The organism is Streptosporangium brasiliense, assembly GCF_030811595.1.
GTDB lineage: Bacteria > Actinomycetota > Actinomycetes > Streptosporangiales > Streptosporangiaceae > Streptosporangium > Streptosporangium brasiliense.
The window spans coordinates 3182468-3239369 of the sequence record NZ_JAUSRB010000002.1 but is presented as its reverse complement, the minus strand read 5'-3'; the positions used below and the strand labels follow the sequence as shown (position 1 = coordinate 3239369).

General features: G+C 71.4%; 52 protein-coding genes (2 of these 52 cut by a window edge). 22 read left to right on the top strand and 30 right to left on the bottom strand.

The window, feature by feature from the left end; all coding sequences use genetic code 11:
• A protein-coding gene (locus J2S55_RS23555) for a tripartite tricarboxylate transporter permease (RefSeq protein WP_306864889.1) crosses the window boundary here: on the top strand, positions 1 to 76 show its 3' end. 1424 nt of this gene lie to the left of the window's left edge; only the last 76 of its 1500 coding nucleotides appear in the window; its start codon lies off the left edge, out of view; its stop codon occupies positions 74 to 76.
• Positions 77 to 231: 155 nt separating this feature from the next.
• Here J2S55_RS23555 and J2S55_RS23550 read toward each other — a convergent pair whose 3' ends face one another.
• From J2S55_RS23550 to J2S55_RS23510, 9 genes are all read right to left on the bottom strand, one after another.
• Positions 232 to 600 (bottom strand): SH3 domain-containing protein, encoded by a 369-nt coding sequence (locus J2S55_RS23550; protein ID WP_306864887.1) that lies wholly within the window; start codon positions 598 to 600, stop codon positions 232 to 234.
• A gap of 221 nt (positions 601 to 821) precedes the next feature.
• Positions 822 to 2309, bottom strand: coding sequence for an Asp-tRNA(Asn)/Glu-tRNA(Gln) amidotransferase subunit GatB (gene gatB, locus J2S55_RS23545; RefSeq protein WP_306875541.1), 1488 nt, complete (start codon positions 2307 to 2309; stop codon positions 822 to 824).
• A 14-nt stretch (positions 2310 to 2323) separates the two neighbouring features.
• Positions 2324 to 2902, bottom strand: a complete 579-nt coding sequence (locus tag J2S55_RS23540; RefSeq protein WP_306864885.1) for a hypothetical protein — start codon at positions 2900 to 2902, stop codon at positions 2324 to 2326.
• Positions 2899 to 3987: an AAA family ATPase gene (locus tag J2S55_RS23535; RefSeq protein ID WP_306864881.1), complete on the bottom strand. Its 1089-nt coding sequence runs from the start codon at positions 3985 to 3987 to the stop codon at positions 2899 to 2901. The genes J2S55_RS23540 and J2S55_RS23535 overlap by 4 nt, the downstream gene beginning before the upstream one ends.
• Before the next feature lie 39 nt (positions 3988 to 4026).
• Complete coding sequence (gene gatA / locus J2S55_RS23530; RefSeq protein ID WP_306864879.1) at positions 4027 to 5517, bottom strand: Asp-tRNA(Asn)/Glu-tRNA(Gln) amidotransferase subunit GatA; 1491 nt, start codon at positions 5515 to 5517, stop codon at positions 4027 to 4029.
• Positions 5514 to 5813 (bottom strand): Asp-tRNA(Asn)/Glu-tRNA(Gln) amidotransferase subunit GatC, encoded by a 300-nt coding sequence (gene gatC, locus J2S55_RS23525; RefSeq protein ID WP_306864877.1) that lies wholly within the window; start codon positions 5811 to 5813, stop codon positions 5514 to 5516. Before gatC ends, gatA begins: the two co-directional genes overlap by 4 nt.
• Before the next feature lie 153 nt (positions 5814 to 5966).
• Positions 5967 to 8048, bottom strand: a complete 2082-nt coding sequence (locus tag J2S55_RS23520; protein WP_306864874.1) for a putative bifunctional diguanylate cyclase/phosphodiesterase — start codon at positions 8046 to 8048, stop codon at positions 5967 to 5969.
• A 128-nt stretch (positions 8049 to 8176) separates the two neighbouring features.
• Entirely contained in the window at positions 8177 to 10357 is a 2181-nt protein-coding gene (ligA, locus tag J2S55_RS23515) for an NAD-dependent DNA ligase LigA (protein WP_306864872.1), read from the bottom strand.
• A gap of 145 nt (positions 10358 to 10502) precedes the next feature.
• Complete coding sequence (locus tag J2S55_RS23510; protein ID WP_306864870.1) at positions 10503 to 11507, bottom strand: methionine synthase; 1005 nt, start codon at positions 11505 to 11507, stop codon at positions 10503 to 10505.
• A gap of 198 nt (positions 11508 to 11705) precedes the next feature.
• Here J2S55_RS23510 and J2S55_RS23505 point away from each other — a divergent pair, with 198 nt between their 5' ends.
• The 3 genes from J2S55_RS23505 to J2S55_RS23495 all read left to right on the top strand — a co-directional run bounded on the left by J2S55_RS23505 (position 11706) and on the right by J2S55_RS23495 (position 17824).
• On the top strand, positions 11706 to 12860 hold the full coding sequence (locus J2S55_RS23505; RefSeq protein ID WP_306864867.1) for a S8 family serine peptidase: 1155 nt from the start codon (positions 11706 to 11708) through the stop codon (positions 12858 to 12860).
• Positions 12861 to 12961: 101 nt separating this feature from the next.
• Positions 12962 to 15133, top strand: a complete 2172-nt coding sequence (locus J2S55_RS23500; protein ID WP_306864864.1) for a serine/threonine protein kinase — start codon at positions 12962 to 12964, stop codon at positions 15131 to 15133.
• A gap of 258 nt (positions 15134 to 15391) precedes the next feature.
• Entirely contained in the window at positions 15392 to 17824 is a 2433-nt protein-coding gene (locus J2S55_RS23495; RefSeq protein WP_306864862.1) for a protein kinase domain-containing protein, read from the top strand.
• Positions 17825 to 17902: 78 nt separating this feature from the next.
• Here J2S55_RS23495 and J2S55_RS23490 read toward each other — a convergent pair whose 3' ends face one another.
• The 3 genes from J2S55_RS23490 to J2S55_RS23480 are packed head-to-tail and all read right to left on the bottom strand — an operon-like array spanning position 17903 to position 19452.
• Positions 17903 to 18325, bottom strand: a complete 423-nt coding sequence (locus J2S55_RS23490; protein ID WP_306864858.1) for a YbaB/EbfC family nucleoid-associated protein — start codon at positions 18323 to 18325, stop codon at positions 17903 to 17905.
• Positions 18322 to 19134 (bottom strand): hypothetical protein, encoded by an 813-nt coding sequence (locus J2S55_RS23485; RefSeq protein ID WP_306864855.1) that lies wholly within the window; start codon positions 19132 to 19134, stop codon positions 18322 to 18324. Before J2S55_RS23485 ends, J2S55_RS23490 begins: the two co-directional genes overlap by 4 nt.
• A 15-nt stretch (positions 19135 to 19149) precedes the next feature.
• On the bottom strand, positions 19150 to 19452 hold the full coding sequence (locus tag J2S55_RS23480; RefSeq protein ID WP_306864853.1) for a hypothetical protein: 303 nt from the start codon (positions 19450 to 19452) through the stop codon (positions 19150 to 19152).
• Positions 19453 to 19658: 206 nt separating this feature from the next.
• Between J2S55_RS23480 and eccB the strand changes: the two genes are divergently transcribed.
• Complete coding sequence (gene eccB / locus J2S55_RS23475; RefSeq protein WP_306864850.1) at positions 19659 to 21113, top strand: type VII secretion protein EccB; 1455 nt, start codon at positions 19659 to 19661, stop codon at positions 21111 to 21113.
• Between the two features lie 147 nt (positions 21114 to 21260).
• Here eccB and J2S55_RS23470 read toward each other — a convergent pair whose 3' ends face one another.
• Complete coding sequence (locus J2S55_RS23470; RefSeq protein WP_306875539.1) at positions 21261 to 21701, bottom strand: YbaB/EbfC family nucleoid-associated protein; 441 nt, start codon at positions 21699 to 21701, stop codon at positions 21261 to 21263.
• Between the two features lie 159 nt (positions 21702 to 21860).
• On the opposite strand from J2S55_RS23470, the gene J2S55_RS23465 reads away from it, so the two are divergent.
• Both J2S55_RS23465 and J2S55_RS23460 read left to right on the top strand, forming a co-directional pair.
• A complete protein-coding gene (locus tag J2S55_RS23465) occupies positions 21861 to 22160 on the top strand; it encodes a hypothetical protein (RefSeq protein ID WP_306864847.1) in 300 nt (99 codons plus the stop codon).
• Between the two features lie 24 nt (positions 22161 to 22184).
• Positions 22185 to 23030, top strand: coding sequence for a hypothetical protein (locus J2S55_RS23460; RefSeq protein WP_306864846.1), 846 nt, complete (start codon positions 22185 to 22187; stop codon positions 23028 to 23030).
• A 66-nt stretch (positions 23031 to 23096) separates the two neighbouring features.
• Here the strand turns inward: J2S55_RS23460 and J2S55_RS23455 are convergent, their stop codons facing one another.
• Both J2S55_RS23455 and J2S55_RS23450 read right to left on the bottom strand, forming a co-directional pair.
• Positions 23097 to 23966 (bottom strand): hypothetical protein, encoded by an 870-nt coding sequence (locus J2S55_RS23455; RefSeq protein ID WP_306864844.1) that lies wholly within the window; start codon positions 23964 to 23966, stop codon positions 23097 to 23099.
• 13 nt (positions 23967 to 23979) lie between these two features.
• Positions 23980 to 25167, bottom strand: a complete 1188-nt coding sequence (locus J2S55_RS23450) for a hypothetical protein (protein WP_306864842.1) — start codon at positions 25165 to 25167, stop codon at positions 23980 to 23982.
• Between the two features lie 323 nt (positions 25168 to 25490).
• Here J2S55_RS23450 and J2S55_RS23445 point away from each other — a divergent pair, with 323 nt between their 5' ends.
• The 7 genes from J2S55_RS23445 (at position 25491) to J2S55_RS23415 (ending at position 30927) form a co-directional block, all read left to right on the top strand.
• Entirely contained in the window at positions 25491 to 25829 is a 339-nt protein-coding gene (locus J2S55_RS23445) for a WXG100 family type VII secretion target (protein WP_306864839.1), read from the top strand.
• A 39-nt stretch (positions 25830 to 25868) separates the two neighbouring features.
• A complete protein-coding gene (locus J2S55_RS23440; protein WP_306864836.1) occupies positions 25869 to 26174 on the top strand; it encodes a WXG100 family type VII secretion target in 306 nt (101 codons plus the stop codon).
• Between the two features lie 81 nt (positions 26175 to 26255).
• Positions 26256 to 26615 carry a hypothetical protein gene (locus J2S55_RS23435; protein WP_306864834.1) on the top strand — a complete coding sequence of 120 codons (360 nt, stop codon included), beginning with the start codon at positions 26256 to 26258 and terminating at the stop codon, positions 26613 to 26615.
• A 68-nt stretch (positions 26616 to 26683) separates the two neighbouring features.
• Complete coding sequence (locus J2S55_RS23430) at positions 26684 to 28222, top strand: WXG100 family type VII secretion target (protein WP_306864832.1); 1539 nt, start codon at positions 26684 to 26686, stop codon at positions 28220 to 28222.
• On the top strand, positions 28219 to 30171 hold the full coding sequence (locus J2S55_RS23425; RefSeq protein ID WP_306864831.1) for a hypothetical protein: 1953 nt from the start codon (positions 28219 to 28221) through the stop codon (positions 30169 to 30171). The genes J2S55_RS23430 and J2S55_RS23425 overlap by 4 nt, the downstream gene beginning before the upstream one ends.
• A gap of 10 nt (positions 30172 to 30181) precedes the next feature.
• On the top strand, positions 30182 to 30592 hold the full coding sequence (locus J2S55_RS23420; RefSeq protein ID WP_306864829.1) for a YbaB/EbfC family nucleoid-associated protein: 411 nt from the start codon (positions 30182 to 30184) through the stop codon (positions 30590 to 30592).
• On the top strand, positions 30589 to 30927 hold the full coding sequence (locus J2S55_RS23415) for a hypothetical protein (RefSeq protein WP_306864826.1): 339 nt from the start codon (positions 30589 to 30591) through the stop codon (positions 30925 to 30927). Before J2S55_RS23420 ends, J2S55_RS23415 begins: the two co-directional genes overlap by 4 nt.
• A gap of 51 nt (positions 30928 to 30978) precedes the next feature.
• Here the strand turns inward: J2S55_RS23415 and J2S55_RS23410 are convergent, their stop codons facing one another.
• From J2S55_RS23410 to eccD, 4 genes are all read right to left on the bottom strand, one after another.
• On the bottom strand, positions 30979 to 31539 hold the full coding sequence (locus tag J2S55_RS23410) for a type VII secretion system-associated protein (RefSeq protein ID WP_306864824.1): 561 nt from the start codon (positions 31537 to 31539) through the stop codon (positions 30979 to 30981).
• 14 nt (positions 31540 to 31553) lie between these two features.
• Positions 31554 to 32627 (bottom strand): scabin-related ADP-ribosyltransferase, encoded by a 1074-nt coding sequence (locus J2S55_RS23405; protein WP_306864819.1) that lies wholly within the window; start codon positions 32625 to 32627, stop codon positions 31554 to 31556.
• Between the two features lie 13 nt (positions 32628 to 32640).
• On the bottom strand, positions 32641 to 33138 hold the full coding sequence (locus J2S55_RS23400; protein ID WP_306864816.1) for a YbaB/EbfC family nucleoid-associated protein: 498 nt from the start codon (positions 33136 to 33138) through the stop codon (positions 32641 to 32643).
• Positions 33139 to 33215: 77 nt separating this feature from the next.
• Positions 33216 to 34661 carry a type VII secretion integral membrane protein EccD gene (eccD, locus tag J2S55_RS23395; RefSeq protein ID WP_306864813.1) on the bottom strand — a complete coding sequence of 482 codons (1446 nt, stop codon included), beginning with the start codon at positions 34659 to 34661 and terminating at the stop codon, positions 33216 to 33218.
• Positions 34662 to 34809: 148 nt separating this feature from the next.
• Between eccD and eccCa the strand changes: the two genes are divergently transcribed.
• Positions 34810 to 38862, top strand: coding sequence for a type VII secretion protein EccCa (eccCa, locus tag J2S55_RS23390; RefSeq protein WP_306864809.1), 4053 nt, complete (start codon positions 34810 to 34812; stop codon positions 38860 to 38862).
• A gap of 153 nt (positions 38863 to 39015) precedes the next feature.
• Here the strand turns inward: eccCa and J2S55_RS23385 are convergent, their stop codons facing one another.
• Genes J2S55_RS23385 through J2S55_RS23375 form a run of 3 tightly spaced genes read right to left on the bottom strand, consistent with a single transcriptional unit; the run spans position 39016 to position 41852 of the window.
• Positions 39016 to 40353, bottom strand: coding sequence for a hypothetical protein (locus tag J2S55_RS23385; protein ID WP_306864807.1), 1338 nt, complete (start codon positions 40351 to 40353; stop codon positions 39016 to 39018).
• Between the two features lie 36 nt (positions 40354 to 40389).
• Entirely contained in the window at positions 40390 to 41310 is a 921-nt protein-coding gene (locus J2S55_RS23380) for a hypothetical protein (RefSeq protein ID WP_306864804.1), read from the bottom strand.
• Between the two features lie 5 nt (positions 41311 to 41315).
• Positions 41316 to 41852, bottom strand: a complete 537-nt coding sequence (locus J2S55_RS23375) for a hypothetical protein (RefSeq protein ID WP_306864802.1) — start codon at positions 41850 to 41852, stop codon at positions 41316 to 41318.
• 459 nt (positions 41853 to 42311) lie between these two features.
• Here J2S55_RS23375 and J2S55_RS23370 point away from each other — a divergent pair, with 459 nt between their 5' ends.
• The 4 genes from J2S55_RS23370 to J2S55_RS23355 all read left to right on the top strand — a co-directional run bounded on the left by J2S55_RS23370 (position 42312) and on the right by J2S55_RS23355 (position 45198).
• Positions 42312 to 42614, top strand: coding sequence for a hypothetical protein (locus J2S55_RS23370; RefSeq protein ID WP_306864799.1), 303 nt, complete (start codon positions 42312 to 42314; stop codon positions 42612 to 42614).
• Positions 42611 to 43828, top strand: coding sequence for a transglycosylase SLT domain-containing protein (locus J2S55_RS23365; protein ID WP_306864795.1), 1218 nt, complete (start codon positions 42611 to 42613; stop codon positions 43826 to 43828). Before J2S55_RS23370 ends, J2S55_RS23365 begins: the two co-directional genes overlap by 4 nt.
• Positions 43829 to 43872: 44 nt before the next feature.
• The gene (locus J2S55_RS23360) at positions 43873 to 44514 is read left to right on the top strand and encodes an MBL fold metallo-hydrolase (RefSeq protein ID WP_306864791.1); all 642 of its coding nucleotides are present in this window, start codon (positions 43873 to 43875) and stop codon (positions 44512 to 44514) included.
• 216 nt (positions 44515 to 44730) lie between these two features.
• A complete protein-coding gene (locus J2S55_RS23355; RefSeq protein WP_306864788.1) occupies positions 44731 to 45198 on the top strand; it encodes a hypothetical protein in 468 nt (155 codons plus the stop codon).
• 55 nt (positions 45199 to 45253) lie between these two features.
• Here the strand turns inward: J2S55_RS23355 and J2S55_RS23350 are convergent, their stop codons facing one another.
• The 4 genes from J2S55_RS23350 to mnmA form a co-directional block, all read right to left on the bottom strand.
• Positions 45254 to 47554 (bottom strand): WXG100-like domain-containing protein, encoded by a 2301-nt coding sequence (locus J2S55_RS23350; protein ID WP_306864785.1) that lies wholly within the window; start codon positions 47552 to 47554, stop codon positions 45254 to 45256.
• Between the two features lie 6 nt (positions 47555 to 47560).
• Positions 47561 to 47878: a hypothetical protein gene (locus J2S55_RS23345; RefSeq protein WP_306864782.1), complete on the bottom strand. Its 318-nt coding sequence runs from the start codon at positions 47876 to 47878 to the stop codon at positions 47561 to 47563.
• On the bottom strand, positions 47875 to 48270 hold the full coding sequence (locus J2S55_RS23340; protein WP_306864778.1) for a YbaB/EbfC family nucleoid-associated protein: 396 nt from the start codon (positions 48268 to 48270) through the stop codon (positions 47875 to 47877). The genes J2S55_RS23345 and J2S55_RS23340 overlap by 4 nt, the downstream gene beginning before the upstream one ends.
• Positions 48271 to 48486: 216 nt before the next feature.
• Complete coding sequence (gene mnmA / locus J2S55_RS23335) at positions 48487 to 49557, bottom strand: tRNA 2-thiouridine(34) synthase MnmA (RefSeq protein ID WP_306864775.1); 1071 nt, start codon at positions 49555 to 49557, stop codon at positions 48487 to 48489.
• A gap of 59 nt (positions 49558 to 49616) precedes the next feature.
• Here mnmA and J2S55_RS23330 point away from each other — a divergent pair, with 59 nt between their 5' ends.
• Positions 49617 to 50663, top strand: a complete 1047-nt coding sequence (locus J2S55_RS23330; RefSeq protein ID WP_306864772.1) for a DUF695 domain-containing protein — start codon at positions 49617 to 49619, stop codon at positions 50661 to 50663.
• Between the two features lie 150 nt (positions 50664 to 50813).
• Here the strand turns inward: J2S55_RS23330 and J2S55_RS23325 are convergent, their stop codons facing one another.
• Entirely contained in the window at positions 50814 to 51977 is a 1164-nt protein-coding gene (locus J2S55_RS23325) for a cysteine desulfurase family protein (RefSeq protein ID WP_306864769.1), read from the bottom strand.
• A 110-nt stretch (positions 51978 to 52087) separates the two neighbouring features.
• Between J2S55_RS23325 and J2S55_RS23320 the strand changes: the two genes are divergently transcribed.
• Both J2S55_RS23320 and J2S55_RS23315 read left to right on the top strand, forming a co-directional pair.
• Positions 52088 to 52594 (top strand): TetR/AcrR family transcriptional regulator, encoded by a 507-nt coding sequence (locus J2S55_RS23320; RefSeq protein WP_306864766.1) that lies wholly within the window; start codon positions 52088 to 52090, stop codon positions 52592 to 52594.
• Positions 52595 to 52702: 108 nt separating this feature from the next.
• Positions 52703 to 53896: an MFS transporter gene (locus J2S55_RS23315; RefSeq protein ID WP_306864762.1), complete on the top strand. Its 1194-nt coding sequence runs from the start codon at positions 52703 to 52705 to the stop codon at positions 53894 to 53896.
• Between the two features lie 126 nt (positions 53897 to 54022).
• Here J2S55_RS23315 and J2S55_RS23310 read toward each other — a convergent pair whose 3' ends face one another.
• The 3 genes from J2S55_RS23310 to J2S55_RS23300 all read right to left on the bottom strand — a co-directional run.
• Positions 54023 to 54976 carry an electron transfer flavoprotein subunit alpha/FixB family protein gene (locus tag J2S55_RS23310; protein WP_306864759.1) on the bottom strand — a complete coding sequence of 318 codons (954 nt, stop codon included), beginning with the start codon at positions 54974 to 54976 and terminating at the stop codon, positions 54023 to 54025.
• 19 nt (positions 54977 to 54995) lie between these two features.
• Positions 54996 to 55778, bottom strand: coding sequence for an electron transfer flavoprotein subunit beta/FixA family protein (locus J2S55_RS23305; protein ID WP_306864755.1), 783 nt, complete (start codon positions 55776 to 55778; stop codon positions 54996 to 54998).
• 387 nt (positions 55779 to 56165) lie between these two features.
• Positions 56166 to 56902, bottom strand: partial view of a serine/threonine-protein kinase gene (locus J2S55_RS23300; protein WP_306864753.1) — the 3' portion only. It continues 712 nt past the right edge of the window; 737 of the gene's 1449 nt are visible here — the last part of the coding sequence; its start codon lies beyond the right edge, outside the window — the gene reads right to left on this strand; its stop codon occupies positions 56166 to 56168.

Here is a 56902-nt window from a genome sequence, read left to right as displayed (position 1 = left end):
GCTGGCCGTGTCGCTGCTGGTGCTGGCCGCCCCGCTGGTCAGGAAGCTGGTCACCCGCCCGTCACGCGCCGCGTAGCCGTCCGGACGCCGGGCACCCGCCTGGACGGATGCCGGGCACGTGCCCGGGTGGACGCCGGGCGCCCGCCTGGACGGACGCTGAGCACGTGCCCGGCGGCGCCGGGGCCGGCCCCGCCGTGCCGGGGATCGGCGGGGCCGCCGGTCCGGCCGGGGCTACCGCTGCTCCAAGGTGTCGACGGGCTCCTCAGCCAGGCGCCGGCCGTCCTCTCTGGCGAAATAGGAGCAGGAGGCCCATCCCGTGGTCCCCGCCGGCAGCCCGGAGGCCGATCTGCCGCCCAGACGGAACTTGCACCAGCCGCTGGAGGAGTCCAATATCTGGCCGTAATCGCCGTAGTAGAGAAGACCGATCACGTACGGGCCGCCGGGGGTGGAGCGCAGGCGGACGCCGTCGGCGATGATGACAGCATCCACCCCGAGAGCCGCCGAGAAGCCGGAAGCACCGGCCTGAGCTGGGGTGACGGTCGCGAGCGTCCCGCCGGCGACGGCCAGCACCACGGCCACGAGCGCCAAATGCCTTTTCACGCGTTCTCCGATCCTGAGGGGCTGGACAGCGCCACAGAGAAAAGGGTGACTGACGTGATCACTGTGCAAGTAATCAATAATTGCGTCAATATGTGCGTGATATTAAAAATGAGAATTACCACATACAAAAGGCCCCGCCGATCTTTCGATCGGCGGGGCCTCCGCGGTCCGCCCGCGGGGTGGTCCGGGAAGGCCCGGACCGCCCGTGGGCGTCCGGACGGCTACTCGGAGACGCCGAGCCTGTCCAGCAGCAGCTCACGGGCCCGGCCCGCGTCGGCCTTGCCGCGGCTGGCCTTCATGACACCGCCGACGAGAGCGCCGACCGCGGCGATCTTGCCGCTGCGGACCTTGTCGGCGGCGGCGGCGTTGTCGGCCAGGACCTGGTCGATGATCGCCATCAGCTCGCCCTCGTCATTGACGATCTGCAGGCCGCGCGCGGCGACCACCTCGTCCGGGGAGCCCTCTCCGTTCAGCACACCCTCCAGCACCTGGCGGGCCAGCTTGTCGTTCAGCGCCCCCCCGGCGACCATCGCGCACACCCGGGCGATCTGGTCCGGGGTGATCGACAGCTCGCCGAGCGGGACCCCCGCCTCGTTGGCCCGGCGGGCCAGCTCGCCCATCCACCACTTGCGGGCGTCGGCCGGCGGCGCGCCGGCCGCGACCGTCGCCTCGACCAGGCCGATGGCGTCGGCGTTGTGCATGGCCGCCATGTCGAGGTCGGAGACGCCCCACTCCTGCTGGAGCCGCTTGCGCCGGGCGTTCGGCAGCTCCGGCAGGGCGGCCTTGAGCGAGGCCACCCACGCGACGTCGGGGGCGATCGGCACCAGGTCCGGCTCGGGGAAGTAGCGGTAGTCCTGCGCCTCCTCCTTGGACCGGCCCGAGGTGGTGGTGCCGCTGTTCTCGTGGAAGTGGCGGGTCTCCTGCAGGATCCGACCACCGCCGGCCAGGATCGCGGCCTGGCGCTCGATCTCGCCGCGGACCGCGCGCTCGACGCTGCGCAGCGAGTTGACGTTCTTGGTCTCGGTCCGGGTGCCCCACTCCGAGGACCCGCGCGGCATGAGGGAGACGTTCACATCGAAGCGCATGGAGCCCTCCTCCATGCGCACGTCCGAGACGCCGAGGCCGCGCATCAGCTCACGCAGCTCGGTGCCGTAGGCGCGGGCGACCTCGGGGGCGAGCCGGTCGGTCCCCGGGATCGGCTTGGTGACGATCTCCACCAGCGGGATGCCCGCGCGGTTGTAGTCGACGATCGAGTAGTCGGCGCCGTGGATGCGGCCGGTCGCGCCGCCCACGTGGGTGGACTTGCCGGTGTCCTCCTCCAGGTGGACCCGCTCGATCTCGATCCGCACGATCTTGCCGTCCACCTCGACGTCGAGGTAGCCGTCGAAGCAGAGCGGCTCGTCGTACTGGCTGATCTGGTAGTTCTTCGGCATGTCCGGATAGAAGTAGTTCTTCCGGGCGAAGCGGCACCACTCGGCGATCGAGCAGTTGAGCGCCAGGCCGATGCGGATCGTCGACTCGATCGCCGCGGCGTTGGCCGTCGGCAGCGCCCCGGGCAGGGCCAGGCAGACCGGGCAGACGTGGGTGTTCGGCGGGGCGCCGAACGTGGTCGGGCAGCCGCAGAACATCTTCGACGCCGTGCCCAGTTCGACGTGGGTCTCCAGGCCCAGCACCGGCTCGAAGCGCTCCAGCGCCTCGTCGTACGGCATGAGCGTTTCGGTGCTCACAGGTAACCAAGTCCCTTCAGTGCGTTCCTCGTCTCGGCGACCCAGTCTGCGTACGAGGGCACCTGAGCCAGGACCGCGAGATCGATGTTCCGTCCTATGTATTCGAAGTAGTCGCGGATGGGTTTCCCCCTCCGGGGCACGGTCGCGGCCAGGACCCGGCCGGGATCGGTGATCCGCTCGACGTCACGCGGCCGGGCGGGCAGCAGGCCGAGGTCGCTGCCCTCCAGGGCGGCCCACACCGCGCGGTCGGCCAGCAGCCAGCCCTCGGTCTCTCCCAGGCCGATGACCGGCACGAGATAGTGCGAGTGGTAGCGGACGCCGTCGGCCTTGCCGCCCGGCTTGCCGCGCTCCCGGATGTCGTCGTGGGTGAAGAGCAGATGGCAGTCCGCCGCGAGCTCCTCCAGAGCCGTGACCATGTGCTCCCGGCCGCACGAGACGACCTCCGTCGCCTCGACGTCGACCGCGTGCGGCGACATCCACGTCAGCTCGCGGAGCTGCCGGGAGATGACGGCGCCGAGGAAGCCCTCGTCGGCCTCTCCCTCCGCTACCAGCCCCGGGACCAGAGGACGGCTCATGCCGCGGCGCCCAGGTATTTGCGGACCTGTCTGGGCGAGACGAACGTGCCCGGCTCGCCGTCCGGCTGGACCGGTTTGGCCACGGTCACCCGGGAGACCCGGTCCTTGTCGGGGTCGACGCGGACCGCGGTGTCCAGGAAGGTCAGCGCGTCGGGGTCGGTCCGGTAGGTCTCGGCGACCACCACCGGGGAGTGGCTGGTGAGGATCACCTGCCGGTACGGGTCCGCCCCTCCGGGCTCGGTGATCCGCCGGCGGATCCGGCGGATCAGCTCGCCGAGGCGGCCCGGGTGCACGCCGTTCTCGATCTCCTCCACCAGCAGGGTGCCGGGGTGGTCGGGGTCGTGCAGGGCGGCGAGCAGGCCGAGGACGCGCAGGGTCCCGTCCGACAGCAGCGGGGCCGGCACCGCTCCCTGGCCGTCGACGACCAGGTCGAAGGAGCACTCTTCCCGGTCGGCCCGGGGTACCAGCCCGACCACGTCGGGGACCACACCGGCGAGGTCGACCACGAGGTCGGCCAGCGCCGCCGAGCCCGCCATCCGCCCGAGCACCGCGGCGAGGTTCGCGCCGTCGGCGGCCAGCGGCCCGCCGCCGGCCGGGCAGGACCGGCGGCGCATGGCCGCCGGCGACAGGGCGTAACGGTGCCACGACTGGACCGTACGGCGAGGCGTGATCTCCGGCTCCGGGTCCTCGACCATGAACTCCAGCAGCTCCTCCGGGAGCCGGTGGGCCACATGGCTGATGACGGCCCCGCTGGACCGGGGGATCCGCAGCACCATCTCCGCGCCCACGTCGAACCGGACCGGCAGCAGCGCGCCGGGCTCCGGGGAGACCAGGGCCTCCACCGAGACGACGAACCCGGGGACGGGAGTGCCCCGCGCGACCCGGTGGAACTGCTCCCCCGGCAGCCCGCGGCGCGCGCCGAGCAGCCCGCCGGATCCGGCGATCTCGTCGGCGACGTATCCGACGGCGTCGAACAGGTTCGACTTGCCGCTGGCGTTGGGGCCGACCAGCGCGAGGAAGGGCGGCACGTCGAGGACGAAGTTCAAGAAGGACTTGAACCCGTCGATCTCGAGCCGAGTGATCATGCCGCCGTTCCCCCCAGTCGCCCTATCGCCTCGAAAGCCCTACAGTGCCGGGGCTTTGGACAGCAGGCTGCCGCCCCAGCGGTCTTCGAGGGCCTTCTCCACCGCGGCGGCGACCCGGTAGCAGCGGTCGTCGCCGAGCACCGGGGCCATGACCTGCAGGCCGACCGGCAGTCCGTCCTCGTCCGCCAGGCCGCACGGCACCGAGATGCCCGCGTTGCCCGCCAGGTTGGTCGGGATGGTGCACAGGTCGGCGAGGTACATCGCCATGGGGTCGTCGGCGCGCTCGCCGATCGGGAACGCCGTGGTCGGCGTGGTCGGCGAGACGAGCACGTCCACCTGGTGGAAGGCCGCGTCGAAGTCGCGGGCGATCAGCGTGCGGACCTTCTGCGCCTGGCCGTAGTAGGCGTCGTAGTAGCCGCTGGACAGCGCGTAGGTGCCCAGGATGATGCGCCGCTTGACCTCGGGGCCGAACCCGGCGGCCCGGGTCAGCGCCATGACCTCCTCGGCGCTGCGCGTGCCGTCGTCGCCGACGCGCAGGCCGTAGCGCATGGCGTCGAAGCGGGCCAGGTTGGACGAGGCCTCCGACGGCGCGATCAGGTAGTAGGCCGGCAGGGCCGTGGTGAACGACGGGCAGGAGACCTCGACGACCTTGGCGCCGAGCGACTCCAGCAGCTCGACGGTCTCGTGGAAGCGGGCGAGCACGCCCGGCTGGTAGCCGTCGCCGCCGAACTCCTTGACCACGCCGATGCGCAGCCCGGCCACGTCACCGATGCGGGCCGCCTCGACGACCGAGGGCACCGGGGCGTCGATGGAGGTGGAGTCCATGACGTCGTGGCCGGAGAACGCCTCGTGCAGCAGCGCCGCGTCCATGACGTTGCGGGCGAAGGGGCCCGGCGTGTCGAGGGAGCTGGCGAAGGCGATCAGGCCGTAGCGGGACGAGCCGCCGTAGGTCGGCTTCATGCCGACGATGCCGGTGACCGCGGCGGGCTGGCGGATCGAGCCGCCGGTGTCGGTGCCGGTGGACAGCGGGGCCTCGTAGGCCGCGACCGCGGCGGACGAGCCGCCGGAGGAGCCGCCCGGGACCCGGGACAGGTCCCACGGGTTGCGGGTGGGGCCGTAGGCCGAGTTCTCGGTGGAGGAGCCCATCGCGAACTCGTCGAGGTTGGTCTTGCCGAGGATCACCAGCCCGGCCTCGCGCAGGCGGCGGGTCACGGTGGCGTCGTACGGCGGGCGGTAGCCCTCAAGGATCTTGGATCCGGCCGTGGTCGGCATGTCGAGGGTGGTGAAGACGTCCTTGTGCGCGATCGGCACACCGGCCAGCGGGCCGGGGTTCTCCCCGGCGGCCAGGCGGGCGTCGACGGCGCGCGCCTGCTCCAGCGTGGTCTCCGCCTCGACGTGCAGGAAGGCGTTGACCTGCGGCTCGACGGCGGCGATCCGGTCGAGATGGGCCTGGGCGACCTCGACGGCCGAGACCTCACCGCTCGCGACCAGCGCGCCGAGCTCGGCGGCGGACTTGTGGATGAGGCTCATGCTTCCTCCCCGAGGATGCGCGGAACACGGAAGCGGCCGTCCTCGACCGCCGGGGCCTCGGACAGCGCGTTGTCGGGCGCCAGGCCGGGCCGCACCTGGTCGGGGCGGTAGACGTTGGTGAGCGGGAGCGCGTGCGAGGAGGGCGGGATGTCGTCGGCCGCCACCTCGGCGACGCGGGCGACCGCACCGATGATCACATCGAGCTGGGCGGCGAAGTGGTCGAGTTCCTCATCGGCCAGCGCCAGCCGGGACAGCCGGGCGAGGTGAGCGACCTCGTCGCGGGTTATGGCGGACATGAGTCGTTGAACCCGTTTCGTGGAATGGCAATTGGACACTGTCATCTTAGGGCTCGTGACCTAACGTGCCTGACCCATTGACGTCGCGGTGGCCACCCGGGGCCCGCCCGGCGGCGCGGATCCCGGCCGCGGTCTCAGCGTGTCACCGGAGCGCTAGGCGGTCTGCGGGTCGAGAACCTCGGAGGGGTTCAGGAAACGGAGGGCGGGCGTGGCCGGGTCACGCTGCCTGCGGAGCCAGACGGTCGCGTCGACGGCGGGCATGGGCTCGGCGAACAGCCAGCCCTGGGCGAGATCACACCCCATGGCGGTCAGGCAGGCGGCCACCTCGGCCGACTCGACGCCCTCGGCCACCGAGCGCAGGCCGAGTGAGCGGACCAGGTCGACGATGGAGCGGACGATCCGCTCGTCGTCCTTGGACTCGCAGATCCTGCGGACGAACGAGGCGTCGATCTTCACCTCGGAGACCGGCAGGCGCTGCAGCCGGACCAGCGAGGAGTAGCCGGTGCCGAAGTCGTCCAGCGCGAGCGGCACGCCCAGAGAGGTCAGGGCGCGGACGGCGTCGGCGGTGTATGCCTGGTCGGTCATCAGGATGCGTTCGGTGACCTCGAGCTGGATCGCCATGGGGGGCAGCCGGTATTGGGCCAGGCCGGCCTCCAGCCGGTCGGGGAGGGCGGAGTCGAGCAGGTCGCGGGCGGAGACGTTCACCGAGATCTGCTCGTGCAGGCCGGTGTGCCACCAGTGAGCCGCCTGTTCCAGGGCGGCGTCGATGACGTACTGGGTGAGGTGCCGCATGAGATACGACTGCTCGGCCATCGGCACGAACTCCGCCGGGGAGATCATCCCCCGCTCGGGGTGCCGCCAGCGCAGCAGCGCCTCCACGCCCCGCACCTGCCCGCTGGCCAGGTCGAGCTTGGGCTGGTAGTGGAGCCGGAGCTCGGAGCGGTCGATGGCCCGGCGCAGGTCACCGATGAGGTTGAGCCGTTCGGGGCTGTTGCGGTCTTTGTCGGCGACGTAGAGCTCGACGCCGGTCCGCCCCTCCTTGGCCAGGTACATCGCCACGTCGGCGCGTTGCAGCAGCAGCTCGAAGTCGGGCGCGTGATCGGGGTAGAGGGCGATGCCGACCGAGGCGTCCAGATCGAAGGTCATCCCCTCCAGGCGGACCGGCTCGGTGAGGGCCACCCGCAGCCGCGCGGCCACTTCCCGGGCCGCGGCGGCGTCCCTGATCGAGGGCAGCAGCACCGCGAACTCGTCGCCGCCGAGCCGGGCCACCACGTCGCCCGGCCGTACGCTGTGGGTGAGCCGGTGCGCCACGATCTGCAGCAGCCGGTCGCCCACCGGGTGGCCAAGGGTGTCGTTGACCTCCTTGAACCTGTCGAGGTCGAGCAGGAACAGGCCGACCCGCTCGCCCGTGCGCGCCTCGGCGAGCGCCTCCTCGGTGCTGAGCACGAGCATCTTGCGGTTGGGCAGCCCGGTGAGCCCGTCGTGCATCGCCTGGTGGTCACGGCGGACCGACAGGGTGGCGGTGAAGTAGACCGCGGCCAGCGGCGCGACGAACAGCGGCACCAGCGCCGGGGAGTGGTTCAGCACCACCACGACCAGCGGGGCCAGCCCGAGCAGCCCGGCGTAGACCAGGCTCTGGTGGCCGATCGTGGTCCTGATCACCCGGTTGATCGAGCGGCGCTCGTGCAGCGCCACCGCGCCGGAGACCAGCAGCGCCCGGACCACGAAGTAGGCGAGCCCGGCCGGCCCGATCGCGAGCATGTCGGGCCCCTCGGGCACCCAGGGGGCCCCGGGCTCCGGGGAGTTGCCGAACAGCGCGAGCACCACCCCGGCCGCGGTGCAGGCCAGCGTCGCCTGGGCGATGTTGAACATGACCCGGTGCCACGCCTTGCGGGTGACGGCGCCGTTGACGATCATGCCGACCGCCTGCATCAGCACGGCGATCGGCAGCCCGTAGTGGAGCAGCGCGGCGAAGGTGAACATCGTCGACGGGTAGGTGCCGCCCACCGTGATCGACGACGACAGCAGCACCGGCCGCAGCTCGCCCAGGACGACCAGGACCGTCAGCATCCAGAACAGCGGGCTGCGGGCGGTGTCGGCCAGCGCCTGCGGGCTGATCCACCACTGGGCCGCGACGAGGGCGGTGGACCCGATCGTGATGACGGCGGCGAGGTAGGCCCACAGGGGTGAGCCCACACGCGGCCCGGTGTCGCGTGTGTCGTTTGGGTCGGCCATGAGTAACAAAACCCCCATTAGTTCACTATGGGAGAGTACGGCCTCTGGGCCACTTCGCGAAACCGGTTGCGCACGTTCCGTTACCGCTCATTCCGACATCCGCCCCCCGCCACGGCTCCCGTCCGTCCTCACTCCTCGGGCGCGACCACCGTCGCGGCCGCCGCCTCCGGCCCCTCGGCCAGCAGGACCCGCAGGCCCTCCTCGTCGAGGATCGGCACGCCGAGCTTGACCGCCTTGTCGAACTTCGATCCGGCGTTCTCGCCCGCCACCACGTAGGAGGTCTTCTTCGACACCGAGCCCGACACCTTGCCGCCCCGGGCCGCGAGGGCCTCGCCGGCCTCGTCGCGGGTGAAGTCCTCCAGCGTGCCGGTCACCACGAAGGTGAGCCCCGCCAGGGTCTGCGGGAGCTGCTCGGCCGGCGGCTCGTCCTCCATCCGGACCCCCGCGGCCTTCCACCGCTCGACGATCTCCCGGTGCCAGTCGACCTGGAACCAGTCGTGGATGGCGGCGGCCACCCGCGGGCCGACGCCCTCGACCGCGGCGAGCTCCTCCTCCGAGGCGCTCGCGATCGCGTCGATCGAGCGGAACTCGGCGGCGACGGCCTGGGCGGTGGGCGGGCCGACGTGCCGGACGGAGAGAGCGACCAGGACCCGCCAGACCGGCTGGTCCTTGGCCCTCTCCAGCTCCTCCAGCATCTTCTCGGCGTTCTTGCTGGGCTCGCCGCTCTGGTTGGCGAAGAAGGAGACGACCTTGGGCTCGCCCGTCTCCGGATCGGTCTTGGGCAGGCCGGTGTCGGGATCGCGGACGACCGACCGGATCGGCAGCAGCCGCTCGATGGTCAGGTCGAACAGGTCGGCCTCGGTGCGGACCGGCGGCTCCTGCGGCGGCAGCGGCTGGGTCAGCGCGGTGGCCGCCACGTAGCCCAGGCCCTCGATGTCGAAGGCCCTGCGCCCGGCGGCGAAGAAGAGCCGCTCGCGGAGCTGGGCGGGGCAGGCCCGGGTGTTGGGGCAGCGCAGGTCGGCGTCGCCCTCCTTCTCGTAGGCCAGCTCGGTGCCGCACTCCGGGCAGTGCGTCGGCATCACGAACTCGCGCTCGGTGCCGTCGCGCAGGTCCACGACCGGGCCGACGATCTCGGGGATGACGTCGCCGGCCTTGCGCAGCACCACGGTGTCGCCGACGCGCACGCCCTTGCGCGCGACCTCCGAGCCGTTGTGCAGCGTGGCGCGCTCGACCGTGGAGCCGGCCACGACGATCGGCTCCATGACGCCGTACGGCGTGACCCGGCCGGTGCGCCCGACCCCCACCTGGATGTCCAGAAGCTTGGTGTTGACCTCCTCGGGCGGGTATTTGTAGGCGATCGCCCAGCGGGGCGCCCGGCTGGTGGAGCCCAGGTTGCGCTGGAGCTCGATGCGGTCCACCTTCACCACGACGCCGTCGATCTCGTAGACGGGGTCGTGGCGGTGCTCGCGGTAGAACTCGACGAAGGCGTTGATGCCGTCGAGGTCGTCGACGACCTTGTAGAGATCGCTGACCGGCAGGCCGAACTCCCGCAGCCGCTCGTAGACCTGGGACTGGGTCCGGGGCAGGGCGGGCCCCTCCCACCTGCCGACACCGTGGACGATCATGTGCAGCGGGCGCTGCGCGCTGATCCGCGGGTCCTTCTGCCGCAGCGAGCCAGCCGCCGCGTTGCGCGGGTTGGCGAAGGGCGCCTTGCCCGCCTCGACGAGTTGCTCGTTGAGCTTGGCGAACCCCTCGACGGGCAGGTAGACCTCGCCCCGGACCTCCACCAGCTCGGGCACGTCGTCGCCGACCAGACGGTGCGGCACGCCGGCGACGGTGCGCACGTTGGCCGTCACGTCGTCGCCCACGCGGCCGTCACCCCGGGTCGCGGCCCGGACCAGGCGGCCCTTCTCGTAGACCAGGGCGATCGCCAGGCCGTCGATCTTCAGCTCGCACAGATAGGGCGCCGGGTCCCGCTCGGCCAGCCGCTCGGCCCGCGACTGCCAGGAGGCGAGGTCGTCGGCGTTGAAGGCGTTGTCCAGGCTCTCCATCCGCTGCAGGTGGGCGACCGGCGTGAAATCGGTGGAGATCGGCGCGCCGACCTTCTGGGTGGGCGAGTCGGGCGTGCGCAGGGTCGGGTGGTCGTCCTCGATCCGGCGCAGCTCCCGCATCCACGTGTCGTACTGGGCGTCGCTCACGGTGGGCGAGTCGAGCACGTGGTAGCGCCAGTTGGCCTCCTCGACCAGCTCGGCCAGCTCCGCGTGCCGATCCAACGCCGCCACCGGCACACCTTCGACCTCAGCGCTCATCGCCCGGCTCTCCCCTCATCCGTACAGCCAAGGGAAACGCTATCGCCGGGGACCGACATCGCGCGGCGGCCTTACCCGGAGATGGCAGACCCTCCCCGCCGGGGACCGGCCGATCCGGGTCGCCGGGCCGGCCGGGAGGGAGCGGTCACTCGCCGGGGTCCTCCCTCAGCACCCGGGCCGCCTCCCGGCACCTGGCCAGAGCCGCTCTGGCGTAGGCGGGCGAGGCTCCGGCCAGCCCGCAGGCGGGGGTGAGCACGACCTGCGAGGCCAGGGTGGCGGCGGGGAAGCCGAGACGGCGCCAGAGCTCGACGGCGGGCTTGGCGACCACGCCGACGTCGGGCAGCCGGGAGTCCACGCCGGGCACGGCGCCGAGGAGGATCGCCATGCCGGCTTCGATCACCTCGCCGATCGCGTCCTCGTCGCGCCGCCGCAGCAGGGAGGCGTCCACGGACACGCCGCCGGCGCCCGCCGTCCGCAGCAGGTCGAAGGGCACGTCGGGGGCGCAGCAGTGCACCACCGTGAACGCCCCGGCGGGCAGCACCGCCCTGAGCCGCTCGGTGGCGACGGGGACCTCGACGGCGGGCAGCCGCCCGAAGCCCGACGCGGTCGGCACCGTGCCCGCCAGGACGCCCGGCAGCCCGGGCTCGTCGAGCTGGAGCACGATCTCCGAGGCGCCCGGCACCCTGCGGCGCACGTCGGCGACGTGCGCCGCGAGCCCCTCGGCGAAGGAGTCGACCAGGTCGCGCACGGCCCCGTCGTCGGCGAGCGTCTTGTCGCCGTGGCGCAGCTCGACCGCCCCGGCCAGGGTCCACGGCCCGCACACCTGGATCTTGAAGGGTCCCTCGTATCCCTGGGCCGTCTCCTCCAGCGCGTCGAGATCCCGGACGAGGTGGTCGCGGGCCCGCTTGGAGTCGCGTCCCGGGCGGTCGGTGAACCGCCAGCCGGACGGCTGCACCTCCACCGGGAGCTCCACCAGCAGCGACGCGGTGCGCCCGACCATGTCGGCGCCCACCCCGCGCGCGGGCAGCTCCGGTAGATACGGGAGTGCGGGCAGCTCGCCGAAGACGACTCTGAGCGCCTCCGCGTGATCCGTCCCTGGGTGCGACCCGATGCCGGTCGCGGTCGCCTCACCCCACGGATATCCGCTCATGTCCGCTCCCGGCCGCGCCCGCCGAGGGGACGTGAGCGGTCGCCCCGGTGCGCGCCGGCTCGCCTGCTTCGCTCGTTCACGACAGCCAGCTTAGGACCGCCGGGTGCCACCTCCGCCGGGAGAATCCGTCCCCGCGGTGACGGAACTTGATCAAGTTGAGTAGGGTTTTGCCGGTTATTCACCCGCCTTGGGGGACGCATGATGATCGGTCGGGCGCTCGTCGCGGTGTCGGTGCTGCTGACTGTCGGGGCCGCGGGGGTTCCGGCGGCCGGGGCGGCCGAGCCCGACAAGTGCGCGCCCGGACGGGGCACGACGAGCATCGGGGAGTCCTGGGCCCAGCGGCGGTTCAACCTGCCCGAGGCGTGGCGGCTGACCAGGGGCGCGGGGGTGACCGTCGCGGTCGTCGACAGCGGTCTGGACACCGGGCACCCCCAGCTGAAGCAGGGCACCGCGGAGGAGGTCACCGGCACCGGGGGACGCGACTGTTTCGGCCACGGCACGGAGGTGGCGGGCATCATCGCCGCGACCCCGATGAGGGGCGTCCTGTTCACCGGGGTGGCGCCGGACGTGAAGCTGATCTCCGTCAAACACACCGACGACGGCCGGGGAGACGTGAAGATGCTGGCGCTGGCCATCGTGAAGGCCGTCCAGCTCGGCGCCGATGTGATCAACGTGTCCGCCCAGGCGAGCGACAACCCCGACCTGCGCAACGCCACCGCCTACGCGCTGGCCAAGAACGTGGTGGTGGTCGCCGCGGCGGGCAACGTCGAGAAGGACGACGGCTCCCCCGCGCCCGCCTATCCGGCCTCCTACCCCGGAGTCGTGTCCGTCGGCTCCGCCGCCCCCGACGGGCGCAGGGCCGACTCCTCCAACCCCGTCACGCCCATCACCGTGCTGGCCCCCGGCACGGGGCTCACCAGCACCTGGCCCGGCAGCCTCTACCAGGAGAACCTGGAGGGCACCAGCTACGCGGCGGCGTACGTGACCGGGGTCGTCGCGCTGGTCCGCTCCCGCTATCGGGACCTGACCAACGAGGAGGTGGGGCGGCGCATCGCGCTGACCGCCAACGGCGGCGCCGGGAAGGGGACCGGCGCGGGGATGATCAACCCGCTGCTGGCCATCTCGGCGATCCTGCACTCGGAGACGGTGGCGCTCGCACCGCCCGAGCCCGCGCCCCTGCCCGCCGACGCGATACGGCACGCTCCGCCGGAGAACGCCGAGAGCATCGCGATGGCGACGCGGATCGCCCTGATCTCGCTCGCCGCGGTCGCCCTGGTGACCCTGGGTAGCCTCACGATTCCTTTGGGGCGCAGCCGCAGGTGGCGGGCGGGGGCTCCGGATAACGGGACGTGAAAGACCTGTGAAATCAGTGAACTACAGGGCGCTCCTTTGCTTTGATAGCTATAGATCAACTTATTAGCAGCTTTACCGGTAGTTGAGGTGGAAGGAATGCAATGGGGGATTTGAACCCATTACTGCCCGAAGATCCAGAACGCGTCGGTGTTCACATCCTCGTCGGGCGGCTCAGCCAGGACCCTCAACAGGCCGTCTACCTGGGCCACCTACCCGACGACGACACCCTGCGCGTGATCCGCGTGCTGGCCCCCCACCCGGAGGCCACCCCCCAGATCCGCGAGCAGATCACCAACACGCTCCACGCCGCCAAACGCGTCTCCGGCGCCCACACCGTCAAACTCATCGAAGTCGGCTGGTCCGACGACTCCCCCTACATCGTCCGCGAACACGTCGAAGGCCGCTCCCTGCGCCAGACCGTGACCGACGACGGACCCCTCACCGGCGACGCCCTCGAACGCCTGGCCGTCAACACCCTCACCGCGCTGACCGCCATCCACCTGTCCGGCCTCACCCACGGCGCCCTCACCCCCGACACCGTGCTCCTGGCCCCCGACGGACCCCGCGTCTGCGACATCGGCCTCGGCACCACCGGCCCCGAACCCGACTACCGCGCCCCCGAACTCCTGCGCGCGGAAGCCGGACCGCCCCCCGGCGGCGTCCCGCCCCACCCCGGCCGGCCCGCCGACCTCTTCGCCTGGGCCGCCACCATCGCCTACGCCGCCACCGGACAGCACCCCTTCGACGGACAGCCCGGCAAGGTCCTCGACGGCCCCGCCAACCTCACCGGCGTCCCCGCCACACTCGCCCCCCTCCTCGCCGCCTGCCTCGACAAACACCCCTACGAACGCCCCGACACCAAGGCCGCCATGCTCCGCCTCCTCGGCGAGGAGCCGGCGATCCGGATCACCGGGGACGGCGACTGGCAGGACGGGCCGCTGCCCGCCGTGCCGCAGCAGCCCGGCGCCACCGCCCCGCAGCCGGCGGCGCCACCCGGCTGGGGCGCTCCGCCGCTCCCCCGGGACGCCGCTCCCCCCGTGCAGGGGCCGGTCGTGCTGCAGGTGACGGCGGAGACCAAGGACCGGCCGAAGACCGGCGGTTTCTCCGTCGTGCTGGCCGCCTGCGTCGGCGTGGTCGTCCTGCTGTCCGGGCTCGGGCTCTGGGCCGCCGGGAGATACACCTCCCTTGACGCGGAACGGGCATCCGCCCAAGGGGCGGCGCCCCACGCGACCCTGGGGCTGGTCGACCAGTCGCAGGCGCAGGGCGACGGGCAGGGCCTCGGGGACGACCCGGCGGACACCGGCAAGGTGACCGTGCCCTGGGCCACCACGACCGGCCCGCAGGTCCCGGACGTCGGGCCGCTGCAGCTGAACACCGAGGTCCCGACGATCTCGCCGCCGGTCCCGTCGATGACGTCGTTCGTCACCCCGCCTCCCATCCCGGCGACCACCGGACCGGCGGTGCCGACGACCGCCCCGACCAGGGGAGCGGCCAGCACCAGCGCCACGCCGACCCCGACGCCGACCCCGCCCCCGACGCCGACGCCGACGCCGACCCCGACGGTCGAGCCGACCCCGGCCCCGACGGCCACGCCCACCCCGAGCCAGCCGCCGACGCCGACGCCGAGCGCGTCCGCCACGCCCACCCCGAGCGTCCCCGCGACGCCGACGCCGAGCGCGCCCACGACGCCGACGCCGAGTGCGTCCGCCACGCCCACCCCGAGCGCCACGCCGACGGCTCCGACGCCGAAGCCGTCGGCGACCCCCACCCCGAAGCCGACGCAGACGGCTCCGACGCCCAGGCCGACGCCGACCTTCACCCCGAAGCCGACCTTCACCCCGAAGCCGACGCCGACCTTCACGACGGCCAGGCCCACCTTCAAGCCGACCCCGACCCCGACCCCGACCCCGACGCCGACGCCGTCCGCACCGCCCCCCGCAGCCTCGCGTCCCAACCCCCACACCCCGCAGGAGGCCTGCGGAGCCGGCTTCGCCGTCCAGCGCTCCGGCTCCTTCAACGGCGGCACCACCTACCAGCTCTACAACTCCGCCACCGGCTCCAACTGCGTGGTCACCATGAAGACCGCCAGTGTGGGCACCGCCACCTCGGTCTGGGCCACCCTGGAAGTCCAGGGCGGTGAGAGCAGGACCGATCGGGGCAACTTCGAGTACTACGCGGGCCCGGTCATCCTGCCCGCCAAGGGCAAGTGCGTCCGCTTCTCCGGCGGCGGCCCCGGCGGCAGCACCAGCGCCGACTGGGCGAACTGCGGATGACGCCCACGGCCCGGTGAGGCCAGGCGTCGGCTGACCGGACCGGCGTCCGCGCCGGAGCCGGTCACGTTCCACCGGAGGCCCCCCTCAGGCACGACGAGGGGGGCCTTCGACGTCCTTGCGCGCACTCACCGGAAGCCGTGGCCGAGTCGAGTCGAAGTTGACGTCTGAAACCGGCTATTCGGGTGGGACAGATTTGGTTGAATGATGCTAGATCAAACGATCGCGACATTTAGCGGTAGTTGAGGTGGAAGGAATGCAATGGGGGATTTGAACCCATTACTGCCCGAAGATCCAGAACGCGTCGGTGTTCACATCCTCGTCGGGCGGCTCAGCCAGGACCCTCAACAGGCCGTCTACCTGGGCCACCTACCCGACGACGACACCCTGCGCGTGATCCGCGTGCTGGCCCCCCACCCGGAGGCCACCCCCCAGATCCGCGAGCAGATCACCAACACGCTCCACGCCGCCAAACGCGTCTCCGGCGCCCACACCGTCAAACTCATCGAAGTCGGCTGGTCCGACGACTCCCCCTACATCGTCCGCGAACACGTCGAAGGCCGCTCCCTGCACCAGACCGTGACCGACGACGGACCCCTCACCGGCGACGCCCTCGAACGCCTGGCCGTCAACACCCTCACCGCGCTGACCGCCATCCACCTGTCCGGCCTCACCCACGGCGCCCTCACCCCCGACACCGTGCTCCTGGCCCCCGACGGACCCCGCGTCTGCGACATCGGCCTCGGCACCACCGGCCCCGAACCCGACTACCGCGCCCCCGAACTCCTGCTCGCCGGGCTCACCCCCGCCGCAGGCTCCGGTGCCGCCGCCTCGGACCCCGGCCCCGCCGGCGCCAACTCCGCCGCCGGCCCCGCCACGGCAGACTCCGGTCCCGCCGCCTCGGACCCCGGCCCCGCCGCACAATCCGCCCCCGCCACCGCCGCCACAGACTCCGGTCCCGGAGCCGCATCCGGCTCTCCCGCCCCGGACTCCGGCTCCGCCTCGGCCCCCGGTGCCCCGGTCGCGACTCCCGGCACCGGGTCCGGCCGGCCCGCCGACCTCTTCGCCTGGGCCGCCACCATCGCCTACGCCGCCACCGGACAGCACCCCTTCGACAGACAGCCCGGCAAGGTCCTCGACGGCCCCGCCAACCTCACCGGCGTCCCCGCCACACTCGCCCCCCTCCTCGCCGCCTGCCTCGACAAACACCCCTACGAACGCCCCGACACCAAGGCCGCCATGCTCCGCCTCCTCGGCGAGGAGCCGGCGGGCCCCGCGCTCTCCGGCGGTGACCGTACGGCCGGCTCCCAGGCGCCGGGCGGGCCCTTCCTCGCGGACGCGGCCGGTCCCGGTGAGACGGCCGTTCTCCCGGGCGCGGCCGGTGGGCCGCCGCGGCCGACGGCGCTGCCCCTCTGGGGGGCTCCGGCGCTGCCGGGGGCCGTCCCTCCGGTGGACGTGCCCGCTCCGGCGGCGGCCGCGCCGGCCGATGACCGGCCGAAGCGCGGCGGTTTCCCCGTCGTGCTGGCCGCCTGCGCCGGCGTGGTCGTCCTGCTGTCCGGGCTCGGGCTCTGGGCCGCCGGGAGCTACGCCTCCCTCGGCGACGTGGGACGCGCGGCCGCCGAGGAGAGGGTCTCCGGTGTCGTCCCGGTCGCGGCGGGCCAGGAACCGGCCCGGCCATCAGGTCAGAGCCAGGACATCGGGGGCGGGCCGGCGGGCGGGGACGGGCCGTCGGACAAGGTGACCGTGCCCTGGGCCACCACGACCGGCCCGCAGGTCCCGGACGTCGGGCCGCTGCGGCTGAACACCGAGGCCCCGGCGGTGACGCCCCCCACCACGTCGATGACCTCGCCCGTCACCCCGCCTCCGCTCCCGGTGCCCACGATCCCGGCCCCGGTCCCCACGGCGCCGGCGGCGACGCGCAAGGCCGACGCCAGGCCCGCGCCGACCTCGAAGCCCAAGAACACGGCCAAGAACACGGCCAGGAGCCCCCGGACCCCCAAGCCCGGCCGTACGTCCAAGCCGACCTCCCGACCGACGCAGAAGCCCACGCCGACGCAGAAGCCCACGCCGACGCGGAAGCCCACGCAGGCCCCGGCGCCGACCCGGACGGCCCAACCCACCAAACCGGCGCAGCCGACCAAGACGGCCACCGCGCAGCCCACCAGGACCGCGCAGCCCACCAGGACCGCGCAGCCCACCAAGTCAGCACAGCCCACCAGACCGGCGCAGCCGACCAAGTCGGCCACCGCGCAGCCCACCAGGACCGCGCAGCCCACCAAGCCGGCGCAGCCCACCACCGCCGCGCCGAAACCGGCGCAGCCGACCGCCGCCGCGCCGAAGCCGACGAAGACGACACCGCCGCCCTCGCGTCCCAATCCCTACACCCCGCAGCAGGTCTGCGGAGCCGGCTTCGCCGTCCAGCGCTCCGGCTCCTTCAACGGCGGCACCACCTACCAGCTCTACAACTCCGCCACCGGCTCCAACTGCGTGGTCACCATGAAGACCGCCAGTGTGGGCACCGCCACCTCGGTCTGGGCCACCCTGGAAGTCCAGGGCGGCGGGAGCAGGACCGATCGGGGCAACTTCGAGTACTACGCGGGCCCGGTCATCCTGCCCGCCAAGGGCAAGTGCGTCCGCTTCTCCGGCGGCGGCCCCGGCGGCAGCACCGGCTCCGACTGGGCGAACTGCGGATGAGACTCGGGGGACGGCCGAGTCCTCGGCCGTCCCCCGGGTCCGTCCCGGCTCCCGGCCGGGTCTCTCCGTCTCGCGGGCTCAGCCCTGGCTGTTCAGGTCGCGCAGGGTGCGGGCCAGGTCCTCGCCGATCTCCTCGAACCGCCGGCGGGCGCTGTCCATGTCCAGGGCGACCGGCTCCCCGCCCGTCGCCTCCCTCAGCAGTTCCTCGTTCTGGCGCTGGGCGGCGTCCTGGGCGGCCCGGACGGCCTCGGTCGCGGCCTCGGCGATCGACTGGCTGTCCAGGCGCGTGATGCGCGGATCGAAGGTGATCTGCTGGATCCGGCCGGTGCCGTCCACCAGGGCCCGGGCCAGGCCGTCGGCGCCGAAGCCCTCTCCTGTGACGGCCGCCAGCTCGCCGTAGACGCCGCCGAGCCGGCCCAGCGTCTCCTCGCTCCGCCGTACGACCTCCTCCAGGTCCTCCAGGCTCTCCAGCTTCAGGTCGTCGGCGTTGAAGTTCGTCACTTGTACTTCTCCGGGAGTTCTTTCTTGGGCGACAGCCATTCGAAGCCCGCGTGCGGCGGGAGCTGGGGCTGCTGGCCGGGCTTCTGGACGGGAGGCTCCTGGAAGGGCGCCAGTCCCTTGATGTTGATCTTGGCCTGGGTGAAGTCGATCTTCGCGCTCTCGGTGGGCTCCAGGTTGAACGCCTGCAGCCACGCCTTGCCGGAGAAGTAGATCGACATGCTGCTGGCCCCCGCGGCGACGACCTTCCCGAGCGCGGCGGTCGAGGCGGCGATGACCTTGCTGGCCATGACGCCGAGCATCCGCAGGTTGAGCGCGGCGTTGCCCGCGTAGGGCGTCGCGAGCATGGCGGCGGCGATCGAGGCGAGGAAGAGCAGGGTCCCGGCGACCTTGGCGATCGCCAGCCAGTAGGCGCGGTAGGAGTCGCCCAACTCGTCCACGATCCCGGCGATCGTCTTGATGTAGGCGCGCAGGCTCTCCAGCGCCTCCTGGTAGCGCTGGACGGCGTCGTCGAAGGCGTCGCGGTCCTCGGCGATCCAGCCGTCCTTGTGCTTGTTCAGCAGGGCGGCGGCGTAGCTCTTGTTGGCGGTGTCCAGGCGCGCGTGGATGGAGTCCCAGTTGTTGTAGATGTCGGCCATCCCCGGCACGTTGGCGACCGCGGTCGTCGCGATCGCCACGCCCGCCCAGAGCGTGGGCGCCAGCCGGGCCCCCTTCTCCAGGTTGCTGAGCACCTTCGTGGAGTTGACGAGCACGCCTCTGGCGCTCTTGCCCGCGGTCAGCGGGCTCGGCTTCTTACCCGGCGGTACCGGCATGTCGGCTCTTCCGGGTCACGTGTAGACGACGGTACTGCTGTCCTCGGCGCGCTGCCAGTTGATCCTGGCGTTGTCCAGCGTCTCCTGCCAGGACTCCAGCACATCCACGGCCTGCATGAACTTCTCCCTGACGTCCTTCTGCACGTCGCGGTAGCGGATCCCGACCGCCAGTTCCCCGACGAGGCCCCAGCCGAGGCCGTCCAGGTTGGTGCTGTCCACCATCCGGCGCAGCTCCGTGACCTTCGGAAGGACGTCCTCGCCTATCTCCTTGCGGATCCCCTGGATCGCCTTCGACGTGACGTACCTGTCCTGAGTCATGCGGCCTCCCCGATCAACAACCGTTCCGGGATATCTCCTATCACCTCGTCCCGGCCGTCCCACGCCCCCATCTGGCCTGTTCAGCATGGTTTCGATGATCGGAAACTTCATGGACAGCCGCCGTTCACCCGTCACACCGGTGCGGCCGTCCGGTGATCACGCTTCTATGCTGTGGGCTACCGCGCACCCGGCGAGGCGGAGGTGGGATGCAGACCCGTCGCGATCTTTACCAGGCGTACAAGCTGATGACCCAGCGCCTGGGAATGGCCCTGCTCCAGGGCGAACCGGACCTTCCCGAGTCGCCGATGCGCAGGCACAACGTGGCGATGTTCGGCAGCATCCTGGTCGCGGTGCTGGTGACGGCCGTCTTCGGCATATTGGGGCTGCTGTGGCCCGGCAACGCGACCAAGCTCACCCAGCCGGGGACCCTGATCGTGGAGGAGGAGTCGGGCGCGACCTTCGTATACAGCGCCCCGCAGGGGAAGATGATCCCCGTCGACAACGTGACCTCCGCCCGGCTGCTGCTGGGTGAGGGGGAGGTGAAGGTCCGCACGGTCACCGCGGCCTCGCTCGCGGGGTTCCCGCGCGGCGCGCTGGTGGGCATCCCGGGCGCCCCCAAGTCCCTGCCCGCCCACGACCGCCTGGTCCGCACCCCCTGGTCGGCCTGCGTGGTGGAGGGGGTGGACGCCAACGGCGAACGCCGCCCGTACACCTCACTGGTCGGCGGCCTCGACATCGGCGGCAGGCCGATCGGGGCGGACACGGGCATGGTCGTCGAGGAGGGCGGCCAGGTCTGGCTGCTCTGGTCGGACCAGCGGATGCGGGTGCCGGCCAAGAGCATGCCGGCGCTGACCCAGGAACAGCCCCGCCAGGTCCCCTCCGCCTGGCTCAACGCGCTGCCCATCGGACCCGACTTCCAGAGCCCGTCCATCCCGGGTCTCGGCACCGCGGCGCGCGGGCCCGACGGCCGGAGGTCCGCGGTCGGCAGGGTGTTCACCGTCCCGTCGATGACCGGCGGGGCCCCGAAGTGGTACGTCCTGCTCTCCGACGGCCTGGCGGACCTCACTCCCACCCAGGCCGCCCTGCTGCTGGGGGACCCCGCCATCAAGAAGGCGTACGGCCGCATGAAGCCGCTGCCTGCGGACCTGGCCCCCGCGGAAGCGAACGGGATGAAGCACTCAGCCACCAAGCTGGGCGGCGAGGAGCTCCCCCCGACCATGCCGAAACTCACCACGGCACCGCCGACGAGCCCGCTCTGCGCTGTCTACGCCAACACCGAGCGTGGTTCGGCCCGGGCGGCGCTGACGGTGGGCAGCACGGCGCGGATCCCGCCGCCCCCGAGGGGCTGGTTCAACCAGGAGGTGGTCGACCAGGTGGTGCTCCCGCCGGGCCGCGGCGCCCTGGTGGGCCTGCTGCCGGGCAACGGCAGGATGGACGCGATCGGACCGCTCTTCCTGATCAGCGACCAGGGGCGCCGGCACTCCGTCCCGTCCGCGGACGTACTGTCGATCCTCGGCTACACCCCGCAGGAGGTCGCCCCGCTGCCGGCGCATCTGGTGCGGCTGATCCCCGAGGGCCCGGTGCTCGACCCGGCGGCCGCGAGGACCCCCATCCAGGTCAGCCAGCCGGCGCCGGTCCGCTCCCCGGGGGCGCAGGGATAGCCCCACCGGGCGGGCACGGACACACGGACCGGTGATGGGCGGGCCCGCGTTCCGGTGCCCGCCCCCCGTTCCTCGGCGCCCGTCCCCGGCTCCGTCCCCGGGCGGTGCGGGGTGGGGCGGGCACCGGATCTCAGACCGGGCGACCGCTCAGCCGCGGTCCGACCGTCGCGTGGGCCCGCCCATGCGCTCGTCCATCGACCGGGCGAAGCTCTCGTACGCCTGCGACAACTGATCTTCCGTCTTGGTGAAGTCGAGCGGCCCCGGCGGGAGTGGCATGTCCTCCCCCAGCGCGCCGCTCAGCAGTTCGCGGGTCTGGCGCTCGCCGTCCTCCTGAGCCTGGCGGAAGGCCTTCGTCAGCTCGTCGGCCAGCTCATGGCTGTCCAGGCGCATCACGCGCGCGTTGAGCTCGATCTTCTCCACGTGGCCGGACCCATCGATGATCACACTGATCAGGCCGTTGGCGCCCGTCCCCGTGCCGCGGATCTCCCCGATCTCCTGCTGGACGTCGGCGAGACGCTCCATCGCCTTCTCGGCTTCCTTCCCGATTCTTTCCAGACTTTCCAGATCAAAATTATCGGGATCAAACATCTGCGCCCCCAACCGAACCGTGTGTGATCAAAAGTAACTCAAACCACTCCTGACATGGAAGAAATTAACCGATAGTGTCCCGACAGCGTTAACAGCACACCATTAATAAGCAACACCGGGCGAAACGTTCAGTGATACGGACCGGAGGATCGTCACCCCATGGCCCAGGACAAGTACGTCACTTCCTCCGCCATCGCGAACATCCAGCGGAACCTCGGCGAGCGGGTCATCCCGGGACTCCATGAGCTCAAGAAGGACATCGACTCCACCGATGTGGGCTTTCCGGGGTTCGGGCTGCTCGGCATGTTGATGGGCAGTAAATACGCCCAGACGCAGGACGACATCAAGCAGATGGTCGACGAGGCCGTCACCACCGTCGACGCCTGGATCTCCGCACTGGAGACCATCAAGAAGAACTGGCGCGCCGCCGAGGACGCCAGCACCGTCGTCTACCGGTGACGACCGGGAAGAAGGAGGGGACAGATGTCCTTCCCCCTGGCCACAGTGGCCATCGAGAGACTCAAGGCCGCCGCCAAGCTGGACCCCCGGCTCTGGTTCGCGGTGGCCATCGTCACCCCGGCGCTGGCGAACGTCCCGGGCATGGGTGACGCCAAGGCCAACTGGAACGGCCTGGCCAAGGATCTCGAAGTGAAGTACCCCAGCATGGTGGGCAACGCGGTCTTCCTGTCCCGTGGAAACTGGATCGCCGAGGACGCCGAGTCCTTCCTGCACGCGACCGCGGTGTTCGGCGGCGAGCTGCAGCGGCTCAGCGGCATCTGTTACAACATGGAGGGCCAGCTCGACAAAGTACGCGGCGCCTACTACGACTACTGGCTGGGAGTCGTCAAGATCGCCGGTGTGGCCCTCCTCTTCGCCATGACCACCACCGCGCTGGCGGCCACGCCGTGGGGGCTCCAGGCGAGGCTGATGATGACCAAGCTCGCCATCACCGAGAAGATTCTCCTCGCCAAGATGTCGGGGCTCCTGGTGACCCATCTCCAGCTGTCGGGCGACACCCTGGTCAATCTTCTCAAGTCGATGAGCGACCTGTTCAACATCAAGCCCACCGACGGCCTCAAGATCGACTTCAAGCAGGCCGTGATCTCGACGACCCCTCCCCCCCAGTGGGTGGCCCCCAAGCGCGACGTCCCCGCGCCGTACCAGGCGCCCCCGGCCACGCCTCCGAGCACGCCCTCGGACACGCCTCCGAGCACGTCCTCGACCACACCCCCGACCACACCCCCGAGCACGCCTCCGAGCACGCCTCCGAGCACGTCCTCGACCACACCCCCGAGCACGCCCCCGACCACACCCGCCGGCGGCCGCTGACCCCGCCCTCCGGCCGGCCCATGGCCGGTTCGGGGCGGCCACTCCGCGGGCCGCCCCGAGCGGGTGTCACCAGCCGAAGTCCGGCATCAGCGACGGCATCTTCACCTCGGACGGCTTGGCGGCCTCGAGGTCGGGGGTCAGCCCTCCGGTGCTCGATTCGTACTTGAGCGCCTGGGTGAACTCGGGGGTCTTACCCTGGACGGCGGCCACACCGGGCAGTGACTGGCTCTGCTGGTTGTAGAGGATGGCTATGGCGCTGACGATCCCGGTGATCCTCCAGACGCCCTTCGTGTGCGCGTCCACGATCCGCTGCATGGTGGCCCCGAGCCTGAGCGTGATGCCCAGCGCCTGGCCCTCGGCGGTCGCCGCGAAGGCGGCGGTGGCGCGGGCCAGCGAAACATACGTCGCGAGTCCGGCCAGAACCGTCGCTATGCCCTGGCAGACGACGGCACCCCAGAAGTAGATCTCCGCCGCCACGTCGAGGCTGCCTCCCACGCCCTTGCGGCGGCTCTCGAACAGCGCGAGGTTGGTGTCGAACTCGTTGAAGGTCTTCACGAACGTGTCGTAGGAGGTGCCCACCCACTGCTTGTTGTTGCCGATCTCTCTCACGAGCCGCCCCATCTCCTGCCGGAGGAGGGCGATGTCACCGCCCCCGGCCTGGATCGGGTCGATCATCGGGGGACGCACCTCTGCGGGCTTGGGATCGGGCTTGGCGCCGGGCTTGAGGAAGAGGGAGGCAGGGCTGGCGAGCGGCTCGATGTGGATGGGCGACTTGTCGTTCCACTGCGCCGCGGCCCGCTCCATCTCGGGCGAGTCGCCGCCCATCAGCCCCATCAGGAACGTGATGGGCCGCGCGTACGGGATGACGACCGCGGCCATCCCGGCCAGGGCGGTGGCGCCTATGTACATGGCCGGAGCTGAGTCGTACTTCCCCATGGATGTCTCTCCCCTACTCGATCACCGCGGGTGCGACGTCGCCGTCGCCACCCCAGACGCTCTCGTCCTCCGAGAGCCAGGTGGAACGGTCACGGTCCTTGTCTCCCTCGCCCATTCCGCCGGCCATCGGGGCCATCGGCATCATCGGCATGCCGCCGGCGCCCAGACCGGCGCCCAGACCGCGCCCCAGACCCGCGCCCAGCCCCGCTCCGGCGTTCGCCCCTCCGGCGAAGGATCCGAAGCCGGCGCGGTTGCCCGTGCCCAGACCCCCGGTGGACGAGCCGTCCGTCCCCGGCGCCCTCAGGTCCGAGATGTTCGGTGTCCTCGGCGTGTTGAGGGCGTCCGCGATCGACTGCTTGGGGTCGTATCCGGCGAGCTGGGTCTTGAGGGGGTCGTCCAGCCCGTTCCTGCCCTGCGTGCCGTCGTCGAAGTTCGGGGTCTTGGGCAGGTCACCGGCACCTGGAGGCTTCGGCAGATCGTCCTCACTCGGAGGCTTGGGCAGGTAATCGTCATCTTTCGGAGGCTTCGGCAGGTCGTCCTCATACGGAGGCTTCTTCAGGTCGTCCAGGTCATCGTCGTACGGAGGCTTCTTCAGGTCGTCCAGGTCATCGTCGTACGGAGGCTTCTTCAGGTCGTCCAGGCCATCGTCATACGGAGGCTTCGGCAGGTCATCCTCACTCGGAGACTTCGGAAGATCGCCGAACTTGGGGTCGCCCAGGCCCTTCGGATCGAATTTCGGAGTCTTGATGCCCCCGTCGGGGATCTCGGGGCCGCCCTTCTCCTCCGGCGGCGCCTCGGAGCTGCTGGCCTTCTCGGCCTCCTTGGCGTTCTTCACCACGCCGTCGAGGGCCTTCTTCCAGGACTCCAGCACATCCTTGGCCTTCGTCAGAGCGTCGGCGGCGCTGTCACGCACCTCGCGGTGCGCCACGTTCAGACCTCCGCCGATGACGCCGAAGGTGAGCACGTGCATGTCGATGGCCCTGGTCCTGCCGCTGAGCTCCGTCATGACCGGAGCGCGTTTGCCCATGCTGTCGCCGAGAGTGGTGACCCTGTCGTGCTCCATCTTGAACCCGGAGTCCATCATGCGCGGGTCCACGACACCGGGTTTCGTGTTCGCGTTCGGCAGGCCGTAGGCGCCGTAGGGGTTGGCTCCGGAGGAGCCGGAGGGGGTGGCTCCCGAGGAGCCGGAGGAGTTGGTCACAGTGCCCTCCAGCACGGGGACGGGCCCCGCGAAAGCTGATCGCGTCGATCACGCAGACTACGTCAGCCTTTCGGAGGCCGTACAGGGCGACCAGCTACCAAATATGGACTTAAGGCTATATATAGGACATAACTCATATAAGTCCATGTAAGTTACCGCCACCTTACGGATTACACATATATCGGATATATATGCAATTGTAATCAAATGTTAACTTGATCGGCCGGTGTTGCTGTGACACTTGATCGCTACTGTGGTTTTTCGTCGTCATCGCCTGACCATCCGGGGGCGGGCGAGTGCGAGCAGATCACGTGGAGGTGACCGTGGCGCAGCAGACACAGGTAAGCGAAGCCGACCTGGTGGCGGCCATCAACTGGATCGAGGAGTCCGCAGTGCGGATCCGCGACATCCAGAAGAAGCTTGACACGGCGGGCGCCGAGCTCAAGGTCAACTGGGTGGGCCAGTCGCACGCGGCGTTCGACAAGGTCCACCGGCTGTGGCACCAGCGCATCGACGTCATCCTGGGCAGTCTCCAGACTCTCGCGGAGAACATCGGGTCGAGCAACAAGAACTACGCGGCCTTCAACCAGGAGCGGGAGCAGGCGATCAACCAGATCGAGGCGCTCATCAACGCCGCGGCCCCCGCTCAGTACGGCAAGTGAGCACTCCCCCACGCTGCTCTTCGATGACGAACGGAGACCATGATGGTTGATTTCGACGTTACAAAGGTCAACTTCGGCGGTCTGGAGACCGGTGAGGGCGCCTTCCAGTCGGCCTTCAACAGCCTCGTCGGTGAGTTGGAGGACCTGGAGACCAAGCTCCTCCAGAAGACCGCGATCTGGCAGGGCTCCGCGCAGGAGGCCTTCAACACCACGCGGACGCTCTGGCAGACCGAGGCCAAGGGCCTGTCGGACATCGTGTCGCTGATGGCCAAGAACATCACCATCACCCGGATGAACATGCAGGACGTCGAGCGGATCAACGCCGCGATGTTCGACGGCAAGTGATCGAAGGCACATCCGTGCAGCCCTCTCGGCCACCGAAGGCTGGGAGGGCATGGGGCGTGACCATGAACGGGGAGTTTAGACATGGGTCGCGATGGTGGGATCGAGGTCACCCACAAGGCCGTCAAGGACGCCAAGATCGACCTCGAGGAAGTGCTCAAGATACTCAGCCCCGATCCGAAGGACCGTAAGGCGACCCCCGTCTTCTCCCAGAGCGGGCCCATCCAGCAACTGCTCCAGGACCCCGCGGCGATCGGCGGTTTCTGGCCCGCCGCCCAGGGCTTCCAGACGAGCGTGCGCAACGCCGGGAGCGCGGTCGGCAACTCCTACGTGGAGATCACGACGCAGCTCACGAACGCGATCGGACTGCTCAAGGTGGCGCTCACGCGCCTTGAGACCGCCGAAAAGGCCGGGACCGAGCACGCCGGACAGGCCCAGGTCTGACAGGCGCGGGACTGCTCATGCACGACGGGACAGGCATCATGCCGGTCCGAGGGGACGGGTGAGGCACCGTGGCCGCCAAAGAACTGCCGATCAAGCAGAAGATCGACACCTCCGAATTCGACGGCGTCACGCTGGACACGCTGAAGTCCGCGCTCGGCAACGCCAAACCTGAGCTGATCGAGAGCGCGGCGGGAGAGTTCAGGACGGCGATGGCCAACCTGAAGACCCTCATCGAGTCCCTCGATCGGCACCTCAAGGCCTTCGACGAGCACTGGACCGCCGGCGAGGACGCCAAGGTGGTCAAGGCCCAGCTCCGGCGGATCCGCGAGTCGGCGCAGAACGTGGTCGACACGGTCGTGGTGCCCAATCCCCCCGGGAAGATGGGGCCCTTCGCCCCCCAGGGCATCGCCCCGGCCATGGAGATGTACAGCACCACCCTGAGGGCGTTCAGGGGCGATCACATACCGGATAAAGCGGATAAGGACGTCTCCTTCCTCGAAGGCGCCTTCCAGGGCGGGATGGCCGGCGCCGGCGCCGGCGCCGGAGTGGGGTTCTTCGTCGGCGGGGTCGGCGCCGTGCCCGGGGCGGTCATCGGCGCCGTCGGCGGCACGGTCATCGGCGGCGTCACGTCGCTGTTCACCGACGGGCCCTTCCAGAACATGTTCGGCGACTCGAAGACCGAGCAGGACCTGAAGGCCGCCAAGGAACACCTGAAGAAGCTGACCGCGGCCACGGCCCAGGTCAACGAGGCCTTCCCGGTCTCGGTCAAGACCGACATCCCGGAGTTCACCCCGCCCGACCCCACCATCCCCCCCGTCCCGCCCACCGGGGACAAGTACGGACCCAACGGCACTGGCTCCTACCCCCCGGGCGGCGGGCAGCCGTATGTCCCGGCCTTCACCATGAACGGCCTCCCGCCGGGCTCCGGACCGGGCGGGCTGGACGGCGGCCCCGGCGTCCCGGGAGGCGACCTGCCCGGCGGCGGGCTGCCCGGCGGCGGCCTGCCGGGCTGGAACGGCCCGGACGGGAACGGGCCCGGCCAGAACGGCCCCGGCTGGGACGACCCCACCGGGAACGGGCCCGGCCAGAACGGGCCCGGCTGGAACGGCCCCGGCGCGGACGGCGGATACCCCGGTGGCCCGGGGACCGGCGGCACGGGCGGGAACGGCACCCATCCGGGTGGGGACCCCGGGCAGGACACCAAGCTGGCCGGCTACAACGCGCAGCTCAACGACCTCGCCGGCCAGCAGGGCCAGCTGGGCGACGCGGGCCGGCAGAACCTGCTGGGCGGCACCGGCCAGCAGGGCTCCTCGGGCAACGGCTCGGCGAACACCGTCACGGGCGTCGGGTCCTTCCCGCCGGGGGGCACCGGCGGCCACGGAGCCGGCGGGGCGGGAGCCGATGCCAGGGGCATGAGCGGCGCGCGCGCCCTCGGCGCGGGCACCGGATCGACGGTGCCCGTCGTCCCGCACGGCGCCTCCAAGGCGGACGAGGACAGCGAGGAGCGCTCGCGGAGCACCTGGATGCTGGAGGACGAGGACCTCTTCATGAGTGACAAGCCCGTGACGTCGCCCTTCATCAACGGGGCTTCGAAAGGTAAGACATGAGCAAGAATGACGATTTCGGCGACCCGCCTCCCGAGCTGGAGCTCGCGAAGAGCTGGCCCGGGCTCGTGGAGGCGAGCGGCGCCGACATCAAGGCCGACCACGGGCGGATCAGGCAGATCGCCAAGGCGCTGCGGAGCGAGCTCGACGCGCTGCACGGCCAGAGCCCGGCGTCGATGAGCGCCACCTGGAGCGGCCCCGGCACCCTCGGTGAGATCTCGGGGCTCGGCAACGTGGGCCCCTCCGACACCGGGAAATGGCAGACGGCCGAATACTTCGGCCAGAACGTCGCCCAGAGCTACAAGGTGCTGAGCGACAAGTACTACAAGCTGGTCGAGCACTACGAGGCCCTGGTCGCCGCGGTCGAGAAGGCCGTCGGCAACTACGAGAAGGCCCACGGCGGCGACAGCACGGGAGGCCAGGGCGGCGGTACCGCCGCCGCGAGCGCGCGCGGCTGGGAACCGCTCAGGGTCTACTCGGCTCTTTACGGCATCGACGAGGGGCAGCTGACCAGGGCTCAGGTCGAGGCCAAGCTCCAGGCCACCGATCCGGACCGGCTGGAGCGGGCCGGGCAGTCCTTCCGCACCGCCGGGGAGATGCTCGGCGGCAAGTCGGGCGGCAACGGCGGCGGCGAGCTGGGGATCCAGGCCGCGATCAGCAAGAACGCCAAGGAGCTTTCGGAGGCGTGGAACGGCAGGGGCTCGGCCAAGGTGCAGGCCGTGCTCCAGAGGCTCCACGGCACGGCGGGAGCGCTCGGCGAGGCGATGCTGGGTACCGGCGTGGCACTGTCCTGGTACGCCGGTCGGCTCAAGCACTACCGCGACACCGTCCCGCCCCTGCTCCTGACTCCCAATCTGAACAGCACCCCGGGCCTGAAGACCGACCCGCCGTACGCCCTCCCCACGCCGAACACCAGCAGCACCCCCTCCGGCACCACCCCCTCCCCGTACGCGCCGCCGTCCCTCCTCCTGCAGCCGGACCCGAACGAGCCGGCCCGGGCCCACCTGCGCAAGTTCAACGAGGAGATCAACACGATCAACCAGTCGATCTCCGAAGGGCTGGCCTTCGATCTCCCCGCCATCGATCCGGTCGAGTTCGCCCCGAAGACCCAGCAGAAGCCGATCACCGTGGGCGACGTGAGCCCGACCGACAAGGATTCGGGCGGGGTGTGGAACGGCGGCTCCGGTAGCTCGGGCGGCCAGTCCGGCGGGTCGGGCGGCTCCGGTGGCTCGGGCGGCCAGGACGGCTCCGGCGGGTCCGGCGGATCCGGTGGCTCGGGCGGATCCGGTGGGTCCGGTGGCTCGGGCGGGTCCGGTGGTCAGGACGGCGGCTCCGGTGGCCAGGACGGCTCCGGCGGATCCGGCGGCCAGGACGGCGGCTCCGGCGGTCAGGACGGCCCGGGCGGCCAGGACGGCTCCGGCGGATCCGGCGGTCAGGACGGATCCGGCGGTCAGGACGGCTCGGGCGGTCAGGACGGCTCCGACGACGGCCGGCAGGACGGGACAGGCCCGGAGGCACCCGCCGTCATCGGCGGGACCGACCAGCAGTCCCAGCAGACCGAGCTGGCCAATGCCCACCAGAACCCCTGGACCGGAGGGCCGAACCTCAACGGCCAGACGGGGCCGAACACGCTGACCAACACCGGGACGGGTCCCAACACGCTGACCAACACCGGGGTGATCCCGCCCATCCGGGAAGGCGGCCCGACCGGTCTCCGCCCCGTCCTCGGTCCCGGCACGACGTTCGGCGGCCAGGGCGGCGCGGCGGCCGCGGCGGCGGAGATGGGCGTCCTGCGGGCGGGCATGCCCGCGACGGGCTCGCCGTTCATGCCGTTCATGCCGGGGGCCGGCGCCCACGACGAGGGAGTGCAGGAGCGCGACCGGACGGTCTACGACCCGGAGGGCGACGTGTGGACCTCCCAGAACCAGACCATCCCTCCCCTGATCTGCTGACAGGGACGAGATGCACCAGGAAGGACAGTTCTTCGGCGATCTGCTGGCCGACAGCGGGCGGCTGCTCTCGGAGTTGGAGAACCTGCAGGATCTGGCGGAACAGCCGCTCCGGGGCAGCGGCCAGGCGGCGGACGGGCAGGTGAGCGCCGTGGTCGGCCCGGACGGACGGCTGTGCGAGCTGAACCTCAACCCGCGGGTCATGCGGATGGCCTCGGAGGATCTCGCGGGGGAGATCCTCACGGCGGTGAACGCCGCTCTCGACGACCTCCGTGCGGGCCTGCCCGGCCTGGACGCGGTGACGGCCGTGGACCCCGCGGCGCTCGCCAAGAGTCTGGACGGCGTCCACGACGACGTGGTGCGCCGCCTGGAGGAGTTCGCCTCGGGGATCGAGCTCACCGTGCGGCGCCTGGAGGAGCGTTGAGCACCGGCGACGGCGTGACCGTCTCGCACGCCGACCGCCGGAGCGGGGGCACGGGGCTCTCGGCGGCCGGCGCGAGCCAGGCGGAGGGGGTCCGGGCCCTGCGCGCCTACCTTGAGGGGGAGGGCGACCCCTGGGGGGACGACGAGCTGGGGAGCATGGTCGGCGCGGCCTACCGAGAGGTGACCCGGCAGGCGCTGGAGGTCTACGACTCACTGGTCGAGCACCGTGTGACGACGGGTGAGAACGTCGAGACGACATCGGTGAACTACCGGTCGGTCGAGCAGCGCAGCGAGGAGGAGACCGCCCGGCTCCTGCGGGCCGTCCAGCAGGCCTGAGGCCCACCCACCACCGACCCCACGGGGCGGTCCAGCGGGTCTGGGGCCCGCCTACCGCCGCAGGTCGGCGGGGGGCAGTATCACGCCGGCCGGGCTGGAGGGGTTGATCACGACGCCGACGCCGGGGGGCAGCAGGCCGGCCAGGTCGCCGCCGCGGATCCGCTGCCAGCCCGTGGCGCCCTCGGGGAGCTCGCCGGGCAGGTGGGCCTGGGCCGTGTAGGCGAACGCCGCCCGCCCCTCACCCGTGTCGAACACGGGGATGCCCCCGTCCGGCCCGGCGGCCACGATCACCTGGGCCTCCAGGAGCAGCGGGACGATCTCCTCCCCCGTGGCGTAGCCGGCCGAGCTGAGCTGGACGGCGCCGTCGACGGGGTCGGTCGGCTCGGGGTAGCCCAGCGCCACCGGCGAGGGCCGGTAGTTCGGATTGTGCCGGAACTCTCCGGTGATCTCGCCGCGTTCGTCGGCCCGCCACGCGCCGACGACGCCGTACGGCGGCACCTCGCCCCCGGGGTCGAAGAACGGGTCGACCGCGTAGAGCCATGTCCCGGGGCTGCGCCGCGCGCGTTCGCGCAGCTCGTCGGTGAGCGGCGGGGGCGGTGGGGCGTCGTTCACTCAGATCCTCCTGGTCATGCCCGAGGGTAGCCCGGGTAAGGGTCGTAGTGCGGATTGGAGATGAAGTTCTCCGGCGTTTTGGGCACCCCCTCCGGCCAGGCACCGGAGATGTACCGCCGGTGCACGCCTCCGGGGAAGGCGATCTCCTGCTCGTGGTACAGGCGGGCGCCGTTGGTGCCGTAAGTGGAGAAGGTGTCACGGACGTCGATCCCGCCGGGGGCGTCCACCTCGTAGACGTAGCGCCTCGGGAGGACATTGTCGATGTCCTGGCGTGTGCTGGTGCCCACGAAGGCGGAGGGCCGGTTTCTGTTGACGTAGTCGTCCAGATTGGTCATGGAGGTGTCCCGCGGGTGGAAGCCCTGCTCGAACACCTCCTCCGGTGGCCTGTTGTCGGCCCGGTATACCGGCGGGCGGTCCCTGCGCCAGATCGGGTACGGGACGATCGACTTCACGTCGACGTTCTTGTCGACGGCCGACTCCAGATAGTTGTCGGGGCCGCGCAGGGGCGTGGGCGGGCGCTTCGGGGGCTGGGGGCCGGGGGCGGCCTGCTGCCGGGCGGAGGACTTGCGCAGCAGCTTGGAGGCCTGTCCGAACAGCCGGAGCGCGCTCCGTTTCAGCAGGTCGACGATCCGGCGGACGGCCTGCCGTACGGCCAGGCGGGCGCCGCCCACCACGGCGGGGATCGCCGTGAGAGAGGCTCCCGAGGTGGGTCCGGCGGCCGTGACGAGCCGGGACATGTTCACCGCGAACCGGACGATGATGACGATCAGCGCCACTTTCAGGGCGAGCACCGCCATGGCCGTGATCTGCAGGGCGGAGCCGATGAGCATGGCGGCGCTGACCGCGTCGCCGTTGCGGCCCGAGTTCTTCTCCCAGTCCCGCTCGAACGCCCTGACATCGCCGCCCTCGTTACGGGAGACGGTCCGGACGGCGTGCGCGTCGGCGGCCGCCGAGGCGCGCGCCAATGTCGTCCCGCACGAGATCCACTGCTGCCCGGACTCGTGCATCTTGTCCTCGTCGCACACCGGCCAGGGCACTCCGACGATGTTGGCGAAGGCGGCCAGCTCGGCCGGCGGTTGCAGCGCCAAGTGATGTACGGCCTCAGAGGTCCAGGCGGCGGGCGATGCGGTCGAGCTCGCCCATCGCGTCCTCGAAGGTCCGGTTGTAGGCCGCCTCCGCCTCCCTGACCTGGCCGAGCACCGCGTCGGGGTCGTTGACGTATCTCATGGGATTGGCCTCCTCCCCGAACGACTCCTCCATGACCTGGCCGATCCGCTCCTGGAGGTCGCGGGCCGCGTCACGGATGACCTCCTTGATCTTCTCGGCGAGCTCGCCCGAGCTCAGGCGCATCGCCTTGGGATTGAGCTCCAGCTCGCGCAGCCCGTCGCCCGAGTACTCCACGGTGACCAGCCCGTCCTCGTCGCGCGCCCGCCCGACCACCGTGGTCAGGGCCTTCTGGACCTCCCCGATCCGGGCGAAGTGCGCCTCGGTGTCCCGCAGGACCTTGTGGATGTCGACGTTCGCGAAATCTCCGAGCTCCGCCACCGGCTGCTCCATTTCCACCGCGGTCAGGTCGGCCACGTACGTACCGGAAGGCACATCCAGCCACTTCCGCAACAACCTAACCGATTCCCGTACTTTCGGGACACCGACCTGGTGATCTCTCCGGCCCGCGCTCAGCCCGCCAGACCGCGCACCCAGGAGTAGACGTCCAGCACGCCGAGGGCGAGCGGGAACAGCGAGACGATCAGCAGGACCTCCAGGATGTCCCCGGCGCGCCCCCAGAAGGGGGAGGGCTTCCCGGACGGCAGCCACAGCCCGATGACCGCCGAGATCACCGCGACGCCCAGCAGCCCCATCACCGCGGCGACCGCCGCCACGCCGCCCACGCCGGCGACGTGCGAGATCACGAGGGTGACGATCCCGACGAGGCCGGAGACGATCAGCCAGAGCCGCTGGCCGAGCCCCTGGAAGACCCGGGCCCGCATGATGAGCGTCAGCGACAGCGTCGACGCGGTGGCCACGGCGACCCAGCCGTCGGCCATCGCGAGATACAGCAGGGCGACCAGCGCCACCATGCCGACCCCGGCGACCAGCCCGGTCGCGTAGCGCTGCGCGTGGACGGTGCGCTCCCGGATGGAGGCCCCGTCGATCTGCTGGTTGTCGTTGCGCAGCTCGTCGGCGCTGGTCGGCATCGTGGGCATCGGCAGGCGGGCCAGCCGGAAGGACAGCATCGGGATCAGCGGGCTGAAGGCCAGCAGGATCGCGAGGGTGACCGCGGCGACTCCCGCGGCGGAGGCACCGGAGATCATCACGACGGCGGCGCTCAGCGATCCGGCCATCGAGGCGATCGCGGTGCCGAGGAAGCCCGGCACGCCGTCGGCGATCGCGATCACGCCGATGGTGGCCACGAGGCCGACGGTGGCGAAGGCGGCGAGCATGTTCGGCGCGCCGAAGCCGAACGCGCCCCCGGCGCCCGCCGGCGCCATCAGCCCGGCGAAGAAGCCGTACGGCAGGGCCGCGTAGCCGATCAGCGCGCCCGCGGGCGAGTCGCCCACGGCCCGGGACAGCGCGGTGCCCGCGACGATCAGCAGGAACGCGAACACCCCGGCGAGCACCGCGGAGACCGTCCACGGCGGCCCCGTCAGCGCCAGGGCCGCCGAACCGGCGACCAGGACCGCGGTCGCGACCCCCACCCCCACCAGGCGGGTGTGCCGGTCGGTCCACTTCCCGTTCCCCTCCGTGACGCCGGTGGCGACCACGTCGGCCACGTCGTCGAACATCGCGGGGGGCAGCACGGCCTCGCGCGGCCTGAGGTAGAGCACCTCACCGTCGAGCACGCCCAGGGCGCCGAGGCTCTGGCCGATGTCGAGCGGGGGGCCGCCGAGCCGCTGGAGCACCCATCCGGGGGCCGCCGCCGAGTCGCCGCCCACCTCGTCGACCGCGCGCAGCAGGCTCGGCAGCACGTGGGGCAGCGGGATGTCGGCGGGCAGCGCCAGATCGACCTTCCTGCGGGGGGCCACGATCGTGACGTGGCACAGGGTCGGCAGCGGCGGGGCGAACTGCGCCAGCGCGCTCTGCAGCATCGGCCCCTGAGCGGGCGGTTGAGCCAGCGACCTCACAGTCGTACTCCCTCTCACCACAGGCATCACGGACATCATGGACATCCACGGATACGGTATCGGGGAGAACGGGGATCATGCGCGACAGCCGCACATAAACGTTTTCTGGTAGGAAAGGACCGCAAACGATCAGGGGGGCGATTCCAGGGTGAGCATCGTCATCGTACGGCGCCCGGAGCGCCGGCCACCGCCCAAGCCGCCGCGGGGCGAGATCCTGCTCGAGTCTCCGCCGGAGATCCCCGAGGTCCAGTCCCAGGGGTTCACCGCGGTGCTCACCTATCTGCCGATGGTCGCCGGCGGCGCCGCGATGGGCCTGATGTTCACCGCCGGCGGCAACTCCAACCCGATCATGTACGTGGCGAGCGGCCTGTTCGCCATATCCATGATGGGCATGACGCTGGGCCAGATCGGCCGCCAGTCCGGTGAGCGCAAGCAGCGGCTCAACGGCCTGCGCCGCGACTACTTCCGCTATCTCTCCCAGGTCCGCAAGAAGGTGCGGCGGGCGGCCACGCAGCAGCGCGAGGCCCTCGAATGGAGCGGCCCCGCCCCCGACTCGCTGTGGTGGGTGGCGATGGGCCAGCGCCTGTGGGAGCGGCGGCCCCGCGACGACGACTTCGGCACGGTACGGCTCGGCACGGGTGTGCAGAAGCTCGCCGTCCAGCTGATCCCGCCCGACTCCAAGCCGGTCGAGGATCTGGACGCCCTGTCGGCCGGCGCGCTGCGCAGATTCGTCCGGGCGCACTCGACGGTCGCCGAACTGCCGGTGGCCGTGGCCCTGCACTCCTTCGCCCGGATCAACCTGACCGGCGACCCGGTCGCCGTGCGCGAGCTCGTGCGGGCGATGATCGCCCAGATGACCGTGTTCCACTCCCCCGACGACATGCGGATCATGGTGTGCGCGAGCAAGGAGTGGATGACCCAGTGGGACTGGGTCAAGTGGCTGCCCCACGCGCTGCACCCGGAGGAGACCGACGCCGCCGGCCAGGTGCGGCTGATGGCGGAGAACCTCGGCGAGCTCGACCGGCTGCTCGGCCCGGAGCTGAAGGAGCGCGCGCGGTTCAGGCCCGGCGCCTCCTCCGACGCCCTGCCGTACCACGTGCTGATCATCGACGGCGGCCACGTGCCGCACGACTCCCAGCTCGGCACCGACGCCATCCAGGGCGTCACCGTGATCGACCTGTCCGGGTCGGCGGGACCGATCGAGGAGAAGAACACCCTCCGGCTGGACATCCAGGAGGACGGCTTCTTCATGGTGAAGATCGACCACGCCGGCAAGGAGACCTCGACCCGCCTCGGCGACCCCGACCGGCTGGACTTCCTGCGGGTCGAGGGGCTGGCCCGCCAGCTCGCCCCGCTGCGCGTGTCGACCGCCAAGGGCGGGGAGACGCAGGACGTGCTCTCGATGAACACCTCCCTGACCGACCTGCTCGGCGTCGGCGACCCGACCCGCCTCGACGCGGCGCTGGCGTGGCGGCCCAGGGCCGGGCGCAACCGGCTGCGGGTGCCGATCGGCCTCGGCGTGGACGGGCGCCTGGTCGAACTCGACATCAAGGAGTCGGCGCAGGGCGGCATGGGGCCGCACGGCCTGGTCATCGGCGCCACCGGGTCGGGCAAGAGCGAGCTGCTGCGGACCCTGGTGCTCGGTCTGGCGATCACCCACTCGTCGGAGATCCTGAACTTCGTCCTGGTCGACTTCAAGGGTGGCGCCACCTTCCTGGGCCTCGACACCCTCTCCCACGTCTCGGCGGTCATCACCAACCTCGAAGACGAGCTGCCCCTCGTCGACCGCATGTACGACGCCCTGCACGGGGAGATGGTCCGCCGCCAGGAGCTGCTGCGCGCCGCCGGCAACTACGCCTCCCTGCGCGACTACGAGCGCGCCCGCGAGCAGGGCGTCGACCTCAAGCCGATGCCCACGCTGTTCGTCGTGATCGACGAGTTCAGCGAGCTGCTGTCGGCCAAACCCGAGTTCATCGAGCTGTTCGTGATGATCGGCCGGCTCGGCCGATCCCTCGGCGTCCACCTCCTGCTGGCCTCCCAGCGGCTGGAGGAGGGACGGCTGCGCGGTCTGGACACCCACCTGTCCTACCGGGTCGGCCTGCGCACCTTCTCGGCGATGGAGAGCCGGGTCGTGCTCGGCGTCGCCGACGCCTACGAGCTGCCCTCCGCCCCCGGCAACGGCTATCTCAAGTTCGACACCACCGGGATGACCCGGTTCAAGGCCGCCTACGTGTCCGGGTCCTACCAGGTGGACCCCCGTAACGCGGCGGTGCCGGACGGGCAGGGTCCGCTGCGGCAGGTGGTGGAGTACGGCCCGGACTTCGCCCCGGTCCCCGTCGTGGAGGAGCCCAAGAAGGAGCTGACGTCGGCGGACGCGCCTCCGGAGAGGGGCTCGGTCAGTCTGCTCGACATCGTGGTGGAGAGGCTGAACGGCCAGGGACCGCCCGCACACCGGATCTGGCTGCCCCCGCTGGGCGAGCCCCCGACCCTCGCCCACCTGCTCCCGCCGCTGTCGGCCACGCCGGAGTTCGGGCTCAGCACGACCGGGTGGGGCGGCCGGGGCCAGCTCCACGCCGTCGTGGGCCTCATCGACAAGCCGTTCGAGCAGCGCAGCGACCCGTTCTGGCTGGACATGTCGGGGGCGGCCGGCCACGTCGGCGTCGCCGGGGGCACGCAGAGCGGCAAGAGCACGGTGCTGCGCACGCTGATCACCAGCATGGCGCTCATGCACACCCCGCGCGAGGTGCAGTTCTACTGCCTGGACTTCGGCGGCGGCTCGCTCGTCTCGCTGGAGGGGCTGCCCCACGTGGGCGGGGTCGCCAGCCGTCTCGACGGCGACCGCGTCCGCCGCACGGTCGCCGAGATCTCCGCCCTCCTCGAACAGCGGGAACGCGACTTCACCGAGCAGGGGATCGACTCGATCCTCACCTACCGGCGCCAGGTCGCCGACGGGACGATCGAGGGAGACAAGTTCGGTGACGTCTTCCTGGTGATCGACGGCTGGCTGACCGTCCGGCAGGACTTCGAGTCGCTCGAACCCGTCATCACCGACCTGGCCGGCCGTGGCCTCGGTTACGGCATCCACGTCGTCGCCTCCACCAACAAGTGGTCGGAGTTCCGGGCGGGCATCCGGGACCTGTTCGGCACCCGGGTGGAGCTCAAGCTCGGTGACGCCTACGAGTCCGAGGTCAACCGCAAGTCGGCGCTGGCCGTGCCCGAGGGGGTCCCGGGCCGCGGGCTCACCAGGGAGGGGCTGCACTTCCTGTCCGCGCTCCCCAGGATCGACGGCGTCCAGAAGGCCGAGGACCTGTCCGTCGGCGTGCGGGCGCTCGTCCACGCGGTCAGGGATGCCTGGCAGGGTCCCCCCGCCCCCGGCGTGCGGCTGCTGCCGCCGGTGCTGCCGGCCGAGACGCTGCCCGACCCGGAGCAGACGGGGCCGGGCCGGATCCCGATCGGCATCGACGAGGCCACCCTGTCGCCCGTCATGATCGACTTCGACACCGACCCGCACTTCATCGTGGTGGGCGACACCGAGAGCGGGAAGTCCAACCTGCTCCGCCTGATCACCGAGGGCCTGGTCGCCCGGCGCACGCCGTACGAGGCCAGGATGATCGTGATCGACTACCGGCGGGCGCTGCTGGACTCCGCCGTCACCGAGCACCGCATCGGCTACGCCGCCTCCAGCGCGGCGGCGACGGGGCTGATCAACGACGTGCGCGCCGCGCTGCTCAACCGGCTGCCCCCGGCCGACCTCACCCCCGAGCAGCTCCGGACGAGAAGCTGGTGGCAGGGGGCGGACCTGTACATCGTCGTCGACGACTACGACCTGGTCGCGACCTCGGCGAACCCGCTGCTGCCGCTGGCGGACCTGCTGCCGCAGGCCCGTGACATCGGGCTGCACCTGATCATGTCGCGGGCGATGGGCGGCGTCGGCCGGGCGATGTACGACCCGCTCATCCAGCGGATGAAGGACATGGCCAGCCCCGCGGTGATCCTGTCCGGCAACAAGGACGAGGGCTTCCTGTTCGGCAACGTGCGGCCGCATCCGCTCCCGCCGGGCCGGGGCTACTACGTCGACAGGAAGTTCGGTGCCAGGCTCACGCAGACCGCGTACCTGCCGCCGGACGAGCCGCAGGAACCGGATGAGCCGCAGGAGCCGCAGCCGGATGAGCCGCGGGAGCCGGAAGGGGAGGCGCAGTAAGGGCGGCGGGCAGCCCGCGCCCGCGGGGGCGTGCGGGCGCGGGCTGCGAGGGCCGGTCTCAGGTCCCGCCGCGGCGACCGTGACCTGAGGCCGGGGAGCCGATCGTCCACGGCTGCCCGGCCCCTGGTGAGACCGTCCCGGATGGGCGGCCGGTCAGGGAGTGCGCTCGCCGCCCGCGGGGGCGCCGGCGCCGACGGGCGTGGTGGCGCTGGGGCGGTCGGACTGGCAGCGCTGCTTCTCGGACGCGGTCATCGGGCCGGTGCGCTGGTAGACGCGGTCGGACAGCTCGACGGAGGAGTAGTCGAGGACGGTGTACAGGCGCCACTCGGTGTGCGGGTCGGCGGGCGCCGGGGTGGAGGTGAACCAGCCCTCGGTACGCCGGCGGCCGGCCTGGGTCTCGATCCAGGACGCCTCCGAGGGCTGGACGATCTCGGTGACGTTGTGGGTGATGGCGGTGCTCCAGCTGGGGCTGGTCCCGGTGCCGGCGGTGAACTGCTGGGACATGTTGCTGACCGGGGTCCCGGCCACGCCCCCGGGCAGCCCGGCGTTGGCCGGCAGGTCACCGTAGGAGCGTCCGGCGAAGGTGACGGGGCGGTTGCGGGTGAGGGCGTTGCGGGTGCAGTTGATGTAGGTGTCGCTGTTGACCTTCGCGGGCTCGTAGTAGGCGTAGGAGTAGGCCTCCTCCGGGGTGAAGGCGCATCTGTTCGGCGCGCCGGCGCAGTGGTTCACCGCCTCGGCCACCGTCCTGCGGTCATTGCCGTAGAAGGCCTGGGAGGCCGGCAGGGCGGTCTTCGGGATGGACTTGTCCACCGGGGGCGGGACCTGGACCGCCCGCACGGCGGCGATCATGGGACCGCAGTATCCGTTGGCGTTGTCGGCGGCGGGCACCTGGGAGGTGAAGGTGAGCAGCGGCTCGTGCTCGCCGGCGGTGAAGGTGTAGGTCTGCCCGGTGCGCCAGACGCCCTTGCCGAGGGTGTTGGCCTTCTTGTCCGGGTCGGGGGCGGTGGTCCGGTTGTCGACCTGGCCGCCGGAGCCCTCGACGGTGTAGGACTGGCCCGAGGCGACGGACGCCGGGGTGCAGGCGGTGGCGACACCCGGGCTGTCGTCGAAGGTGACGGTGACCTGGGCGCCGGCGCGCACGCCGCGCAGCCGCTGCTTGAAGGAGTAGGTCGCGGCCGTCGGGAAGCGGAGCATGACGGCCGCCTTGCCGCTCGGGTGCCCGGCGGCCGCGCCGGAGTAGCGTCCGACACCGTACGCGGTGCCGGATCCGTAGGTCGAGCCCACGGACCAGCCCTGGACCGCCGCCCAGTCCGGGCCGGTGCCGGCGAAGGCGGGCAGTGCGAAGTCCCCGTTGATGACGGCGACCTGCTCGCTGTCGAGCCGGGCGGCGTGCGAGGGCTGCGCGACCGCGGGCAGGCCCAGGCACAGGGCGCCGGTGACGACGGTGGCCCGGACCGCGCCGGCCCAGACGGGAGTGTGCGGTGTTCTCATGATGATCTCCACGGAAGGGGTGCTCTGGCGGGACGGTCAGGAACGCTCGAAGGCGAACACGGTGTGCTCCTTCAGCCGTGCGCCCCGCGGCAGCGCGGGCAGGACCGTCGAGAGGTCGGCCATGCGGGTGGGGCGGTTGGTGGTGTCGTCCACGGCGGTCCTGCCCGCCGGGCGCAGCCGCTCGCAGGTGTTGCCCGGCACGGTGAAGGTGTCGGCGACGAAGGTGCTGGTGTTGACGGTTGAGGGGCCGTCGACGACGACGTCGCGCACCTCCAGACCGCTGCCTGCGGTGATCTTCCCGGCTACCCGCTGCATGGCGGAGCTGGCCCCGAACACCAGGGCGTCGCCGGAGCGGACGGTGGTGGTGTAGCTGGTGGACTCGGTGTTCTCGGTGGTCCAGCTGCGCTGGTAGTGAAGCTTGAAGGCGCCCTGGAAGGCGCCCTTGGCGCCGAGCGAGCCCGCCAGCTTGCCGCTGCCGGTGGCGCCGCCCTTGGCCCCGAGCGTGGCGTAGGGGCCCTCCTTCGTGTTCGGCGTGGTGAAGGTCCCACTGCCCTCCCCGGTCACCTGGGCGGAGACCTCGCCGGAGGCGTTGACCTGTCCCTCCACCGTGATGGAGCCGGTGATCTCGCCGCCGAGGTTGTCGGTGCTGCCGGTGCGCAGGGTGACCTGGCGCTGCACCGTGATCGGGTCGTCGGTGCAGTTGATGACCGCGTTGCCGAGCGACTTGACGGCGCTGTAGTACTCGCGGGACGCGCCCGGGTCGATCCGGAAACGGCAGTTGCCGGGGTCGGCGGCGCACTGCTCGACCGCCCGGCTCGTCGACGGCAGCGGCCTGTCTCCGTCGAACGCCTGCGCGACGGGCACGCCGGGCTGGGGTCCGGCGGACGCGGCCGCCGGCGTGAGCGTGACCAGGGCGGCGACGGACAGCAGTGACATCCTGCGGATACGGGAGTTCATGGCGATCACGGGTTCATCAGCTCGCAGACACCGGTCAGCTGGGAGAAATACTCGGAGGACTTGAACACGGCGGGCAGATCCGCGCCGAACGCGTCACATGTCGCGTCGATGACCGACGCGGCGTTGTCCGACGGCGCGGGCCGGAAGTCGTCCAGCGTCCGCCGGGTGTCGTCGATGCCCTTCTGCTGCTGGGCGCCGTCGCCGATGAGGCTCTCCATGCACTGCTTCGACCCGGGAGGGCACTGCCCGACCTTCTCCTTGGCCGTGGCGATGTCCTCCTTGGCCGCGGCGATGTCCTTCTTGGCGTCCTGGCGGCCGGAGTCGACGCTGTCCCGTTCCTCTTTCGGCGCGCCGCACGGCTTCGGCTCCCCGCCGGGGCAGGGCTCCTCCGCCGGCTCCTGCGGCGGATCCGGCTGGACGGCGGTGCGGGAGGAAGTGGCCGCCGCCGCCGCGACGGCCGCGGGGGTGAGGGCGCAGACAGTGGTCACCGCCAGTGCCGAGGTGAGCATGACGACGAGACCAGATATGCGGATGCTGTGCATGTCCTTCTTCCGGCGAAATGGGGAATTGGTTTCCGCGCATCGACGAGACGCATGCATAAAGTAGCGACGCACATACTCGATGCAAGATCGCCGCGCCCGGCGTGTCACCGATTAAAAGACGCCGTAACAGGCGGGTGGCCAGCGCAAACACGGCCCCGCGACTTACTTCCGCCGCAACCGTGGCGATATCCGTTTCGACAGTGAACAGCGCATTTAACGCGGCGAGACATGGCATTCAGAAATGCCGGCGGCCGGTGGCGGACGGGCACGGTGTCAACGGCGCGGAGGGACGGCGGACGGACCGTGACACTCGGAGGCCGTTTCCGAGGTGCCCGGCGGAATCTTCCGCGGCGTCCCCGCCGGACCGGCGACAGACGGAACAAATCCCCCCAGATATACCGCTATCCACTATGATCAACGCTCATCGACCATGTGTCAGCGCTGGAGGGGGTCGGCTGCGTGGCAGGTGTTGACGTTCACTTCGAGGCACTTGAGACGTGCCGCACGGCGGCGAACAACCGGGCGGTGGACTTCGACGGCCTCGCCGGGGGCTATCCCAACCCCGCCGGCTCGACCGACTCGCTCATCCTCGGAGGGCTGACCGACTCCGTAAATCTGGCGCGGGCCATCGACGGCATCGAGAACGAGATCGACAGCGAGCTCGGCTGGGCCGCGACGCGGCTCCGTTCCGTCAGGGATGCCCTACAGGAAGTGGAGACCAACCTCCGCACCGCCGACGAGCCTCCGGGGGGCCGCCGATGACCGACAGGGACGGCGACAGGCAACCGCTGACCGACCGGGACGGTGACAGGCAACCGCTGACCCCTGTCGTCCCGGGCAGCTCGGAACTGCTCGACATCGCCATGAAGGTCAACGGCAACCGGGAATCGATCAAGGCGATCGCCACCCGGTGGCGGGCCACGGCGGGCAAGGTGAGCGAGCACACCATCACGCTCATCCGCACGGTGAACGGGGTGGACCGGGCCTGGCAGGGCGCTTCGGCGGAGGCGTTCGACAACCACATGCGCAAGTACGGCAAGGCCGGTGACGCGATGCACCTCGCGCTGGCCGACTGCGCGGGCGCCCTCGACACCGCCGCCGACGCCCTCGGCACCGCCGAGACCGAGGTGAACGGCATCGTCAACAAGCTCGTGACCGACTGGAACACCTACTGCACCAACAATCCCAACCAGACGGAGCAGCAACGCACCGCCGGGATCCAGCCGACGGTCGACAAGGCCGTCGCCGATGCCCGGGTCCATCTCAACAACGCCAACGGCGCCGTCACCAAGGCGGTGGCCGACCTGAAGAAGCACATGGACAACCGGGCGATCACCTTCTCCGACATCCCGGTGGCCGGTGACGAGAAGTTCACGCCGGGGGACGGCCGCACCCTCGACTGGAAGAAAACCCCGCTGGACGACCCGAGCCGGACGACGCTCGCCGGCGCGAACGGCGGCTCGGGCGGGAGCGGCGGCGCTGGCAGCTCCGGCGGCTCCGGCGGGGACGTGTCCGGCGTGATCGGCTCCGGCGGCACGTCGCCGGGCGGGACCGTCCCCGCGCCGAAGGAGAAGCTCGTGGAGTGGATCAAGGAGGCGCTCACGATCATCAGGTCGGGAAAGATCGACGGCTTCCTGTCCAGGAAGGGTCTCCTGGAGAAGGTCAAGGACCTGGATCCCAACGACCCGAAGGACGTCGAGCGGATCTGGACGATCATCTTCCACGAGTCCGGCGGCAACCCCAACGCGCAGAACAACTGGGACATCAACGCCAGGAACGGCGTCCCGTCCCAGGGCCTGATGCAGACGATCCCGCCCACGTTCGCCGCCTGGAGCCCCGAGGGCCACAAGGTGATCAAGGACCCTGTCGACAACATCATCGCCGGAGTCCTGTACACCTACGGCCGTTACGGATCTCTCGGCGGGCATCCCGGCATCGCCTCCATCGAGCGCGGCGGCGGCTACAAGCCCTACTGAGGCCGGGCGGCCCCGGCCGCCATGCCCCCCGTTAGGCTGAGTCGATGAAGCTCACGAAGTATGGACACGCGTGCGTCCGCCTGGAGAAGGGCGACTCGATCCTGGTGATCGACCCGGGATCCTTCAGCGAGGAGTCCGCGCTGGAGGGGGCGCACACCGTTCTCATCACCCACGAGCACTTCGACCACGTGGAGGCCGACCGGCTGCGCCGGGCCGCCGAGGCCAACCCGGCGTTGGAGATCTGGACCAACGAGGGCGTGGCCGCCACGCTCACCGACGTCCCGGCGAAGATCCAGGTCGTACGGCACGGCGACACCTTCGACACGGCGGGCTTCGCGGTGCGGGTCGTCGGCGAGTGGCACGCCCCCAACCATCCGGACATGCCCACCGTGCGCAATGTCGGGTTCCTGGTGGAGGAGGAGGTCTTCTACCCGGGTGACGCCTTCACCCCGCCCGGGGTCGAGGTCCCCACCCTCATGGTGCCGACCAACGCGCCGTGGATGAAGGCGGCGGAGATGGTGGAATACCTGCGCCAGATCCGCCCGGCCAGGGCCTTCTCCACCCACGACGGGCTGCTCAACGACACCGGTCTCGGCCTGATCGACTCGTGGCTGGGCCTGGAGGCGGACCGGCAGAAGGCCGAGATCCGCCGCCTGAAGCCGGGTGAGTCGGTCACGCTGCCCTAGCACACCTGGCCCTGTTCTGTAGACCACTGTGCGCCGAGCGCGGGCCTCGCCGAGCCTCCGCGCTGCGCGCGGTCCGCGCTCGATCGGGACTCTGCCCCAACTCCAGATGAGGGGCCTACCGGCCCCTCACACTCCCCGGCCGTCGACCGGTTTCCCTGACGGAACCACGATGACGTGACTCGGTGAAGCACATGATCCGTCGCCACGGACCCACCGATGACGCCTGGACACGCGTCCAACCCCTGCTACCGGCCGATCCCGAGCATGGTGGCCGCCGGCGCGATCACCGCCAAGTGCCAGGCGGCATCGCCGCCGGTCCCCGGCGTCCAGGGCGGCCGGGATCCGGCCACCGGCGTGCGGGTGCCCTCCCTCCGCGCCGGACGGACGAGGAGCTTGAGTAGGCTCGACGGCATCCTGCGAAGGGAGACATCCGTGCTCCGAGATCCGAGCATCTGTGACGCGTGCGCCCGCCTGCGCCTGAGACGCAATCCTGAGGCGCGGACCACGGTGGACATGTGGACGCCATACTGCGACGCCTTCCCCGACAAGGTGCCGGACGCGATCTTCCTCGGCGGATTCGACCACCGGGAGGAGTATCCCGGCGACGGAGGCGTCCGCTTCGTCCTCCGGGAGGGCCAGGAGAGCGTGCTGCGTCTCTACGAGAGCCTGACCGGCGCCTCCTGAGAGCCGGTCCCGGGCGAGACGGTCCGCCCCACCGGCACCGGTTCGGTGATCACCGTCACCGCCCGCCCATGTGGTAGGACTCCAGGATCTGGCCGATGGCGAGGGCGAGCAGGCGTGGCGTGCCCGCCCCCATGTATTCGGCGAACGCCTCGGCGATCATCTCGTGCGGGTCGCTGGCACCGTAACGCGACAACGCCCCCTCCACCTTCTCGGCGGTATGCGGGAGGAACGGCGTGTCGAGGCCGACCCGCGCGCCGATCACCTCCCTGACCGCCTGCATCAGCGCCCGCTCCACGCTGTAGGGCATGTGTGAGACCAGGTGGTGGCCGAACTCGTGGTGGAGGACCGCGCCGAGGTCCTCGTAACCGAGCGACAGCCAGCCCGCCCGCATCCGGGCCCCGTACAGGTCAGCGACCTGCCCGGGGTCGTGCAGATAGCGGGGGTTGAGATAGATCCCCTTGTCGGGGCCGCTCAGCACGGAGTAACCCCCCACAGGCTGGGTGAACCTGTTCATCGGATCGCCCGTGCTGACCGTGCCCACCTCGCTCATCACCGCCGGGAACCTGTCCGCGAGCTCGCTCAGCACCCGGTTGTACTCCCGCGCGACGTCAGGATGTATCGGCACGGACGTGTAGTCCACCGTGGGAGCGGAGTCACCGAACCGGTCCGAGAGGATCTGCTGTCCCTCGGCCTGGACATCGGCCAGTTCCCGCAGTTGCTCCGGCGAGAGGCTCGGCTGCTCCGCCGCATGATTCTGGCCGCCGTCGCCGGTATCGCTCATGACCGCGTCTCGCGTGTCAGAGCCCTCCCCCTCCGGCCCTTCCCCCTCCGGCCCCTCACCCTCGGACCGCCCGGCCGCCCCACCATCCTCCGGACCCTCACCCTCGGACCGCCCGGCCGCCTCACCGCGGTGCGGCGCCGGTGCGTCCTGCGGTCTCGCGGCGGGCTCGTCGGCCAGGTAGTCACCCCAGTTGATCAACCTGTCGATGGTGGAGCGCGCCGGGCCCGGAGCGCCGTCGGCGGGTGCCGCGCCGGACCGCCCACCGGTGGCCCCCGGCGCGGCCTGCCCCGGGCCCGTCTCCCCACCGGGACGGGTAGGGGCCTGATGCGGCAGGCCGGCGGGGTGCGGGGACGGACCGTCAGCGCGGGGCGGACCGCCTTCCGGCCGCCCACCTTCCGGCCGCCCGACTTCTGGCCGTGCCGTACCGGCGGGCACGGCGTGCGCCAGTTCGGTGACCGACTCGCCGACCGGCTCCCTGCCTGGACCCACCGTTTCACGGGCCTGTCCCGCCGAGTCGTGAGCGCCACCGGGGAGCGCCGTCGGGTCGACCTCCGTGCCCATCGGACGGCCGCCGGCGGGGCCGTCCGGTCCCGGAGGGACGTCGGAGCCGCCGCGCTGCGGCTCCGGTCCGCCCCGAGGGCCCTCCCCGCCCGTCCCGCCGTCCTTGCCGTGCCATGACGGGCTCGCGCCCGTCCAGTGCGCGTCCGCGCCTCCGACCACGCCCGCCGTGGTCCCCTTGAGCACCATCTCCCAGTCGAAGTGGCCGCTCAACCCAAGGCTGACCGCCGTGGCGGCGCCGTTGGCCAGCCCCGACTGCCCCATCAGTCCCCACATCGATCGGCCCGATGCCACCAGCAGCTTCTCCAGCGCCGACATCTCCGCCCGGGACAGTCCGGCCTGCAGACCTCCGGTAGCCAGCCGCGACAGGCCGCCCGACATGCCTGTCAGAAAAGCTCCCGCCAGCGCGCCCGTCCCACCGGACGCCAGGACCTGGCGCCAGTCGATCTCGTCACGTCGCGACTGGGACGCCTGCACTCCCAGATCCATCCCGGCCATCAGACCGCCGAACAGCCCGATGTTGATCATCAGCCGTATGGCGATCTGCCGGACCGTCATCCGGGCCAGCTGCGCCCTGGCTCCGATCAACGCCAGCGACACCCCGCCCCACGGCCCGGCCGCCGCCGCCAGCAACCAGACGATCTGGAAGATCAGCAGCCAGACCGAAACCTCGATCATCCGCTTGGTGTACTCGACGTTCACGCCCACCCGGTTGAACTCCAGCGCCGCCGCCACCAGCCGGTCCACCAGTTCGGCCTGCTTGCCGCCCGACACCTGGCGCACGTGGTCGGCGAACGCCCGCAGCGCCGTCCCGTCCCAGTCGGAGTCCGGCCGGGCCGCCCGCATCGTGCCGGGGCCACCGTGCGGTCCCCCTTCAGCCACACTCCGCGCCGTCGCCGCGCACGCGTCCGCCAACCGGAAGCATCCCGACTCGTCGCCCTCCGGCCAGTCCGTCCCCACGACCCAGCCCACCCACGGCTTCACCCAGTCCGGCACCAGGAAACCGTCGAATCCCATGCGGGGTCACGCGCCGGGAAAGAAGCCGGGACTGTCAGCCGACCGGTATCCACCGGCACCGGTGATCAGCCGCACGCGCACGCTCTCGAGCTCGTCGGTGTACGCCTTGAAGGCGCCGAAGATCGAATCCTTGATCTTCGGGAGATTCTTCTCCAGCTCCGCGCCGTACTGATCGTCTCCGAGCGGCATCCCCTCTCGCAGGAAGACCTGCTCCAGCGCCGCGCGCTGCTCCTCGACGTGGTCACGCTCGTCGCCGAACTGCCCCGCCCTCCGGAGGCGTATCTCCTCGGGTGCCGCGTAATAGCCGTCGAACGGCCCCGTCACCCGCGTTCCTCCGGCAGCGGCTCCATGGGCTGGGGCAGGAAGGACGCGAAGTCCGCCCCCTCCCCGAAGATCTCCTCGTAGGGCAGGCCCTCCGGCACGAAGGGAGCCATCAGCTCACGGGTCCGCTCGGCCACCTCGGCCGTCGCCGCCCCGATCTGATCCATGACCGACTGCGCCAGCTCCGACGGTGACAGCTTGCGATAGACCCGGGGATCGAACTGGATGTCCCGCACCTGGCCGCGCGCTCCCACGGTCACGGTCACCATCCGGTCCTCCGACCGCGCGGTCGCGGTCAGCTCTCTGAGCTTGCCGTACATCTCGCGCAGCTGCCCGGCCTGCCGGTTGTAGTCCTCGACGAGCCCATCCATCACGGCCCGGAACTCGTCCGTCATCGGCAGTCACCCGCACCAAACATTCCAGACATGCCGCCCATTATTAATGGAACAAGGTTCGGGTGCGAAGCTCTCCGCACATTCACCTCAGGAGCGCCTCACGCGTTCACGCCACGGATGAGGGTCCCCACGCGGGCATGCGCCCCCATCCGGGCGGGCCGGCTGGCCGTCTGACGCCGGCGTCCCGGATCGACCGCCTCGCGGATCCGGGACCGGTCAGATCGCGGAGGCGATCGTGGCCGACCCGATCACGGTGTCTCCCAGGTAGAGGACCGCCGCCTGACCGGCGGCGACACCGGTGGCGGGCGCCTCCAGCGTGATGTGGACCTCCGCACCGGAGACCTGGGCGCGGCAGCCGTACACCTCTCCGTGGGCGCGGAGCTGGACCGTGCAGGCCAGCGGCTCGCGCGGCTCGGCCACCGGGCCGTTCCAGACCGGCCGGGTGGCCACGATCTCCGTGACCTCCAGGGCCGAGCGGGGACCGACCGTGACGGTGTTGGAGACCGGCTCGATCGACAGCACGTAACGGGGGCGGCCGTCGGCGGCCGGGCGGTCGATGTGCAGACCCTTGCGCTGGCCGACGGTGAAGCCGTAGGCGCCCTCGTGCCTGCCGACGACCGAGCCGGACTCGTCGACGATCGGGCCCTGCGCCGCGCCGAGGCGGTCGGCGAGGAAGCCCCGGGTGTCGCCGTCGGCGATGAAGCAGATGTCGTGGCTGTCGGGCTTGTCGGCCACCATGAGGCCGCGCCGCGCGGCCTCCTCGCGGACCTGCGCCTTGGTCGAGTCGCCCAGCGGGAAGATCGCGTGCTTGAGCTGCTCCCTGGTGAGCACGCCGAGCACGTAGGACTGGTCCTTGCCCTCGTCGGGGCTGCGGCTCAGCACGCCGTCGACGATCCGCGCGTGGTGGCCGGTGGCCACCGCGTCGAAGCCCAGCGCGAGGGCCCGGTCGAGGACCGCCTCGAACTTGATCTTCTCGTTGCAGCGCAGGCAGGGGTTGGGCGTACGGCCGGCGGCGTATTCGCTGACGAAGTCCTCGACCACGTCGCGGTGGAAGCGCTCGGCCATGTCCCAGATGTAGAAGGGGATGCCGATCACGTCGGCGGCCCTGCGGGCGTCTCGCGAGTCCTCGATCGTGCAGCACCCCCGGGCGCCGGTCCGATACGACTGCGGGTTGGCCGAGAGCGCCAGGTGCACGCCGGTGACGTCATGGCCTGCCTCGGCGATGCGGGCGGCCGCCACGGCGGAGTCGACGCCGCCGGACATGGCGGCAAGCACACGAAGTCTCATAACACCCTGAGCGTACCCGCGTTGGCGTGCACCCCGTCGTGCTGGGAGAATCCGGGGTCATGCGACTGTTCGGGCGCAAGAGCGAATTCACCTCCGATCCGGCCGACGGCATCGGCGAGTTCTGGACGTGGTGGGCCGAGGCGAGGCCGGAGCTCGACGCGATGGTCGCCGCGGGCGAGGCCGACCGGCTGGCCGAGTGGATCGGGCCGGCCGTCCAGGTCGTCCACCCCTCCCTGGTGTGGGAGATCGCCCCCGGGCTCGGCTCCGAGCAGGCGCTCGTGGTCACCTCCGCCGGGGATCCGGAACTGCGCCCCACCGCGCACCGCTGGGCCGCGGCCGCGCCCGCCGCCGACGCCCTGTGGGAGTTCCACCCGTCCCGGCAGGCCAACCCGCACGCCATGGACCTCACGCTCGACGTGGGCGGCTACGAGTTCGCGCTGGACAAGCTCGTGCTCGGCCTGCGGGCCCCCCTGGGCGCCCCCCGCGTCGACGTGGTCGCCCACCACCCGATCTTCGACATCCTCGACGACGACACCAGGACCGAGGCCGCCCTGCTCGCCCTCGACTGGCTGCTCGGCGAGGACGACGTGGCCCGCTGGGTCGGCGACATCTCCGCCGCCGGTTTCCCGCCGATCGACGCGGTGCCCGCCGTGCACCTGCCCAGCGTGGTCTCCGACCTGGCCTCCGGCTTCCAGGACGAGCAGTGGGCGCTCCTGGAGGGGGAGACCGCCACCGGGGCCCGCCTGATCGCCACCGCCCGCTATCCGCTCCGCCCTGTCGACTATCCCCTGTTCGACCAGCACATCGCGATCACCCTGCCCTACCTGCACCGCGATGCCGACGGGCTGCCCGCCGGACGGTCCCTGGAGGCCCTGCGCGACTTCGAGGAGCGCCTCGCCGGCCGGATCAGCAGGCTGCACGGCAGCGCCGTGTTCGCCGCGCACATGAGCGCCGAGGGCCAGCGGGTGCTGCACGTATACGCCGACCCCGTGGGCGAGGCGGCCATCCACGCCAAGGAGCTGATCGTGAGCTGGGAGGAGGGCCGGCCCCGGGTCGACGTGGTCGGCGACCCCGGCTGGACCGCGGTCTCGCCCTTCCTGACCTGATCCCCCCGCATGCCCCCGCGTGCCCCGGACACGGCCGCGGACGGCGTGCGCCCGCGGCCGCGGCGGGCGGCACAGACCCGCGCGACGGTCAGCCCAGACCCGTACGGCGGACGCGCCCGACACCGAGACCGCGATGGACCGGCCCGACGGTCAGCCCAGACCCGCGCGGCGGGCGCGCTCGACGACCAGGCCGATGACGGCGGCCAGCCGGTCCACGTCGGCCTCGGTCGAGGTGTGGCCGAGGGAGAAGCGGAGCGAGCCCCGCGCCCGGACCGCGTCGGCGCCCATGGCGAGCAGGACGTGGGAGGGCTGGGCCACCCCCGCCGAGCACGCCGAGCCGGTGGAGCACTCGACGCCCTTGGCGTCCAGGAGCATGAGCAGCGCGTCGCCCTCGCAGCCGGGGAAGGAGAAGTGCGCGTTGCCGGGGAGCCGGTTCACCGGATCGCCGTTGAGGATCACGTCGGGCACGGCCTGGCGGACCCTGCGGATCAGGTCGTCGCGCAGACCGACCAGCCGCGCCGACGTCTCGGCCTGGCGGGCCACCGAGGTCTGCACCGCCGCGGCGAACCCGGCCACCGAGGGGGCGTCGAGCGTGCCCGAGCGCACGTCGCGCTCCTGACCGCCGCCGTGCAGCACCGGCACCGGGTCCACGCCCCGGGCCAGCAGCAGCGCGCCGACGCCCATCGGCCCGCCGACCTTGTGGCCGGAGATCGTCAGCGCGTCGACGCCGGAGTCGGCGAACGCGACCGGGAGCTGGCCGACGGCCTGCACGGCGTCGGTGTGGAAGGGGATGCCGTGGTCGCGGGCGATCCCGGCGAGCACCCGGACCGGCTGGACGGTACCGACCTCGTTGTTCGCCCACATCACGCTCACCAGGGCGACGCTGTCGGGGTCGCGTTCGATGGCGGCGCGGAGGGTCTGCGGGTGCACCCGGCCGAACTCGTCGACCTCCAGCAGCTCGACGGTCGCGCCCTGACGGTCGCCCAGCCAGTGCGCGGGGTCCAGCGCGCCGTGGTGCTCCACCGCGCTGATCAGGATCCGGCTCGCCCCGTTGGCCCGACGTGCCCAGTAGAGGCCCTTGATGGCCAGGTTGTCGGCCTCGGTGCCGCCGGAGGTGAAGACCACCTCGCTGGGCCGGGCGCCGAGCGCGTCGGCGATGGTCTCGCGCGCCTCCTCCACGACCCGGCGGGTGCGGCGGCCCGCCGCGTGCAGCGACGACGCGTTGCCGACCCGGCCGAGTTGGGCGGTCATCGCCTCGATCGCCTCGGGAAGCATCGGCGTGGTCGCCGCGTGATCGAGATAGGCGGACTCCACGGCCGCACTCCCCTCCCCAGCCCTCTATTGCCTTCCAAGCGTATCCGCGCTCCTGAGGCGCGCCATCCCGGGTTTGACCACTGAACCGTCCAGACGGTACAGTAGCTTGCATGAGACGGGAAGAGCTGTTGGACGCGGCAGAGGATCTGCTCTGCGACCAGGGCTCTCAGGCGCTCACCCTGGCAGCCGTCGCAGAGCGCGCCGGATGCAGCAAGGGCGGCCTGCTCTATCACTTCGCCACCAAAGAAGCCCTGATCAAAAGCATGGTCGAGCGGCTGATCGAAGACTTCGACCAGCTCATCGCCGCCCAGGGCCACGACACCTACACCAAGAACTATCTGGCCGCCACGTTCGCCGCCGTGCAGAGCGGCAGGCTGCGACGCTGGGCGGTGGTCACCGGCGCCTCCGGCAACCTCTATCTGCTCGCTCCCCTGCGGCTGGCGATGGCCCGCTGGCACCGCGAGGGGCTCGCCACCGAGCCCGACCCCGCCGCCGCGCAGATCGTGCGCCTGGCCTGCGAGGGTCTGTGGGACGTGGCCAGCCACGACCCCGACCTTTACGACGACGACCACTACGCCGAGTTGAAACGGCGTCTGCTGGACCTGCTGCCCGCCTAGGCGGGATCACTCTCCGCACGCATTGGTGGTCGCTTCCGCTCTGCGGAAGCGACCGTTTTGTGTGTGCCCAATTTTCAGCGACTGAAACATCATTGAAGGGACTGAGCCATGACCCGCGACCTGAGGACCGCTCGCACCGGAGCGGTTCTCACATTCGTGCTTGCCGGCCTCATGTGTGGATCGATGACCGTGCGCATCCCGGCGCTCTCCGACAAACTCGGCCTGTCCGAGGGGTCGATCGGCGTCACCCTCCTCGTGTGGGGTCTGGGAGCGCTGGTCACCATGCAGTCGATGCGCGGAGTGATGACGCGCTTCGGCAGCCGGAGCATCCTGCGGGTCGGCGCCCCCCTCTGCGCGGCCGCCCTGGCCCTGCTGGCCTGGGCCCCCACGTTCCCGTCGCTGCTGGTAGCCGCCGGGCTCTTCGGCATGGCGTTCGGCGCGGTGGACGTCGCGATGAACGCGCAGGGCTCGACGGTCGAGCGCGCCTACGGCCGCCCGCTGATGAACGGCATGCACGCCGGCTGGTGCGTGGGCGCGATCTCCGCGGGCCTGCTGGGCACCGCGGCCATCGCGGCGGGACTGTCCTTCACCGCCCACCTGACCCTGGTCGCCCTGATCTCGCTGCCCCTGCTGGCCTTCGTCAGCCGCGCCTACCTGCCCGACCCCGTCGTCGCCGTCGGCCGCGAGGCGCGGGCCCGCCGGCACCGGATGCCCCCGGTGGTCTACCTGCTCGGCGTGATCGCGTTCTGCGCGTTCATGGTCGAGGGCACCGTCGCCGACTGGAACGGGCTCTACCTGCGCGACGTCCTCGGCGCCCCCGAGGCCCTGGCCGCGATGGGATACCCGATCCTGGAGGCGGGCATGCTGCTCGGCCGGCTCGCCGGCGACCGCGTCCGGGCCCGCTTCGGCGCACGCGGCATGATCATCACCTCCGGCCTGGTCACCGCCGTCACCTTCGCCGTGGTCCTCACGGCCTCGACACCCCTGGTCGCCATCGCCGCCATGCTGTTCGTGGGCGTCGGGGTGGCCACGGTCTCCCCGATGGCCATGTCCCTGGCGGGCGCCGCGGTCGACAACCCCGGCCCGGCCATCGCCCAGACCGGCGCGATGGGCTACGCGGGGCTGCTGCTCGGCCCGGTGATCATCGGCTTCCTCTCGGACGTGGCGACGCTCAGGACCGCACTCGCCATCGCCGTCCTGCTCGGTGTCCTGATCGCCCTGGCCGCCCGGTTCCTGCCCCGGCCCGGCAGGACCGCCGCCCCGTCCGAGACCTCCGAGCGCGAGCTCTCGATGGCCGCCTGACCCGCCACCGGACAGTGCTCGCACCCACGCGCCCGCGACCGGGAACCGGACCCGGACCCGGACCCGGACCCGGAAACACGAGAACGGCGCCGCACACATGTGCGGCGCCGTTCTCGCGTGCGGTGCCTACTTGCGCTTGGCGATCTCGTCGGTCAGCTGCGGGACGACCTGGTGCAGGTCGCCCACGACGCCGAAGTCGGCGAGCTCGAAGATCGGCGCCTCGGGGTCCTTGTTGATCGCGATGATCGTCTTGGCGGTCTGCATGCCGGCCCGGTGCTGGATGGCGCCGGAGATGCCCGCCGCGATGTAGAGCTGCGGCGAGACGGTCTTGCCGGTCTGGCCGACCTGGAACTGGTGCGGGTACCAGCCGGCGTCGGTGGCGGCGCGGGAGGCGCCGACGGCCGCGCCGAGCGAGTCGGCCAGCTTCTCGATGATGGAGAAGTTCTCCGCGGAGCCCACTCCGCGGCCACCGGAGACCACGATCGCGGCCTCGGTGAGCTCGGGGCGGGCGCCCTTCTCCTCCTTGACGCGCTCGACGATCCTGGCGGCCTTGGCGGCCGCGGAGACGGCCACGGAGACCTGCTCCTCCGCGCCGGCGCCGGCGGCGGCCTCGACCGGCGTCGCGTTGGGACGGACCGCGACGATCGGGGTGCCCTTGGTCACGCGCGACTGGACGTTGACGCCGCCACCGAAGATCGACTGGTCGGCGACCAGGCCGTCCTGGAGGCCCACGACGTCGGTGAGCACACCAGAGTCGATCTTGATGGCCAGCCGGCCCGCGATCTCCTTCGCCTCGGCCGTCGCGGCGACGAGCACCGCGGCCGGGGACTTGTCGGAGACGAGCTGGGCCAGCAGCTCCGCCTTGGGCGCGACGACGTAGTCGCCGATCTCGGCGGAGTCGGCCACGTAGATCGTCTCGGCGCCGTATTCGGCCAGCTTGGCCTTGGCCTCGGGGGAGTATCCCGGCCCCGCCCACACGGCCGACGGCGTGCCCAGCTTCCGGGCGAGCGTCAGCAGCTCCAGCGTGACCTTCTTGACCTGACCTTCGACCTGCTCGACCAGAACGAGAATCTCAGACATGTTCAGCTAACCCCCGTTCTCAGACGAACTTCTTCGACGCGAGGAAGTCGGCGGTCTTCACGCCGCCGTCGCCCTCGTCCTTGACGACCGTGCCGGCCGCGCGCGGCGGGGCGACGGCGAAGTCGGCGACCTCGCTCCAGGAGTTGGCCAGGCCGACCTTGGAGGCGTCGATCTCGGCGTCGGCGACGCCGAGCTTCTCGACCGGCTTCTTCTTGGCGGCCATGATGCCCTTGAAGGACGGGTAGCGCGGCTCGTTGATCTTCTCAACCACGGAGACGACGGCGGGCAGCGTGGCCTCCACCTTGTCGTAGCCGTAGTCGGTGACGCGCTGGATGGTGATCGTGCCCTTGCCGGCCACCTCGACCTTGTTGGCGAAGGTGAGCTGCGGCACGTCCAGACGCTCGGCCAGCATGGCGGCGAGCACGCCGGTGCGGGCGTCGGTCGACTCGGAGCCGAGCACGACCAGATCGAAACCGATCTTCTTGAGCGTCTGCGCCAGGGCGTAGGAGGTGCCCAGCGCGTCCGAGCCGTGCAGCGCGTCGTCCACCAGGTGGACCGCCTTGTCGGCACCCATCGCCAGGGCCTTGCGGATGGTTTCGCCGGCCTTGTCGGGACCCATGGTGAGGACGGTCACCTCACCGCCGTGCGCCTCCTTCAGGCGCAGCGCCTCTTCGACCGCGTATTCACACAGCTCGTTGATGACGCCGTCGGCGGCATCGCGGTCGAGCGTCTTGTCATCGGACCTCAGCTTGCGCTCGGTCGCCGTGTCGGGGACCTGCTTCACGCAGACGACGATGTTCATGGCCGGTGGCCGACCTCCCGTGTTCGCGTGCGCCACCGCGTCGCTGCGGTTGGCGCCGGATGCTCGGTACGCACACGCGGGGCACGTGCACGTGGTGCCAAGACTGCCAGGTGCCCGAGGGCGGTGTGACAGCGGGTGGCCGGGTGGGGCTCGCCCGTCCTGGCCCCCGACATCATGTTACCCATCAGTAGTTTAGGTGCAAACCACCAGGTCGAACGGCTCGCGCCAGACGACCGGCCGGCTGCCCGCCCGGCTGCCTCCCCCACCATACCGAACTATATTCCGGAATCCGTGCGCGGGATCCGTGTCGGATCCGTGACCGCTGGGCCCCTCGGCCGCCGGGCGGGCCGGCCCGGAGCGCGGGAGCGCGGGAGCGCGGACCGGCCCTCAGCTGGCCATCAGGATCGCGACCAGGACGAAGACGACGGTGCCCAGGGCCAGGGCGAGGGTGAGCGTGCTGAAGAACGTGCCGAGGACGGCCCACAGCGCGACGGCGCCGGCGCCGCAGGCCAGATCCACGACCGCCCGCGAGCGGTTGCGGCGGGCGAACAGGGCGATCCCCCCGTCGACCAGCGTCGCCAGGCCGTAGGTGGTGAGCAGCAGCAGCGACACCTCCGGGAGCGGCTCCCTGGCCGTCGCGGCCGCCAGCGACACCAGCAGGCCGGTGCCGATGACCCAGCGGCGGTGCAGGACCGCCCGGCGGCGCTCGCGGGCCTCCTCGGCCGAGGGCCTGCCGGGGGCCGGACGGCGTCCCGGACGCCACTCCCGGGTGCTGAGCTCCTGCACCGTGCCCCCCGCCACCGCCTCGTGCAGCGCGGTGTCCTGGACGTCGGCGGCCTCCCGGGCCAGGGTGGCCCGGTGGGCCCTGGCGGCCTCCTGCGCCCCCGTGGCCCCCCGCGTCCCGGCGGCCTCCTGCGCCCTCACGGACTCCCGCGCCCTGCCGGGCTCCCGGGTCCCGAGCTCCCGGGCGCCGGCGGCGTCATGGACCTCCGTGGCGGCCGAGGAGGGCGGGCGCGACCGCGGGATCACCGCGTGGACGGCCGGCCCCGCGGCGCCCAGGCGGTCCAGGAGCTCGGCGGCGGACGGCCGGGCCGGCGGATCCCGGCGCAGGCACTCCTGGAGCA

Bases quoted from the DNA above. Each gene is read 5' to 3' on its own strand.
- mnmA (WP_306864775.1), bottom strand. From the start codon at position 49,557: ATGAGACTTCGTGTGCTTGCCGCCATGTCCGGCGGCGTCGACTCCGCC.
- ligA (WP_306864872.1), bottom strand. From the start codon at position 10,357: ATGAGCGCTGAGGTCGAAGGTGTGCCGGTGGCGGCGTTGGATCGGCAC.
- gatC (WP_306864877.1), bottom strand. From the start codon at position 5,813: ATGTCCGCCATAACCCGCGACGAGGTCGCTCACCTCGCCCGGCTGTCC.
- J2S55_RS23460 (WP_306864846.1), top strand. From the start codon at position 22,185: ATGTCCTTCCCCCTGGCCACAGTGGCCATCGAGAGACTCAAGGCCGCC.
- J2S55_RS23505 (WP_306864867.1), top strand. From the start codon at position 11,706: ATGATGATCGGTCGGGCGCTCGTCGCGGTGTCGGTGCTGCTGACTGTC.
- J2S55_RS23385 (WP_306864807.1), bottom strand. From the start codon at position 40,353: ATGAGAACACCGCACACTCCCGTCTGGGCCGGCGCGGTCCGGGCCACC.
- J2S55_RS23540 (WP_306864885.1), bottom strand. From the start codon at position 2,902: ATGAGCCGTCCTCTGGTCCCGGGGCTGGTAGCGGAGGGAGAGGCCGAC.
- J2S55_RS23350 (WP_306864785.1), bottom strand. From the start codon at position 47,554: ATGGGATTCGACGGTTTCCTGGTGCCGGACTGGGTGAAGCCGTGGGTG.
- J2S55_RS23315 (WP_306864762.1), top strand. From the start codon at position 52,703: ATGACCCGCGACCTGAGGACCGCTCGCACCGGAGCGGTTCTCACATTC.
- J2S55_RS23510 (WP_306864870.1), bottom strand. From the start codon at position 11,507: ATGAGCGGATATCCGTGGGGTGAGGCGACCGCGACCGGCATCGGGTCG.
- J2S55_RS23520 (WP_306864874.1), bottom strand. From the start codon at position 8,048: ATGGCCGACCCAAACGACACACGCGACACCGGGCCGCGTGTGGGCTCA.
- J2S55_RS23465 (WP_306864847.1), top strand. From the start codon at position 21,861: ATGGCCCAGGACAAGTACGTCACTTCCTCCGCCATCGCGAACATCCAG.
- J2S55_RS23365 (WP_306864795.1), top strand. From the start codon at position 42,611: ATGACCGACAGGGACGGCGACAGGCAACCGCTGACCGACCGGGACGGT.
- J2S55_RS23495 (WP_306864862.1), top strand. From the start codon at position 15,392: ATGGGGGATTTGAACCCATTACTGCCCGAAGATCCAGAACGCGTCGGT.
- J2S55_RS23485 (WP_306864855.1), bottom strand. From the start codon at position 19,134: ATGCCGGTACCGCCGGGTAAGAAGCCGAGCCCGCTGACCGCGGGCAAG.
- J2S55_RS23320 (WP_306864766.1), top strand. From the start codon at position 52,088: ATGAGACGGGAAGAGCTGTTGGACGCGGCAGAGGATCTGCTCTGCGAC.
- J2S55_RS23330 (WP_306864772.1), top strand. From the start codon at position 49,617: ATGCGACTGTTCGGGCGCAAGAGCGAATTCACCTCCGATCCGGCCGAC.
- J2S55_RS23500 (WP_306864864.1), top strand. From the start codon at position 12,962: ATGGGGGATTTGAACCCATTACTGCCCGAAGATCCAGAACGCGTCGGT.
- J2S55_RS23440 (WP_306864836.1), top strand. From the start codon at position 25,869: ATGATGGTTGATTTCGACGTTACAAAGGTCAACTTCGGCGGTCTGGAG.
- J2S55_RS23340 (WP_306864778.1), bottom strand. From the start codon at position 48,270: ATGACGGACGAGTTCCGGGCCGTGATGGATGGGCTCGTCGAGGACTAC.
- J2S55_RS23380 (WP_306864804.1), bottom strand. From the start codon at position 41,310: ATGAACTCCCGTATCCGCAGGATGTCACTGCTGTCCGTCGCCGCCCTG.
- gatA (WP_306864879.1), bottom strand. From the start codon at position 5,517: ATGAGCCTCATCCACAAGTCCGCCGCCGAGCTCGGCGCGCTGGTCGCG.
- J2S55_RS23470 (WP_306875539.1), bottom strand. From the start codon at position 21,701: ATGTTTGATCCCGATAATTTTGATCTGGAAAGTCTGGAAAGAATCGGG.
- eccB (WP_306864850.1), top strand. From the start codon at position 19,659: ATGCAGACCCGTCGCGATCTTTACCAGGCGTACAAGCTGATGACCCAG.
- J2S55_RS23360 (WP_306864791.1), top strand. From the start codon at position 43,873: ATGAAGCTCACGAAGTATGGACACGCGTGCGTCCGCCTGGAGAAGGGC.
- J2S55_RS23455 (WP_306864844.1), bottom strand. From the start codon at position 23,966: ATGGGGAAGTACGACTCAGCTCCGGCCATGTACATAGGCGCCACCGCC.
- J2S55_RS23305 (WP_306864755.1), bottom strand. From the start codon at position 55,778: ATGAACATCGTCGTCTGCGTGAAGCAGGTCCCCGACACGGCGACCGAG.
- J2S55_RS23355 (WP_306864788.1), top strand. From the start codon at position 44,731: ATGACGCCTGGACACGCGTCCAACCCCTGCTACCGGCCGATCCCGAGC.
- J2S55_RS23375 (WP_306864802.1), bottom strand. From the start codon at position 41,852: ATGCACAGCATCCGCATATCTGGTCTCGTCGTCATGCTCACCTCGGCA.
- J2S55_RS23420 (WP_306864829.1), top strand. From the start codon at position 30,182: ATGCACCAGGAAGGACAGTTCTTCGGCGATCTGCTGGCCGACAGCGGG.
- J2S55_RS23435 (WP_306864834.1), top strand. From the start codon at position 26,256: ATGGGTCGCGATGGTGGGATCGAGGTCACCCACAAGGCCGTCAAGGAC.
- J2S55_RS23425 (WP_306864831.1), top strand. From the start codon at position 28,219: ATGAGCAAGAATGACGATTTCGGCGACCCGCCTCCCGAGCTGGAGCTC.
- J2S55_RS23310 (WP_306864759.1), bottom strand. From the start codon at position 54,976: ATGTCTGAGATTCTCGTTCTGGTCGAGCAGGTCGAAGGTCAGGTCAAG.
- J2S55_RS23480 (WP_306864853.1), bottom strand. From the start codon at position 19,452: ATGACTCAGGACAGGTACGTCACGTCGAAGGCGATCCAGGGGATCCGC.
- gatB (WP_306875541.1), bottom strand. From the start codon at position 2,309: ATGCCGTACGACGAGGCGCTGGAGCGCTTCGAGCCGGTGCTGGGCCTG.
- J2S55_RS23535 (WP_306864881.1), bottom strand. From the start codon at position 3,987: ATGATCACTCGGCTCGAGATCGACGGGTTCAAGTCCTTCTTGAACTTC.